Genomic DNA, 57,671 nt, shown 5'->3' with positions numbered 1-57,671 from the left:
GCCCCACTCCTCGACAATGGCGCGGATGCGGTCCTCGATGAACTCCAGGGTCTTGACCACCTTGGTGATGCGCTGACCGGTGATGTCCTGGAAGTTGCACGCCTCGAAGATCAGAGCCGCCTGATTGCTCATGTCATGCAAGCGCGGGGACAGCAGGTCGGTGTCGCCGACCTCGGTCAGCATGGCGTCGCAGTGGCCAGTGATGGCCTCGGCGGCGTCCATGATGGAGTTGGTGGCCCGCTCGGTGGCGGCGACGATGGCATCCAGTTCGCTCGCGGCCCGGACCATGCGATCATCGTCGGCCTGGGCCATCGGATGCTTGATCTCGGCGATCTCGCGCTTGGCCGTGGCCAGGCTCCGCACCATGCGGGCCACCTCGATGCGCAGAAGCTGGGCTTCCTCGTCATCGTGCGCCATCCCGTGATGATGGGCGGGTTCCGGCGCGGGCTCCGGTGTCGGCTCGGCCTGGGGTTCGACCGGCGCCGGCCCGGGCGCCTCGCGGTCGCGCGCGTCCATCTGCTCGCGCAGGGCCCGCACCTCCTCCCGCAGGGCACGAATATCCGCCACCAGGGTGCCCAGTTCGCCGACCTCGGTCAGGGCGCCAAGACCCATTGCCGGCCCCAAGCCATCGGCGCGCCGCATGTGCCGCTCAATGGAAAAGGTGCGCTTTTCCTGTCCTCGCCGTCCGCTGTCCGGCGCCTTGTCCATGTCTTGCCACCTCCGTCGGCGCCAACCGCGACCGGATCAAGCACCGGCCAAGTCAAGAATAGCCACCATCCTCTTGTAAAACTATCAACACGGGTCGCGCAAGGGCCGCTCCGGCCAAGTCCCGCGTTGGCGAGGGTTTCCGGCGATCCCGCATGGCGGCCGAGGGGACCAGGCCGACGCCAAGACCTTCAACAGCCATGATAAGGACGCATGGCATCTGTACGGAAAAGAGTATGGTGGTCGGTCGTCCGGCCGCTTACGGTCCACCGCAGATGATCGTCGTGATCGTCGATTGTCACGCGGATGGTCGTGTTCCCAAGGCATCCTTGGATGCCAAGGCGAAGCTTGGCTTGACGCAACGGAACATCGGATGCCTCATCCGGTGCGGGTCTCGTCTCTGACGGGTTCCCGACGTCTCCCAGACGTGAAACCTCCCTGTTCCACTTGCCCCGGAAAGCCTTGGCTTTCCGGGGTTTTTTTTGTGTCCGAACCGTGTTTCCGGCGCGCCGGTCCCCGGCACGACCGGTCCCGCCCCAGACAACCGGCAGACCCGGCACCCGACAAGGATCGATCTTCGGGGCGTCGGCCACCCTAGGTATCCTGCCACGAGTGGCCCGTCGAGGAAAGCCCCGGACCGGCGCCCACGCCCCCGGCGGATCCGGGCCGGCCCGCCCGGGGTATGCGCCACATGCATCGGTCGTGGGTCCGCGACCACCGCAACGCCCCACCACGGCGGACCGGTCGTCCCCTACTCCGCCGCCGCGACCGGCGCCTTGACGGCATCGGGCGCCGGGGGTGCGGCCTCCCGGGGCCGTTCGCCGGGCAGCCGCAGGCCGACGACCACGACCAGCGCCGCCAGGGCCGACAGCAGCAGGAACAGCACCGCGAAGTCGCCGGTGGTGGCCCGCACCAGCCCCACCAGGGGCAGCGCCAAACCGCTGAAGCCGAAGGCCAGCACGAATTTCAGGCCGTAGGCGGTGGAGCGCCAGCGGCTGGGCGTATAGCGGGCCAGCAGGCTGTTCTCCGCCGGCAGCGCGCCGATGTTGAACGACACCATCAGCACCGCCACCAGCAGCAGCGGCAGGCCGGTGGCCACGGCGGCCAGGGCCAGGACGGGGGCCTGAAGGACATACATGCCCACGTATACGGACTTCAGCGACAGCCGGTCGGCCAGATACCCCGTCAGGATCTGGAACACCGCCGCGATCCCGTAGACCAGCATCACCGCCACGCCGATCCCGCTGGCGCCGCCGCCGAACAGGTCGCCCCAGGCCGCCCCCAGGCGGTCGTCGAACAGCTTGGGCATGCTGGCCTGGGTGGCCTGGTAGATGAGCCCGCCCGCCAGCATGGTCAGGGCGACGATGCCGTAGACCCGCACCGTGTCGCGGCGATCGGGGGCCGGATCGGCGCGCGCGTCGGTCTTGGTCTCGATGATCACGCCCCGGGCCAGCATCCATACGAAGGCCAGGCCGATCATCACGGTCAGCCCGCCGGGGATCAGGAAGGCCGACCGCCAGCCGAACAGATCGATCAGCACACCGGCGCTCACCCCGCCCACCGCCGGTCCCAGGGCTCCGAACGCCCCGTTGAAGCCGAGCGCCTGGCCCCGGTTGACGGCCGTCCGCACCAGCCAGGCGATGCCCACCGGGTGGTAGATGGACCCGAACACGCCGAGGACCGTCAGCGCCACGGCCATCTCGACCGGTCCGCCGGCCAGGCCGGCCCACACGGCGCTGCCCCCCACGCCCAGGAAGTAGACGGCCATCATGCCGGTGGCGCTCCAGCGGTCCCCCAGCCAGCCGGTGACGGGCGCGGCGATGCCGAACATCAGCTTACCGGCCAGGATCAAGGCCAGCGCCCCCTCGTAGGACACGCCGAACTGCGCCGGCAGGACCAGCGCCACCACATAGAAGATGGGCTCGTAGATATGGCTGACGGCGTGACCGGCGCAGGAAAAACCCAGCGCCGTGCGCGCTTGCACGGGGGTCATGACGGGAATCCATGGCTTGAGAAAAACCGTAAGAAGTCTCGCACCCCCGGTCGGCACCGACAAGAGCGCGCCTGCCGCGACCACGACATGGTGGCATGCGATGGCCGACGCGCCACACCCGCCGGACCGCCGGACGGCACCGCCGCGTCAGGCGGTGGCATCGCCCCGCGGCGCCGCCTCGGCCGCCTCGCCGTCATCGATCGCTTCCCGGCAGGCCTCCCGCAGCGCGGCGGCCAGCAGGCGCTGATTGCGCTCGTGGGCCACGCCGGGGCGCCAGCACAGCACCAGGCGGCGCGCCGGCGTGGTCCTGCCGGCCAGGGGACGGACCACCACGCCGCTGCCCGGCGCGACCTCGCGCGCCACGGCGATGCGCGGCAGCAGGGTGAAGCCCAGGCCGCCCGCCACCATCTGCGTCAGGGTGTTCAGACTCGTGGCCTGGAAGGTCTCGGAGCCGCGCCCCCCGTCCAGATGGCAGGCGGCGAGCGCGTGATCCCGCAGACAGTGGCCGTCTTCCAGGGTCAACAGCGGCTCGGTGCTCAGGTCCGCCTCGGCGACGTGCGTTCCGGCGGCCAAGGGATGGTCGGCCGGCAGGGCGACCATCACGTCCTCCTGCCCCAGTTCCTCGCCCCGATTGCCGCGCAGGTCGAACGGCTGGGCCAGCAGCGCCGCGTCCAGCCGGCCGGCGGCCAGCGCGTCCAGCAGCGCGGTCGAGGGGTCCTCCCGCAGGTAGAGACGCAGGTCCGGATAGGCCCGTCGCAGCGCCGGCAACGCCAGCGGCATCACGTAGGGACCGATGGTCGGAATGACCCCCAGGCGGAACAGGCCGCTCAAGGGCCGCATCCCGACCTGGGCGGCGTCCACCAGGGACTCGATGTCGGCCAGCAGGCGCTCGGCGCGGTCGACGATGTCCCGCCCCAGGGGCGTGATCACCACCTGGCGGCGCGTCTGCCGTTCGATCAGGGTCGCGCCGAGCAGGGTTTCGAGTTCGCGAATCCCCGCAGACAGCGTGGATTGCGTGACATGACAGCGTTCCGCCGCCTGACCGAAGTGCAGCGTCTCGGCGACGGTCACCAGGTATCGCAGTTGACGGGGCGTGGGAAGAGGGCGCATGGCACAGCGACTTCGGCTGGAGCAAAGGGAGTCTCCGGCCAGCCCACCGGATCCGTGGTCTGGTCCTGGGACGGTCGTGGCGGGGTCAAACCCTCCCGGGCCCCACGCCAGGCTGACGCCGGGACCGGAACGGAAACGCACTCTGGAACGGGGCCGGCAGGACAGCCGCCTCACGAGGGTCACTGTGGACCGGTCGGCGACACGCGCGCCATGACAGACGTCAGCCAGACCGGATCAGCCAGACAGGAATCGCGCCGGTTTGATACGGGTGAGATCGATATGGGCATCGGCGTGCGCGCGAAAAGCCCCAACAAATCCCTGGACGTGCGAATTATTCTCAATTACTGTGGCGACCTGTGGTGAAAGGATCGCCCGAACGGCGCTCGACAGGCAAGGGACGGCGACGCCCCGGAGAGCCGACCGTTCGGAGGTCGGTGAGAGAAGAGGACACAAGACCATGTTCAAGGCCATGAGGCGGAGCCAGGGTGTCCGGTGTCGGGGCGCAGGCGATGCCCTCGGCGGGGGACCGGCGCCGGACGACTGGGATGGCCCGGGCGACGACGCAAACACCGGTCGCGCCCGGCGCTGGCGATGGGGTCGGCGTGGCGGACACCAGACCGCGAGCAGCGGCGATAGCGCGTCCGCGAGCGACCCCGGGACGGAGCATGGACCCGGCCGGTGTCATGGTCATGGTCACGGCCAGGGTCACCATGGGCACGGTCATCATGGGCACGGACACGGCTGGGGCCGGGGTCGGGGCCTGCGGCATGTGCCCCCGTTCGAGGGGCGGTCCCTGAACGACATCGCACCCGGCGAGAGCTGTCGAATCTTCGCCCTGCATGGGCGCGGCGCGGTGCGCCAGCGGCTGATGGACATCGGCCTGGTGCCCAACGCCACCCTCACGGTGGTGCGTAGCGCCCCCCTGAACGACCCGATCGAGGTGCGCGTCGGCGCCACCCTTGTTTCCGTGCGTCGGGCCGAGGCGGCCCGCATCGAGGTCCTGGATGCCTGACTCCCCCGCGTCGTCGCGCCGCCTGCTGGTGGCCCTGGCAGGACAGCCGAACTGTGGCAAGTCCACGCTGTTCAATGCCCTGACGGGTGTGCACCAGCACATCGCCAACTATCCCGGCGTGACCGTGGACAAGAAGAGCGGCGCCTATCGGGACGACGGGCGCACCGTGGAACTGGTCGATCTGCCGGGGACCTACAGCCTGACCTCGTTCTCGCTGGAGGAGCGGGTCGCGCGTGAGTTCCTGCTCACCGAGCGGCCCGACGTGGTCGTCAACGTCCTCGACGCGTCCAATCTGCGGCGCGGCCTGCACCTGACGTTCCAGTTGCTGGAGATGGGCGTTCCCGTGGTGATCGCCCTCAACATGATGGACGTGGCCCGCCGCCACGGAATGACCATCGACATGGCGACGCTGTCGCGCCGCCTGTGCGTGCCGGTGGTCGGGCTGGTGGGCCACAAGGGCACGGGCCGCGAGGACCTGCGGCGGGCCATCCGCGAGGCCGCCGACCGCGCCGGCCAGACCGCGCCGGCGACGCTGAACTACGGCGACCTGGAGGAGGGCATGGCCGCCCTGCAGGCGCGGTTGTCGGAACTGCCGTCGGTACAGGCCGCCGTGTCGCCGCGATGGCTGGCCGTCAAGCTGCTGGAGGAGGACGCCGAGGCCGAACGCCTGCTGCATGACTGCCTCACCAATGCCCACGGCCTCCTCGATCAGGCACGCCGCACCGCCGAGGATTTCGCCCATCGCAAGGGCCTGTCGGCGTCCGATCACGTGGCCGGCTGTCGCGACCATCTGGCCGGCGACATCATGGCCACCTGCGTGCGGCATCAGGATCCCGGCCGCGTCTCCCTGACCGAGCGGGTGGACCGCTTCCTCCTGAACCGGTGGCTGGCGCCGCTGTTCCTGACGCTGACGGTCTGGGTCATCTACGAATTGTCGATCGTCCAGGGCTACGAACTGACCAAGGTCACCTGGCCGCTGCTGGCGGGGCTGCGCGACCTGGCCGGGTCCGCGCTCCCGTCCGCGGGGTTCCTGCACGATCCGGTGGCCCGGTCCATGGGGCTGTGGATGGTGGACTCCGCCAACGCGCTCCTGAACTACGTGCCCATCTTCCTGATCCTGTTCGCCCTGATCGCGATCCTGGAAGACAGCGGCTACATGGCCCGCATTGCCTTCATCCTTGATCGCATCCTGCACCGGTTCGGGCTGCACGGGCAGTCCACCCTGCCCTTCATCCTGGGCGGCGTGTTCGCCGGCGGCTGCGCCGTGCCCGGCGTGATGGCCACCAAGGGCATTCCCGACCAGCGCGCGCGCATGGCCACCATCCTGACCGTGCCGTTCATGAACTGCCTGGCCAAGGTGCCGCTGTATACCCTGCTCATCAACATCTACTTCGTCGAGACCAAGGGCCTGGTGCTGTTCTATCTGTCCACCATCACGGTGATCTTCGCTCTTCTGGTGGCCAAGCTGCTGTCGGTCTCCGTGCTGCGGAACATGGAAACCGCGCCCTTTGTCATGGAACTGCCCCACTACCACCTGCCGACGGTCACCGGCGTGCTGCGCCGCTCCTTCGATCGCACCTGGCTCTACATCAAGAAGGTGGGCACTGTGGTGGTGGCGGTGGCCACGGTGGTCTACGTGCTGCTTCAGTTCCCGGGCCTGTCGCCCGAGCGCGACGCGCACTATCTGACCCGGGCAGAGACCGCCATCGTGGACTTCCGCGCCTCGCTGGAGGGTAATCCCCTGGTGGCGGCCATTCCCGATCAGGCCAGCCTGGTGACCCTGGTGAACGTCTACACCGACTACCGCGCCGACCGCCTGCTGGCCAGCAGCCGCGAAGCCGCCCAAGCGCTGGACGCCCGGATCACCGAGTCCCATCCCGCCTTCGCGCCGTTCCTGCTGCGCAGCCGCGACCCCCATGCCCGCGCCGCGCAAAAGGCCCTGCGTGACCTGGCGGTGACCCGCAAGTCGTTGCGCCGGGAGATGAAGGACGAGCGCATCGTCAACAGCGTCCTCGGGCAACTCGGCCGCAGCCTGGAGACGGTCACCCAGTACGCCAACTTCGACTGGAAGATCAACGTGGCCCTGCTCAGTTCCTTCGCCGCGCGCGAAAGCAGCGTCGCCACGCTGGGCGTCCTGTTCGATCAGGCCGAGGGGGAAAACCGGACGCTGGAAGACCGCATGGGCGCCGAACAGAAGGCGGCCGGCTACACGGCCATGACGGCGTTGGCGGTCATGCTGTTCTTCGCGCTCTATCCGCCCTGCCTGGCCACCACCATCATGGTGCGGGTGCAGACCGGGTCCTATCGCTGGATGGTCTTTTCCATCGTCTTCCCGACGGTCCTGGCGCTGACCGTGGCCAGCCTGACCTATACCGTCGGCACGGCCTTGAACCTGACCGGGCTTCAGATGATGACGGCGGTCTACCTGTCCGCCCTGGGGCTGTTGCTGATGGTCGGGTTGTTCCGTCAACCCTTCGGCCGCACGCTGGCGCGGCCGGCTTACGCCGATGCCCGGCAGGATGGTGCCTGATGCCCGAGACCTCGACCGCCGGACCGTCCTTGCCGTCGCCCACCTCCGTGGTCGACCTCAGCCACGAAGCGGCGGGCACGCCCTGGGAATGGGGGCTGGTCGCCCTCGCCGTCGCGCTGGCGCTTGCCTTCCTGTGGCGCAGCTACTTCGGCCGCCGCAAGCCGGCCTGCGCCTCCTGCGGCAAGGCCGGCGGCTGTTCGGTGACCCGCGCCGTCGAGGAGATCGACAAGCGTCCTTGACGGCCCCGGGCGGAGCGCGGAAAATCCCTCGCTTTCGTGGGGCAATGGTCGTCGCCTCGCCGGATCACGCGGGACCAGCGGCCGTTCGGACCGCGCCGGGGTCCGGGTCGGCCGGATTGCCCCTCACCGACGGCGCCGCGCGCGACCGCCAAGAGAGGGAGCCTCCCCGTGCCCGATGCCGTGACATTCATCTTGGTCGCCGTGATGGTCCTGGGCTTGCTCTGGGTGCTGGTGCGCAGCGTCCAGGCCGTCATCTATTTTCAGAAGCGCGCCGACAAACGGATCCGCGCCCTGCATGCCCAGGCCCGGCGCGAGGAGGCCGCCTCCGCCGCCCAGGCCGAGTGACGCCGGTCCGGCCCCGGGCGGCGCCACCGTCGAGGATATCGCGACCACGTGCCCGTGGCGCCGCGGCCTCGGTTGACGCTATACCAACGCCTCATGACGACGACCGCCGGTGTCCGTGGTCGCGGGACGGGTGTGTCGTGCTCGTCCGTCACGGGCGGCCACCGGTGCCTCGAGTCGTCGTCCGCCCCCGGACCACCACGGAGCCCGTCCGACCATGGACCGCATCCTCATCATCGACTTCGGATCCCAGGTCACCCAGCTGATCGCGCGGCGCGTGCGGGAATCCGGCGTGTACTGCGAGATCCACCCGTTCAACAGGGTCAGCGAGGACAGCATCCGCGCGTTCGACCCCCGCGGTGTGATCCTGTCCGGCAGTCCGGCGTCGGTGACCGAAATCGACACCCCACGCGCCCCCCAGGGCCTGTTCACCCTGGGCCTGCCGGTGCTGGGCATCTGTTATGGCCAGCAGACCATGGTGGAACAACTGGGCGGGCGCGTCGCCTCGTCCGACCATCGCGAGTTCGGCCGCGCCTTCCTGGACGTCACCGCCGACTGCGCCCTGTTCCACGACGTGTGGGCGGTGGGCGAGCGCGAGCAGGTGTGGATGAGCCACGGCGACCGCGTGGATCACCTGGCCCCCGGCTTCCGCGTGGTCGGTACCAGCGACGGCGCGCCCTGTGCCGCCATCGCCGACGACGACCGGCGCTTCTACGGCGTGCAGTTCCACCCGGAGGTCACCCACACACCCCATGGCGCCGCGCTGCTGCGGGCCTTCACCCACGGGGTGTGCGGCTGCGCCGGGGACTGGACCATGGCCGCGTTCAAGGATCAGGCCATCGCCCGCATCCGCGCCCAGGTGGGCGCCGGACGGGTGCTGTGCGGCCTGTCCGGCGGCGTGGACAGCGCCGTGACGGCCGCCCTGGTGCACGAGGCGGTGGGCGAGCAACTCGCCTGCGTCTATGTGGATCACGGCCTGATGCGCCAGGGCGAGAGCGAGCAGGTGGAGGCCGTCTTCCGCGACCGTTTCAACATCCGTCTCGTGGTGCGCCATGCCGACGACCTGTTCCTCGACGCGCTGGACGGCGTCACCGACCCCGAGGTCAAGCGCAAGACCATCGGCAAGCTGTTCATCGACGTGTTCGAGGACGAGGCCGGCAAGCTGGGCGGCGCCGACTTCCTGGCCCAGGGCACGCTGTATCCGGACGTGATCGAGTCGGTGTCGTTCGCCGGCGGCCCCTCGGTGACCATCAAGTCGCACCACAACGTGGGCGGCCTGCCCGAGCGCATGAACATGGCCCTGGTGGAGCCGCTGCGGGAGCTGTTCAAGGACGAGGTGCGCGCGCTGGGGCGCGAACTGGGCCTGCCCGAGACCATGATCGGCCGTCACCCCTTCCCGGGGCCGGGCCTGGCGATCCGCCTGCCCGACCAGCCGGTGACGCGCGAGAAGCTGGACACCTTGCGTAAGGCCGACGTCATCTATCTGGAAGAGATCGCGCGCGCCGGCCTGTACGACGCCATCTGGCAGGCCTTCGCCGTGCTGCTGCCGGTACGCAGCGTGGGCGTCATGGGGGACGGCCGCACCCACGACCACGTGATCGCCCTGCGAGCCGTCACCGCCACCGACGGCATGACCGCCGACTACTACCCCTTCGACCACACCTTCCTCGGCCGCGTCGCCAACCGCATCATCAACGAGGTGCGCGGCGTCAACCGGGTGGTCTACGACATCACCTCAAAGCCACCGGGCACCATCGAGTGGGAATGAGCCCGACGCGCCGGAGGCCGACGGTCCTGGCCATCTCGGAAAGCGGGACGGTGCGGTCGAGGTTGGCGTCGATGAAGGCCGTGATCCGTCTCTGTCGCGAGGCGCCGAGGCCGCCGGAGAGATAGTGCGCTTCACCATCTCCGACGGCGTACTTCTCAAAAGGCTCAATTAGCGTTAGATATGCATTCCCGGTTTTGGTATTATGGGGAAGATTGAATCTGGGAGGTGCGCATGGATCGGGACACGTTTTTGGTTTGGCTTTCGGAAATCGACGGGCTGATTGAGGTGGTCCCGATTGTTTGGACAGGTTCGGTGGGTTCGTAAGCTCTGAAGGGCTCCCTTGTGGGGTGGTGGGTGATGGTTCAGGCGGCGCGCGGCGCCGGCCAGCTCACGCGCGTTCGCCAGGCTCACGTCATCGACTCGGCCCAGGCCCATATGCCGGCGCCGACCGGCTATCTGGAACCGGTATTCCCAGGTCTTGTTGCCGGCCGCGCTGATGCGCAGGTACAGGCCGCCTCCGTCGGCGTGACAGCCCGGCGTGGTCAGGGTCCGGACCCCGCGCGCCGTCAGCGCGAATGTGCTCTTGGCCACCGCTTCCCTCCACCCGATGTGGTGGGACAGCCGACGAGCCGATTTCACCCCACCACATGACCCACCACACGCCGCGCGATTCAGCGTGACACATGACGACGACGGTAGACAGAAGAACGATTTATTTCAAAGCATTCGAGGACAGCGGCGAACGCACGGCGATCCTCGAAAACACAGAAGTGGCGGATGGGGTGGGATTCGAACCCACGAGACGGTCGCCCGTCTGCCGGTTTTCAAGACCGGTGCCTTAAACCCCTCGGCCACCCATCCGTGCCTGTCGCGGACCGCATGCCCCCGGGAGAGTACACGCACGGCACCGCCGGCGCGTCCGAGGTCGTGCCCACGCCGACGCCCTTTTTGTCCGACGCCCTCGCCGGGGTCAATCCCCGGAGCCTCCCGTCAGTGGAAACGGGTTGCCACGGGCCGGGTGGGGCACGGGCCGGTGCCTGGTCCTTCTTGAAACGGGGCACCGGCAACCCGCCCCAATGCGGAAAGTCACGCTCGGCCGCCGCTGGTCTCAGTCAAGACTGTCCCGATCCCGTTCCAACCCAGGGGCTTCCAACCCAGGGGCCGCGCGGCTGTGGCGCGGATAGGTGGCCCAGTCCGGCGCGTACTCCGCATCGGCCTGATCCCCCCATGTGACCCAGCCGGGGCGGGTGCCCCGCGCGAACAGCTCCAGGTACGGCCCGGGCGAGCACGCCTCGATCAGGGCGTACTGCTCGTCGGGCTTGCGGGAGTGCTCGCGCTTGCGGCTGGCGAGCAGGTTCACCTGGCGGCGGCCGGCCTCGCGGGTGCGGGCATTGCGCCCCCGCACGCCGAACAGGCAGATCTCGGTGACATTGCGGAAGTAGAATCCGACGCCGCGCCCGTCGCTGCCGCCGTCCTTGCGCACCTTGTGCCAGATCAGGTTGGTCTTGTAGGCGAACCCCCAGGCGGCCAGCACCGCCAGCCCCTCGGGCAGCAGCGCGTTGGGCACCCACAGATAGCAGTGCGCCGGTTCGGCCATCAGGCCGGCCACCGGCAGCGCGGCGATCTCGTCCACGGTCAGGGTGCCGTAGCGGGACAGCCGGCGATGCTCCGGCGCCATCTTGCCGGTGCGGTTGGCGAAGCGCCACGGCGGGTCGGCCAGCAGGGTGGCGAAGCCGGGCGCGCCGTCGGCGGGCGCCAGGGCACGCACCTCGGTCATCAGGTCGGCGGCCGGATCGGTCATGCGGCGTGGCGCTGGGTCACGGGACCGCGCGCCTCGACGCACCGAGTCCGGCCCACCATGCGCTCGGCCTTGTCGAGCCCCGGGTGAGGGCTAGTCATTCCGCGCCTCCGGTGGACCGCCCGCCGGCCGGCCAACCAGCCCGGGGACAGCCGACACCGGTTCGCCCGGAGCGGCCAGGACCGAGCCTGCGGCCGCCGGCACCCAGACCCGGAGCGCCGCCGGCTGCAGGCGGAACCGCAGCGGCGGGCGCAGCAACACCACCTCGCCGTCCACCGTGACCCGCAACGCGCGGCGGCGCGCCAGGACGGTCAGGCGCTGCGCGTGATCGGTCAGCAGGTCGGTGTCGGCGCGCCAGTTGCCGGTGACGACGCCCATGGCGAGCCGCAGCATCCGCCAGGGACTGCGATGCCTGGCCACATAGATCGCCATGGCACCGCCGCCCAGCGAGTCCCGGCGCACCAGCAGCCCCGGCTGCGCCCGATAGGCGTTGTCGGCGACCACCAGGGCATGGGTCTTGACGCGCAGATAGCGCCGTTCCGTGGCCAGCACCACCCGCAGGCGGGGGTTGCGCCGCATGGCCAGGGCCATCCGCACCAGAAGCCGTGCCCAGATGACCGGGGTCATGGCTCCCCGGAAGCGTTCGCGCTGGCGCGCGAGGTTGGGCATCAGACCCAGCACCACGTTGTTGAGGAACACCCGCCCGTTGAGCCACCCGACATCGATCCGCCCCACGACGCCATCGGCCAGGGCGGCCACGGCCTCCGTCGGATCCTCGGGCATGGTCAGGTCGCGCGCCAGCAGGTTGGCCGTGCCCAGCGGCAGCACGGCCATCGGCACATCCGTCCCGGCCAGTTCCCCGGCCACCGTGGCAATCGTCCCGTCCCCGCCGACCACCACCACCGCCGCCGCCCGGTCGGCGATCGCGGCGCGGCTGGCGGTCATCAGATCGGGTCCCGACGCCAGGCGCGGGGTCGCGGTGATCCCGCGATCAGCGAGGGCCTTGACCAGACCGTCGGCCAGCGCCTCGGCGGCCCCCGGCTGGCCCACGAGGGATCCGGCGCCACTGTTCACCAGAACCGTGACGGCCCCGGGCGCGTCGTCGGCGGGCGGCGCCTCGTCCGTCACCGCCCCGGGGTCCGTCGGCCTCTTGTCGGTCTCATGCATCCGAGTGGGTCATCCTTCCATCGTCGCGTCGTGCCATCGTGCCATCGTGCCCCGGCGCCTCGACCGACGGCGGTCCAGAAGCCCCCGTCGTGACCGCCGGCGGGTGGGAAGATCATGGCCGATCGCGCGGGTGGTGTCGCCGTCCTTGCGGACGAGGCGCCCCCAAGCCCCACGCGCGACCTCAGCATGGCGCGTCCGGCACGAAAACGGAACGCCGTCGCGCGACAGAGCCCAAAAATCCCTCATGCATGGTGCGAGAAAGTCTCGTTTGTGAAGACGGCGGCGCGGGTTCACCTTGACAGGGTGACCGGGTGGCACAGCCCCGCCCCTCCCTCGGGACAAGGAGTATCCGCCATGCGCGCCGTTTCCGTGTCTTCCGCGCCCATCGCCGTCAAGGCCCCGCTGCCGTCCGGTGGCGCGATCGCTGCCCTGGGGAGCACGGTGGGCATCGCGCGTCACTCAGGCGGCGCGCCCTTGGCCTCGCTCGGAGTCCTGGGCCGCCTGCTGGTCACATGGCAGACCCGCGCCGAGACCCGCCGACAACTGGCCGGCCTGGATGCGCGCCTGCTGCGCGACATCGGCCTGCACCAAGACGAGGTCCACCAGGAGATCAGGAAACCGTTCTGGATCGCCTGAGCCCCCCTTCGGCATCCGGACGCTGTCATCCCTGGCCCTCGCGCGCCGGCCTCCCCTCCCCCGGGGGAGGCCGGTTGCATGTTCGGCGCCGGTTCGCGCGCCGCCACCAAACACCGCTTGCCAACCCCGCCGCAGGCTGGCACCGTGCGCCCGCGCTCGCCGTCGAGCACCCTGGGACCGGTCGTCCTTGGCCCGATCCGTCGGGTTCTGGAGCGTATGCCGCCTTGTGGCATCGGCGCGGTGACGCCGGCTGACCGGCATACGGCAGTCCGCCGTCGGTTGGCCACTGTCAATTTTTCCCCATACGGGCGGTCATGGACAACAGCGCCACGTCCCCCCCGGGCGCCTCGCCACGCCTGGCGCTTCGCGGCATCTGCAAGAGCTTTCCCGGCGTCCTGGTCAACGACCATGTGGACCTGACGGTGGAGGCCGGCGAAATCCATGCCCTGCTGGGCGAGAACGGCGCCGGCAAATCCACCCTGATGAAGATCGTCCACGGGGTTCTGGCGGCCGACTCGGGCACCATGACCTGGGAAGGCCGACCGGTGCGGATCACCAGCCCGGCCGAGGCCCGGCGGCTGGGCATCGGCATGGTGTTCCAGCACTTTGCCCTGTTCGACTCCCTGACGGTCGCCGAGAACGTGGCCCTGGGCCTGGAGGGCGGAGGCTCGGTCGCCCGTCTGCGCGACCGCATCCGCGCGGTCTCGGACGGCTACGGCCTGGCACTGGAACCCGACCGCCACGTTCATGAACTGTCGATGGGCGAGCGCCAGCGCGTGGAGATCGTGCGCTGCCTGCTGGGCGACCCCAAGCTGATCATCCTGGACGAGCCGACCTCGGTGCTGACGCCCAAGGAGGCGCTGGCCCTGTTCGCGGTGCTGCGCCGCCTTCGGGACGAGGGGCGTTCGGTGCTCTACATCTCCCACAAGCTGGACGAGATCCGCGCCCTGTGCGACCGCGCCTCGGTGCTGCGCGGCGGCCGCCGCGTGGCGACCGTCGATCCGCGCGCCGAGACCGCGCGCTCGCTGGCGCGGATGATGATCGGCAGCGACCCGCCCGACCTGACCGACCGCGCCGACACCGCCGCCGAGGCCGCGCGCCCCCTGCTGGAGGTGGACACCCTCAGCCTGGACAGCGACGATCCTTACGGAACCGACCTGCACGAAATCAGCCTCTCGGTCCGCCCCGGCGAGATCCTGGGCATCGCCGGGGTGGCCGGCAACGGCCAGAACCAGCTGATGCGCGCCCTGTCGGGGGAGCGCCTGCTGGCCCGCGCCGGTGCCATCCGCATCGCCGGCCGGCCGGTGGCCGACCTGGGGCCGGGGCCGCGCCGCGCGCTGGGCATGGCGGTGGTGCCCGAGGAACGCCTGGGCCAGGGCGCGGTGCCGGAACTCTCGCTGGCCGAGAACGCCCTGCTGTCGGCCTGGCGGCACGGCGGCCTGGTGAAGGGCGGCCTGGTGCGCGGCCGCCATACCCACGGCTTCGCCCGCACCGTCATGAGCACCTTCAACGTCATCGCCCACGGCAGCGACGCCGAGGCCCGCAGCCTGTCCGGCGGCAACCTGCAAAAGTTCATCATCGGCCGGGAGATCCTGCAGGATCCCCAGGTCCTGGTGGCCGCGCATCCCACCTGGGGCGTGGACGCGGGCTCGGCCGCCGCCATTCATCAGGCGCTGGTCACGCTCCGCGACCGGGGCGCGGCGGTGCTGGTCATTTCCCAGGACCTGGACGAACTGTACGTGCTGTCCGACCGCATCGCCGTGATCGCCGGCGGACACCTGTCGGAGAGCCGGCCGACACACGCGGTCACGGCCGAGGACATGGGGGTGATGATGGGGGGGATGATGGGCGGCCTGACGACGGGCGGGCTGTTCGAGGCCGCCCCCACGGGCCGACGCCCGACGGTCGGGGGTCAGGAGACGGGGCATGAGGATACGGGGCATGAGGTTTAGGGTGGGGGGACCCCGGCTGGAGGCGCGGGCCGAGCGGTCGCGGGCCATGGTGTATCTCACGCCGCTGGTGGCCGCCGGCCTGACGGTGATGGCCGGCGCGGTGCTGTTCGCCGCCCTGGGGCATGATCCGCTGCGGGCGCTATACGTGTTCTTCGTCGCGCCCTTGACCACCACCTTCGGCCTCAGCGAGTTGTTCGTGAAGGCCACCCCCCTGGTGCTGTGCGCCACCGGGCTCGCGGTGGGTTTTCGCGGCAACGTCTGGAACATCGGCGCCGAGGGCCAACTGATCCTGGGGGCGATCTTCGCCGGCGGGCTGGCGCTGTGGGCGGGCGAGGCGTTCACCGACGGCGGTGGCCCCTGGCTGCTGCCGGGCATGATGGTCATGGGCATCCTCGGGGGCATGGCCTGGGCGGCCATCCCGGCCTTGCTGCGCACCCGCTTCAACGCCAACGAGATCCTGGTCAGCCTGATGCTCACCTACGTGGCCGGCTTTCTGCTGGGCTATCTGGTGCATGGCCCCTGGCGCGACCCGATGGGCTTCAACTTCCCGGAATCGGCGCTGTTCGGCGACGCGGCCTTGTTGCCCGCGCTGGTGTCGGGAACACGGCTGCACATCGGCGCCCTGTTCGCCCTGGCGGCGGTGGCCGGAGCCTGGGTGCTGCTGATGCGCTCGTTCATCGGCTTCCAGATCAAGGTGGTGGGGCTGGCGCCCCGGGCCGGCGGCTACGCGGGGTTCAGCGGCGCCCGGGTGGTGTGGTTGGGCCTGCTGTGCGGCGGCGGGCTGTCCGGCCTGGCCGGTATGGTCGAGGTCGCGGGCCCCATCGGCCAGTTGCACACCCAGATCTCGCCCGGCTACGGCTTCACCGCCATCATCGTCGCCTTCCTGGGCCGGCTGCATCCGCTGGGGATTCTGCTGGCCGGCCTGTTCATGGCGCTGACCTACCTGGGCGGGGATACCTTGCAGATCGAACTGGGGCTGCCGCGCGCGGTCACCGGCCTGTTCCAGGGGATGGTGCTGTTCTTCCTGCTGGCCTCGGACGTGCTGATTCACCACCGCGTCCGCTGGAGCCGCCCGCCCGTGACGGCCTCCGTCGCGCCCCGTGGGGAGACGGCCTGACATGGACGCGCTGGCACACGGAGACTGGATAATCGGCCTGGGGGCCTTGCTGGTGGCCATGATCCGCGCCGCCACGCCGCTCGCCCTGGCGGCCATCGGCGAACTGGTGGCGGAGAAGTCGGGGGTCCTCAACCTGGGTGTCGAGGGCATGATGCTGGTGGGCGCGGTCGCCGCCTTCGCCACCATGGTGGCCAGCGGCAGCCTGCCCCTGGCGGTGCTGGCGGCCATGCTGGCGGCCATGCTGATGGCGCTGCTGTTCGGTGTGCTGACGCTGACGCTGATGGCCAATCAGGTGGCCACGGGCCTCGCCCTGACCATCTTCGGCGTCGGGCTGTCGGCGTTCATCGGCAAGGGCTTCATCGGCATCCCCATCGACGGGCTGGCGCCGCTGTCCGTGCCCGGGCTGACCGACATCCCCCTGCTGGGACCGGTGCTGTTCGGCCAGGATGTGCTGGTCTATGCCTCGCTGGCCCTGACGCTGGCCGTCAGCCTGGTCCTGTACCGCACCCGCGCCGGCCTGATCATCCGCGCGGTGGGCGAGAACCATGCCGCCGCCCATGCCATCGGCTACCCGGTGATCGGCATCCGCTATCTGTGCGTGCTGTTCGGTGGCGCCATGGCCGGGCTGGCCGGCGCCTACCTGTCGCTGGTCTATACCCCGATGTGGGTGGAGACCATGACCAGCGGACGCGGCTGGATCGCGCTCGCGCTGGTGGTTTTCGCCACCTGGAAGCCCGGCCGGGTGCTGCTCGGCGCCTACCTGTTCGGCGGCGTGACCATCATCCAGTTTCACGCCCAGGGGGCCGGACTGGCGGTGTCGCCGCACGTCCTGTCCATGCTGCCCTACCTGGCGACCATCCTGGTGCTGGTGCTGATCTCGCGGGACAGCGTCAAAATCCGCCTGAACGCGCCGGCCTGTCTTGGTAAGGTGTTTCGCTCCGAGACCTGACTCCATTGCCCCCAAAAGAAGGGAGAGACCCCATGCGGACTCTGATCCGTTCCGGCGGCCCCGTGCTGTCCCGCCGTTCGCTGGCCGCCGGCGCCGCCGCCGGGACCCTGCTGGCCGCCTCCGGCCTGTCCGCCGACCGCGCGCGCGCCGCCGATCCCCTGAAGGTCGGGTTCGTCTACGTCGGCCCGGTGGGCGACTACGGCTGGTCCTACCAGCACGACCAGGGTCGCCTGGCCCTGGAGGCCGACCTGGGCGACGCCATCTCCACCACCTATGTGGAAAGCGTGCCCGAGGGCGCCGACGCCGAGCGGGTGGTTGCCCAGCTCGCCAGTGGCGGGCACGGGCTGATCTTCGCCACCTCGTTCGGCTTCATGAACGCGACGCTGAAGGTGGCCAAGAGCTTCCCCGACGTGGTGTTCGAGCACTGCACCGGCTACAAGCGCGCCGACAACGTCGCCACCTATGCCGCGCGCTTCTACGAGGGCCGCTACGTGATCGGCGTCATCGCCGGCCTGATGACCAAGACCAACGTCATCGGCTACGTGGGCGCGGTGCCCATCCCCGAGGTGGTGCGCGGCATCAACGCCTTCACCCAGGGCCTGCGCTCGGTCAATCCCGAGGCCACGGTCAAGGTGATCTGGGTGAACTCCTGGTATGACCCGGGCAAGGAGCGCGAGGCCGCCGAGACCCTGGTGGCCCAGGGCGCCGACGTGCTGTCCCAGCACACCGACAGTCCGGCGCCCGTGCAGGTGGCCGCCGAGAAGGGGCTGTACGCCTTCGGCCAGGCCACCGACATGAGCGCGTTCGGTCCCGAGGCGCACCTGACCGCCATCGTCGACGACTGGCGCGGCTACTACATCGAGCGGACCCGCGCGGTGCTGGACGGCACCTGGACCAGCGGCGACACCTGGGGCGGCCTGGCCAGTGGCATGGTGGCCATCTCCGACTACAACACGGCCCTGCCCGACACCGTGGTGGCCGCCGCCGAGGCCGCGCGCACGGGCATCGAGACCGGGACCTTGCATCCCCTGGCCGGACCGCTGACCGACCAGGCGGGCACGGAGCGCGTGGCCGAGGGCGAGGCCCCCGACGACGGCGCGCTGCTGAGCATGGACTGGTTTGTCGAGGGCGTTCAGGGCCAGGCCCCGCGCTGACGGGCCCGTCCCGGCCAGGGACGACCGGGATCAGACGGTGAACACCGACGGCAGCTCGGCGAAGCGTGGCTGGCGGGTATCCTTGTCCGACAGGATCGGCTGGTCCACGCCCGGCGGCAGGGGCCAGTCGATAGCCAGATCCGGGTCGTTCCAGGCCAGCCCCTTGTCATGGTCGGGCGCGTAATAGGCCGTGACCTTGTACTCCACCTCGGTGTCCGCGAGCAGGGTGACGAAGCCGTGGGCGAACCCGGCGGGAACCAGGATCTGGGTCCAGTTCTCGGCGCTCAGTTCCGCGCCGACCCAGCGGCCGAAGGTGGGCGAGCCTTGGCGCAGGTCCACCGCCACGTCCCAGACGGCGCCGCGCACCACGCGGACCAGCTTGGCCTGGGAGGCCGGCGGCGTCTGGAAGTGCAGGCCGCGCAGCGTGCCGGGCCGCGCCGACTTGGAATGATTGTCCTGCACGAAGTCGAGGGTGATGCCGGCTTCGGCCAGGGCGCGCCTGTTGTAGGTTTCCGAGAAGAAACCGCGATGATCGCCGAACAGGCGGGGCGTGATGAGCTTGACCTCGGGGATGTCCGTCGCCGTGACCTGCATGGCCGTCTCTTTCCTTATGTCCGCTTCCTTGTGTCAGCGCAGCCCGCTGGCGCCGGGGAGCCGTGTCGGGGCCGGGTTACCGCATCGCGCGTCGCGCCGACAAGGAGAAACCGCGTCCCCGCGAAAGCGCATGACAGGGGCTTGGGCGTTCCGCTATACCGGCCGCCGATGGGGTGGGTCGAGGTGGCCACGCCTGACATCGGCGGGCGGAAAACTATGGAGCAATGGTCGTGAAGGTCCTTGTCACCGGTGGCTGCGGGTTCATCGGGTCCGCTGTGGTGCGTCATATCCTGGAACACACCGAGGCGCGGGTGGTGAACCTGGACGCGCTTACCTACGCGGCCAATCCCGCGTCCCTGGCCGACGTGGTGACCGATCCCCTGACGGCGCCGCGCTATGCGTTCGAGCGGGCGGACATTCGCGACGGGGCCCGCCTGCGGGACGTGCTGGCGCGCCACGACCCCGACGCCATCATGCATCTGGCGGCGGAAAGTCATGTGGACCGCTCCATCGACGGGCCGGCCGACTTCATCGACACCAACCTGGTGGGCACCTATCAGATTCTGGAGGCCGCGCGCGCGCACTGGAAGGCGTTGCCGACCGAGCGCCAGGGCGACTTCCGGTTCCACCACGTGTCCACCGACGAGGTGTTCGGCACGCTGGGCGACACCGGCCTGTTCACCGAGGAGACGCCCTACCAGCCCAACAGCCCCTACTCGGCGTCCAAGGCGGGATCGGACCACCTGGTGCGCGCCTGGCACCACACCTACGGCCTGCCGGTGGTCCTGTCCAACTGCTCCAACAACTACGGCCCGCGCCAGTTCCCGGAGAAACTGATCCCGCTCATGATCCTGAACGGCCTGGAGGGCAAGCCGTTGCCCGTCTACGGCAAGGGCGAGAACGTGCGCGACTGGCTCCATGTCGAGGACCATGCCCGCGCCCTGTGGACGGTCCTGACCCTGGGCAAGGTGGGCGAGAGCTACAACGTGGGCGGCGACAGCGAGCGGCGGAATCTGGATGTCGTCGAGACCATCTGCGATACCCTCGATGACCTGCGCCCCAGCGGACGGCCCCGGCGGGAGCTGATCACCTTCGTCACCGATCGACCGGGCCACGATTTCCGCTACGCCATCGATGCCACCAAGATCCACCGCGCCCTGGGATGGGCGCCGCGCCACGACTTCGCCGGCGGCATCCGCCAGACCGTGCAGTGGTATCTGGACAATCCGAAGTGGTGGCAGCCGTTGCGCGACGGCGTCTACAACGGTCAGCGCCTGGGCGTGAACGCATGACGACGACGCCACGGCGGGTCCTGGTCACCGGCCGGACCGGCCAGGTGGGCCGGGATCTGGCCCGCGCCGCCTGGCCCGCCGGCCTGGAGCCGGTGGTGATCGGGCGCGAGACCCTGGACCTGACCGATCCCGAGGCGGCGGAGGCGGCGATCCTGGGCGGGGACATCGCCCTGGTCGTCAACACCGCCGCCTACACCGCCGTGGACGCGGCGGAGGAGAACGAGGACCTGGCCACGCGGGTCAATGGCGACGGGCCGCGCGCCCTGGCCAGGGCCTGCGCCGCCGCCGGGATCCCGCTGATTCACCTGTCCACGGACTACGTGTTCGACGGCGCCAAGGACGGCCCCTATGTCGAGGACGACCCGGTCCGGCCGCTCGGCGCCTACGGGCGCTCCAAGCTGGCCGGCGAGGAGGCGGTGCGTGCCGAGTGCGCCCGCCATGTGATCCTGCGCACCGCCTGGGTGTTCAGCGCCCACGGCAAGAACTTCGTCAAGACCATGCTGCGTCTGGCGGCCGAGAAGCCCGCGTTGCGGGTGGTGGCCGACCAGCACGGCTGCCCGACGGCGGCCCATGACATCGCCCGGATGGTGGTGGAGATCGCCCGCCAGCTCGTGCTGGAGGGCCGCGAGGGCGCCTGGGGCACCTATCATCTGGTGGGCGCGGGACCGACCACCTGGCACGGCTTCGCCAGCGCCATCGTCGCCGCCCAGTCGGCGCGCACCGGCAAGACGCCGCCGGTGCATCCGATCGCCACGGCCGACTATCCCACCCCGGCGCGGCGGCCGGCCAATTCGGTCTTGTGCACGGATAAAGTGCGGTCCACCTTCGGAGTCACGCCACGGTCCTGGACGGACACCCTGGCCGAGGTGCTCGCCGATGTCCTGGTGGACGCACCGGTCGAGCCGGGGCCGTGACGGCACGCCGTCCCGGACGTCCCGGTTCGCCTGCCCCCCTGCCCACCTGGTTGCCCCGTGGTGGCCTGCATGTCCCGCTTCCTGCGCCCACCCCCCTATGGAGACGGCCGCCGCATCCGCGTCGGTCTGCTGGGGGGATCGTTCAACCCGGCCCACGAGGGCCATCGCCACATCGGCCGGGAGGCCCTGCGGCGACTCGCCCTGGATCAGGTCTGGTGGCTGGTCTCGCCGGGCAATCCGCTCAAGGCGGGCCATCCCATGGCCTCCCAGGCGACGCGCCTGGCCAGCGCCCAGGCCCTGGCGCGGCGCCATCCGCGCCTGGTGCCCACGGGGATCGAGGCGGCCCTGGGCACACGCTACACCATCGACACCCTGAGGGCCCTGCGGCGGCGCTTTCCGCGTGTTCGCTTCGTCTGGCTGATGGGCGCCGACAATCTGGCACAGTTCCATCGCTGGCGATCCTGGACCGCCATCCTGGAAACCGTTCCGGTTGCGGTGTTTGACCGGCCGGGGTACTCTTTGGTCTCGGTCTCCGCGCCGGCCGCGCGCCGTCTGTCCGGCCATCGGCTGGCGCTGGGCGCCGCCACGCGGCTGGCCGACTCGCCGCCGCCGGCCTGGGTGTTCCTGCCCATTCGCCGGCATGCCGCCTCGGCCACGGCGATCCGGGCCGGCCTGGGAGCGGCGGCGTCGCCGTGCGAGCCGGCCTGAAAACGACCCGAACAGCCCTGGACCCTTCCCGGGACCCTCCGTTGGGACCCCTCGTGTCATGAAAGGACAGACCCATACCCACCGCAACCTTCGACCCGGCGCACGTAGGCCACGTCGTCGGACTCATCGAATCCAGCCTCGCCGACCATAAGGCCGAGGATCTGGTCTCTATCGACCTGGCGGGCAAGACCGACTATGCCGACGCCATGGTCATCGCCTCGGGCCAGTCGGCCCGCCACGTGGGCGCCCTGGCCGATCACCTGGTGGAGGCGCTGAAGGGGGTCGGCCTGCGTCCCTCGGTGGAGGGCGCCGCCCAGTGCGATTGGGTGCTGATCGATGCCGGGGACGTTGTCGTGCATCTGTTCCGCCCCGAGGTCCGCGCCTTCTACAACCTGGAAAAGATGTGGGGCCTGCCGAGCGTGCCGGCGCCCGCCCGGGGGACCCTGCCGGACGGGGCCCTCTCCCCGGCGGTGGTGACGCCGGCGATGTCGTCGGCGGCGGCCGCCACGGGACCGGGCCTGATGGTCGCCACCCGATGAGGCCCGGGCCGGGACGTCCGGCCCGCCGACACCCGGACGCGCGGCCATGAACCTGCTGGTGATCGCCGTCGGGCGGCTCCGGCGCGGTCCGGAGGCCGACCTCCTGACGGCCTACGCCGAGCGCCTGCGGTGGCCGCTGACGGTGCGCGAGGTCGACGACCGCCGGCCCCTGCCGGTGGCAGAACGGCGTGCCCGGGACGGACGATTGCTGCTGGACGCCACGCCGGGCGATGCCCATGTCGTCGTGTTGGACGGCACCGGGCGGCCGCTGTCCAGCGAGGCCCTGGCCGAGCACCTGGGACGCCAGCGCGATTCCGGAACGCGCACCGTGGCGTTCCTGATCGGCGGCGCCGACGGCCACGACCCGGCGGTTCTGGCGCGCGCCCACCTGGTGCTGTCGCTCGGCCCGATGACCTGGCCGCACATGCTGGTGCGGCCCATGCTGGCCGAGCAGGTGTTCCGTGCCCAGTGCATCCTGGAGGGACACCCCTATCACCGCGCGTGACGGTTCCATGACCGCGCCGCGAAGAGACCGACGCGGGGGTGACGCCATCCGGGTGCGCCCCCACATCTTGGGACACCCACTCGTCCCCTCCCTTGACGCCGGCCAAACTGTGCTAGCATGCGCGAGGGTGGCGACCCCTTCCAACGGATGCGCGCGCCCCACGGGGGCGGACGGCGCGTCATGCCTCGAAAGCGACAGGACACTCCACGCCATGACCACCGATGTTCAGACCCGCCCTCGTCCCGTCGTGCTGTGTATCCTGGATGGCTGGGGCCATCGCGAGGAAACCGCCGACAACGCCATCGCCCAGGCGGAAACGCCCACCTGGGACCGGCTGATGCGCGACTGCCCACGCACGCTGATCGAGACCAGCGGCGACGACGTCGGCCTGCCCGATGGCCAGATGGGCAACTCCGAGGTCGGACACATGAACCTGGGCGCCGGGCGCGTGGTGATGCAGGACCTGCCGCGCATCGACCGGGCCGCGGCCGACGGCTCGCTGGCCACCAATCCGGCGCTGACAGGGCTGATCGACCGCCTCAAGGACAGCGGCGGCACCTGCCACCTGATCGGACTGATGTCCCCCGGCGGGGTGCACTCGCACCAGGACCACATGGTCGCCCTCACCAAGGCCGTCGCCGCCGCCGGCGTGCCGGTGGTGGTGCACGCGCTCATGGACGGGCGCGATACGCCGCCCTCGTCCGGGAAGGGCTACCTGGAACGCTTCCTGAAGGATGTGGCGGACATCGACGCCTGCCGGGTGGGCGTGGTGTCCGGGCGCTACTTCGCCATGGACCGCGACAAGCGCTGGGATCGCGTGGGCCTGGCCTACAACGCGCTGGTCGACGGTGTCGGTGTGACCGCCCAGGACGCCCTGTCCGGCATTCAGGCCGCCTATGACGCGGGCGAGACCGACGAGTTCATCAAGCCCCTTGTCGTCGACGGCTATGCCGGCATGGCCGACGGCGACGGCGTGCTGATGGCCAACTTCCGCGCCGACCGGGCGCGCGAGATCCTCGCCGCCCTGCTGGATCCGGCCTTCGACGGCTTCGACCGCGCCCGCGTGGTGCGCTTCGCGGGGGCCGCCGGCATGGCGGAGTACTCCAAGGCGCACAACGCGTGGATGGACACGCTGTTTCCGCCCGAGACGCTGACCCACATTTTCGGCGAGGTGGTGTCCGAGGCCGGGCTGACCCAGGTGCGCATCGCCGAGACCGAGAAGTATGCCCACGTCACGTTCTTCTTCAACGGCGGCGAGGAAACCACCTTCCCGGGCGAGGAACGGATCCTGGTGCCCAGCCCCAAGGTGGCCACCTACGACCTCCAGCCCGAGATGTCGGCGCCGGAGGTCACCGACCGTCTGGTGGAGGCCATCGAGGCGGGCCGCTTCGACGTGGTGATCCTGAACTACGCCAACGGTGACATGGTCGGGCACACCGGCATCCTGGAGGCGGCCATGAGCGCCGCCGTCACCGTGGACACCTGTCTCGCGCGCCTGGAGGCCGCGGTGACGGCGGCCGGCGGAGTGATGCTGGTCACCGCCGATCACGGGAACCTGGAATTGATGCGCGATCCCGAGACCGGCGAGCCGCACACCGCCCACACGGTCGGCAAGGTGGACGCGCTGCTGGTCAACGGACCGGCCGGCGCCCGCCTGCGCGAGGGGCGCCTCGCCGACGTGGCACCGACGCTGCTGTCCCTGCTCGGCTTGCCGAAGCCGGCCGAGATGACGGGACGCTCCCTGCTGGACGCGGAGGAGGCCGCCGATGGCGCGCCACGGGGAACCCCACTGGGGGCCATGGCCTGACCCGCGCCACCGCCGTTTGGGGCGGGTGGTGACGGCGCCGCTGGTGAGGCTCGCGGCGCTGGCTCTTGGCGTCTGGCTGGCGGTGGTGGTGGCGCCGGACGCGGCCCGGGCGGCCGACCCGGCGGCGGAACTGCGGACCCTGGAAGAGCGCCTGGACGCCGAGCGGGCGGCGGAACAGGCGCTCCGCGACCGGCGCGAGGCGCTGGCCGCCGAGGTGCGCCGGGTGCGCGAACAGGTGATCGAAAGCGCCGCCGCCATCCAGGACGCGGAGGACAACCTGTCCGCCCTGGAGGATCGCCTCGCGGCCCTGCACACCGAGCGGGACCGCATGGGCGCGGCGCTGGCGCGCCGCGACCGCCAGATGGCGCAGGTGCTGACGGCCCTTCAACGGCTGGCGTGGCGGCCCACGGAGGCCCTGATCGTGCAGCCGACGCCCCCCGCCGACACGGTGCGCAGCGCCATCCTGTTGCGGGCGGCGGTGCCCCGTATCGAGGAAAACGCCCGCGCGCTGGCGCGGGAACTGGCGCGGCTCCGGGGACTGGACGCCGCGATCACGGTTCAGCAGGCGGAAATCGCCGACCAGGCCGAGGCCCTGCGGGTGGCCCACGGCCGCATGCAGGCGCTGTTCGACCGCAAGGCGGCGCTGCAACGCGATACCCTGGAGCGGGAGCGCGAGGCGGCGGCGCGGGTCGCGCGGCTGGGACGCGAGGCCTCCGATCTGCGCGACCTGATCGCCCGCCTGGAGGCCGAGCGGCGGCGGCGCGAGATCATGGAGGCCGAACGCCGGGCCGCCGAGGCCCGCCGCCGGGCGCTGGCCGAACAGCGGCGGGCGATGGAACTGGAGCGGGCCGAGCGCCTGGCCCGCCTGCAGGCGGCGCGCGCGGCGGCCGAGCGGACCCAGGCCGCCCAGAACGACAGCGCGGCCGATCAGGCCGACGCCGCCACCCCGCCGGCGCCGGCCGAGGCGGAGACCGCGACGGAGCCGGCCCCGGTGACCGTGGCCCCGGTGACCGTGGCCTCGGTGCCGCCGGCCCCGCCGCGATCCTTCACCGATGGACGCGGCGGCATGCCCATGCCGGTGCGCGGACGCCTGGTGACGCGCTTCGGCGACGCCGACGATCTGGGCGCCGCGAGCCAGGGTGTCACGGTACGATCCCGCGCCGGCGCCCAGGTGGTGGCCCCCTACGACGGCATGGTGGCCTTCGCCGGCCCCTTCCGAGGGTATGGCCTTCTCTTGATCATCGAACATACGGACGGATATCATTCCCTTCTCGCCGGGATGAACCGCATCGACAGCCGCGTGGGCCAGACCGTGCGCGCCGGGGAGCCGGTGGGCGTGATGGGGGGTGGCGATCCCGTCCTCTACATTGAATTGCGCCGCAAGGGACGACCGATCAATCCCCTGCCCTGGATGGCGGCGGGCACCGATACTGGAAAGGGATGATGCGAAAAAACCTTTGGATCGTCGTCGCCGGCGCCAGTGCCGTCATGGCCCTGGGCACCGCCTATTTCGTTCCGCACGCCGCGGCGCGGGATGCCGAGACCTATCGCCTGATGGAGCTGTTCGCCAACGTGTTCGAGCGGGTCAAGCAGGACTACGTGGAGCCGGTCGAGGACCGCGACCTCGTCGAGGCCGCGATCAACGGCATGCTCACGTCGCTGGATCCCCATTCCGGCTACCTGGACCTCGAACACTTCCGCGACATGCAGGTCCAGACCAAGGGCGAGTTCGGGGGCCTGGGCATCGAGGTCACCATGGAGAACGGCCTGATCAAGGTGGTGTCGCCCATCGACGACACGCCGGCCGCCCGGGCCGGCCTGCAACCGGGCGACTTCATCACCCATCTCGACGGCGATGCGGTCACCGGCCTGACCCTCAGCGAGGCGGTGGACCGCATGCGCGGCCGGGTCGGCACCGACATCGTGATCACCGTGCTGCGCCAGTCGTCGGGCGAGCCCTTTGACGTCTCCATCACCCGTGACGTGATCACCATCCGCTCGGTGCGCCATCACCTGGAAGGCGGCGACGTCGGCTATGTGCGCGTCACCTCGTTCACCGAACAGACCGAGGAGGGTGTCGAAAGCGCCATCGACGACTTGCGGGACGAGGCGGCGGACGCGCTCAAGGGCTTCGTGCTGGATCTGCGCAACAACCCCGGCGGCCTGCTGGATCAGGCGGTGGCCGTGTCCGATGCCTTCCTGGAAACCGGCGAGATCGTCTCCACACGCTCCCGGGACCTGGACGAAACGCAGCGGTTCAACGCCCGCGACGGCGATCTGGCCGAGGGCCTGCCCATCGTCGTGATCATCAATGGCGGCTCGGCCTCGGCCTCGGAGATCGTGGCCGGCGCGTTGCAGGATCACGGCCGGGCCATCGTCCTAGGCACCAAGAGTTTCGGCAAGGGGTCGGTGCAGACCATCATGCCCTTGCCCGGCAACGGCGCCATGCGGCTGACAACCGCCCGCTACTACACGCCGTCCGGCCGCTCGATCCAGGCCAAGGGCATCGACCCGGACATCATCGTGCAGGCGGCGCGGCTGGAACTGCTGGATGCGCCGCAGCGCCGCAGCGAGGCCGACTTGCGCAATGCCCTGGACGCGGGGGCAACCAACGGCGACGACGAGACGACGGGTGAGGCTCCGGTCTCCGGCACGGACGGCGATAGCGACGGCGACGGCGACGGTGACGCGCCCCCGGACACGGCCGAGGACCGGGACGGTGGCGCCATCGAGGACTATCAGCTCGCCCGCGCGGTCGACCTGCTGCGGGGCCTGGCCTTGTATCGCCAGCGCACGGCCGCCGTGGACGGCGCGAACTGAGCGACGCTGACCGACCGGCGCGGGCATGGGGGCAGTGACCCGCGCCCCCCACGGTCCCCGCCCCGGCGGACCGTGGGGTCGGTTTCCCTGTTCCCCGGGGGGGTTGAACGGAGACGCGAAACCGTGAAACTGCCAGGCAAGTCCAGGGGCGGCCGCAAGCGGGTCGTCGATCCCCTCGGTGATCCGCTTGAGGACCTGGGTCCTGGCCCGCCGCCCATGGATGGCGGCGCGGACCCTGGGGGCGCGGCGGTCGGGATCGATGCCGCGGGCTTCCCCGAGACCCTGGAACCGCCGACCGGGATCGTCAGCCGCCTGTTCGGGGCACAGGGCGGCCTGGATCCCCGGCGCGGCGACCGCGACCTGGACCTGGACGACGACGAGGCCGGCGGCCCGCGCGCGGGCCTGAGCCGCGTGGCCATGATGGCCGGGCTGGGCCTGCTGGTGCTTGGCGGCGGCGCCGCGGCCGGCTGGTGGATGTGGCAGGGACAGGATCAGGACGCGAGCGACACACCGGTGGCCGGCCTTGAGGCGCCCGACGCGGGGACAGCCCCGGTCCCCGGGGACGACGGCGTCCAGGCGTCCGTGCCGGTGCTGGTGACCCCGGAGCGGGTGGTGATGACCATCCCGCCGCTGACCCCGCCCCGTGACGACGTCCCGTCCCTGAGCCTGGACACGCCCGCCGTGGTGGCCGACGCGACGGCGGCCACCGACCGGTCGGTGCAGCGCCGGCCCTGGCTGACCGCCCCGCAGGACGGGGACGACGGCGCATCATCCGCCGAGACTCCAGCCCCCGAAACCCCAGACGCCGAAACCCCAGACCCCGAAACCCCAGACCCCGAAACCCCAGACCCCGAAACCATGGACATCGAAGCCATGGACGGCGAGGCGACCGGCATGACGCCGGCGGACGCGTCGACGGACGCGGGCGACCAAGACACCGGTGATCCGGCGACCACCGATCCGGTGCCCGCCGTCGCCGACCATGGCGATCAGGGGCACCAGGAGCCGACCCCTGGTGAACCGACCCCGGGGGATCCGGCGGCGCATGCCGAGTCCGGGACGGGGGAGGCCACGGATCCCGTCGCCCCCGAGACCATCCCGACGTTGTCCCCGGGGCCGGTACCCGGGATGGCCCCGGACGTGACGGCCGAGACGCCGACCGACCACGGGACCATGATCCCCGACTCTGGGTCGGACGGCGGATCCCACGGCGATGCCCCGGTCGCCGCCGACGGCGTGCGGCAGCGCGTGGACCTCGCGGCGCCGGTGATCGACCTGCCGGACGTTCCCGGCCTGCTGCCGGTGCCGCCGGGCCTGGGTCCGCTGACGGAACCCGAGGCCCCCAACCGGCTCGGGGGCGTGCCCCCGGTGCCATCCTACCAGACGCTCGCCATGATCGACGGACCGCGCGCGCCGCCCTTGCGCGCCGCCCCCGTCCCCGCCTTGCAGGAGGCCGGCGCCCATGGGTCCGTCCCGACCATCGGTCCGGACGGCACGGTGCCCTGGCGGGCCTACGCCGCGCCGGACCCGGCGCCGCCCGACAGCCCGCGCGTGGCCATCGTGGTGCGCGGCCTGGGCATGATGGTCGATCCGCTGCACGCCGCCGTCACCAAGCTTCCGCCCGAGGTCACGCTGGCGTTCACGCCCTACGCGCGGGACGCGCGGGACAAGATGACGGTGGCCCGGGAGTCGGGGCACGAGGTGATGCTCGAACTGCCCATGGAGCCGGGCAGCTTTCCCGCCCGCGACCCGGGTCCCCTGGGCCTGCTCACCCTGCTGCCCGACGCCGACAACCGCGACCGGCTCGATCAGGTGCTGGCGGCCGGCCACGGTTACGTGGGGGTCATGGCCGGCAATGGCGGACGCTTCGCGGTCTCGCCGGACCATATGGAACCGGTGCTGAAGCGCCTGCGTCGCGCCGGGCTGTTGTACCTGCACCAGGGCGAGGCGCGATCGCTTGTCGCCAACCGCCGCCTGCTGCCGCCGCTAACCGCCGTGGATGTGGTCGTGGATGCCAACGGGTTCGCTGGAAGCGTGCGCGCGCGCCTGGACTACCTGGGCCGGCTGGCGCGCGCCCGGGGCACCGCCGTGGGCATCATGCAGGCGACGCCGCTGAATTTCGCCGCCCTGCGCGACTGGGTCGCGGGCCTGGAGGGGACCGGCGTGGCCCTGTCTCCCCTCTCGGCCGTGGTGATGCGCTCCGGCGGCGGCGGCATGGCGGCCGGCATGGCCGGGGATCCGGCCGTCCCGGGAGACGGAACAGGGACGCCGCCAGCCGCCGGCGACGACGACCCGATACAGGCGGAGGAAGGGCATGGGTGACGCGGGGACCGAAACGACGGCACCGGCGGATGATCCGGCGCGGACGTCCCTGCCCTATCGGCGCGGCGTGGGGGTGATGCTGGTCAACGAGGCCGGCCTGGTCTTCGTCGCCCAGCGCAACGACGTTGCCGTCGATGCCTGGCAGATGCCCCAGGGCGGCGTGGATCCCGGAGAGACCCCACGGGACACCGCGTTGCGGGAACTGGCCGAGGAAACCGGAGTCACCCCCGACAAGGTCGAGATCCTGGCGCGGACGCCCGACTGGCTGCGCTACGACCTGCCGGCCGATCTGGCGTCACGCTTGTGGCATGGGCGCTATCGCGGCCAGGAACAGCTCTGGTTTCTCATGCGCTTCACCGGGACCGATGACGACGTCACCCTGGACACCGAACACCCCGAGTTCTCGACCTGGACCTGGGTGCCCCTGGAGCGGGTGAGCGCGCTGATCATCCCCTTCAAGCGCGCCCTGTACGACCAGGTGGTGGCCGCCTTCGGCCCCCGGGTGCGGGCCATCGCGGCGGCGGCCGCCGCCGCGACCGACGCCCCCGCCGCGACCGGCGGCGGCGGGCGCTGACCGGCGTCCGTCAGGCGTCGCCCGCCAGCGCCGCCAGGATGTCGGCGAACCGCGCGGGATCGGCGATCAGGCGCGGCACCTTGTGTTGGCCGCCGGCCTGCCCTCGCGCGGCCATCCAGGCGGCGAAACGGCCCGGCGGCACGGCGGTGACGTGGGGTGCATCCAGCCCCTCGGAGCGATGCGCCTCGTAATCCTCGTTTTCGCGGCACAGCGCGGCGTCGAAGGCGGCGCGGAAGGTATCCAGGGTGGCGGCGTCCGCCGCCTGGGCGAACTCCACGATCAGGTGGTGATGGGCCGCCATCGCGCCCCCCTCCCCCGGCAGCGCCGCGCCCATGGTCCAGTCCCTGGGGTCCAGGGCGGCGGCCCGCGCGGCGGTGGCCACCGCGGCCTCCACCTCGGCGCCGATCAGGTGCTCCCCGAACACCGACAGGCTCCAGCCCGTCCGGCCGGTGACCACCAGCCGGGGCGGCCTGCGCGACACCAGCCGCACCGTGTCGCCCAGCACATGACCCCAGGCGCCGGCACAGGTGCTCAGCACCAGGGCGTACTCCTGGCCGATCTCGGCGTCGGCCAGCCAGTGGCGCGTGGGCTGGGGTTGGCCCAACTCACCCACGGGCACGAACTCCAGGAACAGGCCGTGGTCGGTCATGATGCGCAAGCCATCCTCCGGGGCCGCGTCCTGGGCGGCGATGAAGCCCTCGGAGGCGGGATATACCTCGGCCACGTCGGCATGGCTGCCGGCCAGCAGGGCCTCGAAGCGCCGGCGGTAGGGCGCGAAGGCGACGCCACCGTGAATGAGCAACTCCAGATTGGGGAACAGCGCGCCCAGGCTGTCGGCGCCGGTGGCGTCCAGCAGCCGCTCGGCCAGGATCAGCAGCCAGGACGTCGTGCCGGCGATCATCCGCAGGTCGCGTCCCGGCAGGTCGGCTGTCAGCCGCTCCAGCTTCCTCGGCCAGTCGGGCAGCAGCGCGATGGCCGGCGGCGGATACACCCGCCCCCGCAACAGCCAGGGCACGCGCGCGGCGGCGATGCCGGACAGGTCGCCGCTCATCGCGCCTCCGGGCAACCGCGAAAGGTCGGTCGATCCCCCCAGCAGGAAGCTTGGCCCGCCCCAGATGCGGCTCGTCGGACGCCGGTCCAGGTGAAAGGCCAGCACGTCCAGCGCCGCCATGTGGTTGGCGCGCATCATGGCCTCGGTGACCGGGATGTGCTTGGTGCGCCCGCTGGTCGTGCCGCTGGTGACGGCGAACCAGCGCACCCGGCCGGGCCAGCTCACGTCGGTCAGTCTCGGGAACCGGTGGCTCCACCAGTCCCGCCACATGTCCTCCCAGGTGCGCAGCGGCACCCGCGCCTGAAAGTCAGCGACCGAGCGGATATCCCCGAAGCCGTGGGCACGGCCGAAGCCGGTGTCGCGGGCCCGGTGGACCAGGCGACGCAGGGTGCGGGCCTGCGCGGCGCCCGGGTCCTGCGCCGCCAGCTGGCGGACGCGGCGGCGGCTCCAGGCGCGCAGGGCCGGGGTGGCGTCGATCGGCATGAGGCTCCCTCCCGCTGCGCGGGTCCGACTCGAAGGCCGGCCCGCGATCAGGCTTATTAAACATCTGATAACATGGTGGTTTCCAGGACCCAGCGAAACCCCCGCCGGGTGATCGGGTGGTTCCCTCGGCCCCCGATCCGGTCTATGGTTCCCGTCCTGAAGACACCACCCGTCGCCACACGACGATACACGCATAAGAGACGAGACACGCATGGCAGAGCATTATACCAAGGTGCTGATCCTGGGGTCGGGCGCGGCCGGGTGCACCGCCGGAATCTATGCCGCCCGGGCCAGCCTGGACCCCATCCTGGTGGCCGGCCTGCAGCCGGGCGGTCAGTTGACCATCACCACGGACGTCGAGAACTATCCCGGATTCGCCGACCCCATCCAGGGCCCCTGGCTGATGGACCAGATGCGCGCCCAGGCCCGCGCGGTGGGCACGACGGAGGTCGAGGACATCATCGTCAAGGCCGACCTGTCGCGGCGGCCGTTCGTCTGCACCGGCGATTCCGGTGATACCTACGTGGGCGAGACCCTGGTCGTGGCCACCGGCGCCAGCGCCCGCTGGCTGGGGCTGGAGAGCGAGAAGACCTACCAGGGGGCGGGAGTCTCGGCCTGCGCGACCTGCGACGGCTTCTTCTATCGCGGCCGCGAGGTGGTGGTGGTCGGCGGCGGCAACACGGCCGTCGAGGAAGCCATCTACATGACCAACCACGCCAGCAAGGTGACCCTGGTGCACCGCCGCGACAGCCTGCGCGCCGAGCGCGTCATGCAGGAGCGCCTGTTCGCCAACCCCAAGATCACCTGTGTCTGGGACAGTGTCGTCGACGAGATCCTGGGTGGCGGCATGCCGCCGGGCGTCACTGGCGTGCGGCTGCGCAACGTGAAGACCGGAGCCCTGTCGGAGCTGGCGGTGGACGGCGTGTTCGTGGCCATCGGCCATCATCCCAACACGGCGCTGTTCGCGGGTCAGCTCGACATGGACGCCAACGGCTACGTCGTCACCAAGCCCGACAGCACGGCCACCAACGTGGCCGGGGTGTTCGCCGCCGGCGATGTGCAGGACCACGTCTTTCGCCAGGCGGTCACCGCCGCCGGCACCGGCTGCATGGCCGCCCTGGAGGCCGACCGCTTCCTGGTCGCCCATGGCGCCGCGCGCCAGGCGGCCTGAGCGGGCGGACCCGACACGGCGGACCCCGCGCCGGCCTTTTTTGGCGGCCGGGGCGCGGGTCGCGTCGGATTGGGGTTGATCCCGCCTTCGGGACGGGGCCGAATGGATCGGACCGCACGGCAAAACGCCGGCGTGTCCGGTGTCGGCGCCCGCACAACGGAGATCGTGTCGCCACGCCGGATCAAGAAACCGGAGCCGGGGTCCACCCCCGGGGAACATGGGAGAATGGACATGCCAGCGCGGGGTGGCGCGATGGACTGGGACAAGCTGCGCGTGTTTCACGCGGTGGCCGACGCCGGCAGTTTTACCCATGCGGGGGAGACCCTGAACCTCAGTCAGTCGGCGGTCAGCCGCCAGATCAGCGCCCTTGAGGAAAGCCTCGGCGTCACGCTGTTCCATCGCCACGCGCGAGGGTTGATCCCCACCGAGGCCGGGGAGATGCTCTATCGCACCGTGCATGAGGTGTTCGCCAAGCTGGCCATGGTCGAGGCCCGCCTGGGCGAGACCCGGGAACGGCCGCAAGGCCCGCTGACGATCACCACCACCGTGGCGTTCGGCTCCCTCTGGCTGACGCCCCGCGTGAAGAAGTTCCTGGAGCGCTATCCGGACATCGAACTGACCATCGTGCTCAACGACAACGAGCTGGACCTGGCCATGCGCGAAGCCGACGTGGCCTTGCGCTTCATGCCGCCGCGCCAGCCGGATCTGGTCAAGCGTCAACTCATCACCATGCACTACCACTGCTTCGCGGCGCCCGAATACATCAAGCAGCACGGCATTCCGCACAGCGCGGAGGACCTGGACCGGCACAAGATCATCATCTACGGCGAGAAGTTCCGCCCGCCCGTGGAGCGCATGAACTGGTTGATGGAGGCCGGCATGACGCCGGGCACCCCACGCCAGCCGGTGCTGCGCGTCAACAACATCTACAGCATGTTTCGCGCCGTGCAGAGCGGCCTGGGCATCGCCGCCCTGCCCGACTACTTCAACCTCGAGGCCGGCAATCTGGTCAAGGTGCTGCCCGATATGCGGGGGCCGGAGGTCACCATCTACTTCGTGTACGCCGAGGAACTGCGGCATTCCAAGAAGGTGGAGGTGTTCCGGGACTTCCTGATCCGCGAACTGGCCCAGCGCCGGTTCTGAGGGGTCCCCGGGCCCCTGGACAAGGGTATGGCCCCGCGGGACGAGACGGCGGTGGCCGCACCGAATGGCCCCGGCCGTCGGCCGACGCCGCTTGACATCATCCGGGCGACTCGGCCTTGCGCGAGCTGGCGGCGGCAATGAGCCCCATCGGACGATCCGCCCGCGAAAATGCACTGGCCTTGCCGGGGCCGTATGATTACAACGACGGGCAACGGAAACGCACACTGGACAGCCCGGCCGGATCGGGGGTCGCGTCAGGCATGAGCCTCGACCGGCCCCCCGCCCCGGGGTGCCGTGACGAGGGCTCATGATTACCGTCATTCTGGTTATCCACCTGTTGATCGCCATCGCCATGGTGGCCCTCATCCTGCTGCAACGCTCCGAGGGCGGCGCGCTGGGCATCGGCGGCTCCGGGGGCGGTCCCGGCCTGATGAGTGGCCGCGCGGCCGGCAACCTGCTGACCCGGAGCACCGGCGTGCTGGCGGCGGCCTTCATGGCCACCAGCATGACCCTGGCCATCCTGGCGTCCAACGGCGGCCGCGACGGAAGCGTCCTGGACGCCACCCCGGCCGACGATCTGGCCGGTCCGGCGGCACTGGCGCCGATCACCCCGGGGACGGCGGACGACACCGGCCCCGTGGGCCCGACGCCGCCGATGGCCGTGGATGGTCCCGGCCCTGGCGCGGCGACGGATCCTCCCCGCGCCGCCGACACGCCCACCGTGCCCCTAGCGCCGCTGGCGGACTAGGCCCCTCGCGCCGGCCCCCCGGCGCGACCCGAACGTCATGCGGTGTCGGTTTCGGCCGACGCCGGGGTGACGGGTGCCGCGCGGACCGCGCCGCCCGTCGGCCCCTTCGCCCACCCCATCCACCCCGCGACCCCCCACAGGCCAGCGGCCGCCGGCCTTGGCCGGGTTCCGGAGAGAGCACGCGCGCGAGCGATGACAACACGCTTCATCTTCATCACGGGCGGGGTGGTGTCCTCGCTGGGCAAGGGGCTGGCCTCGGCGGCGCTGGGCGCGGTGCTCCAGGCACGCGGCTTCACCGTGCGGCTGCGCAAGCTGGACCCCTATCTGAACATCGATCCGGGCACCATGAGCCCCACCCAGCACGGCGAGGTCTACGTCACCGACGACGGCGCCGAAACCGACCTGGACCTGGGCCATTACGAGCGCTTCACCGGCGTGTCCTCGCGCCGGTCCGACAACGTGACCGCCGGGCGCATCTACAAGACGGTGCTGGAGAAGGAGCGGCGCGGCGACTACCTGGGCGGCACCGTGCAGGTTATCCCCCACGTCACCGACGCCATCAAGGAGTTCATCACCGCCGACCTGACCGGCGAGGACTTCGTGCTGATCGAGATCGGCGGCACGGTCGGCGACATCGAGAGCCTGCCGTTCCTGGAGGCCATCCGCCAGCTCGGCAACGAACTGGGGCGCGAGCGCACCATGTTCGTGCACCTGACGCTGTTGCCCTACATCGCCACCGCCGGGGAACTGAAGACCAAGCCCACGCAGCACTCGGTCAAGGAACTGCTCAGTGTCGGTATCCAGCCCGACCTGCTGCTGTGCCGCAGCGAGCACGCCATCCCCGACACCGAGCGGCGCAAGATCGCCCTGTTCTGCAACGTCCACCCGGACGCCGTGATCGCCGCCTATGATGCGCCCTCCATCTACGACGTGCCGGTGAACTATCACGCCGAGGGCCTGGACGTGCAGGTGTGCCGCCACTTCCGGTTGAGCTGCGAGACCGAGCCGGACCTCTCCCGCTGGCACACCATCATCCAGCGGGTGCGCCAGCCGGAAGGCGACGTCACCATCGCCGTGGTCGGCAAGTACACCAAGCTGCTGGACTCCTACAAGTCGCTGGCCGAGGCGCTGACCCACGGCGGCTTCGGCAACAATGTCCGGGTCCATCTGCAGTGGCTGGACAGCCAGGAGTTCGAGAAGGCCGACAGCAACCACCTTCTGGAAAACGTCAACGCCATCCTGGTGCCGGGCGGCTTCGGCGAGCGCGGCGCCGAGGGCAAGATGGCCGCCGCCCGCTTCGCCCGCGAGAAGGACGTTCCCTACCTGGGCATCTGCTTCGGCATGCAGATGGCGGTGATCGAGGCCGCCCGCAACCTGGCCGGCATTCCCGGCGCGGGCTCCACCGAGTTCGGCGACCCGCCGGCCAAGGTGGTCGGCCTGATGACCGAGTGGATGCGCGGCAACGATCTTGAGCGGCGGGAGGCCGGCGGAGACCTGGGCGGCACCATGCGCCTGGGCGCCTATCCGTGTATCCTGCGGGAGGGCTCGCGCGCCCGGGCGATCTACGGCGGCGCCAACACCATCCAGGAACGCCACCGCCACCGCTACGAGGTCAACAACGCCTACATCGGCCCGCTGGAAGCGCGGGGCCTGCTGTTCTCGGGCATGTCGCCCGACGGCCTGTTGCCGGAGATCGTCGAGATCCCGGGCCACTCCTGGTTCGTAGGCGTGCAGTTCCACCCGGAATTGAAATCCAAGCCGTTCGAGCCACATCCCCTGTTCACCGCCTTCGTCGGCGCCGCCGTCGAGAAGTCGCGCCTTGTCTGATCCCAACCGCCGGGTCGCCACCCCTCCGGACCAATCCCCTGGACCGCCCCCCTGACTCGAAAGTGATCCCCGCCGTGACCATCGCGCCCGCCCCCGCACTCTCGCCACGCGCCGTGCCCGTGGGGCCGCATGTGCTGGCCAATGACCGGCCGCTGGCGCTGATCGCCGGGCCGTGCCAGATGGAAAGCCGCGACCACGCGCTGGAGGTCGCCGACGCGCTCGCGGCCATCGCCGGGGCGGCGGACATGCCACTGATCTTCAAGACCTCGTTCGACAAGGCCAACCGCACATCGCTGTCCGGCGCGCGCGGCGTGGGCATGGCGGCGGCCCTGCCGGTGCTGGCCGAAATCCGCGAGACCCTGGGCTGCGCCGTGCTCACCGACGTGCACGAGGCCGGCCAGTGCGCCGCCGTGGCCGAAGCCGTGGACGTGCTGCAAATCCCCGCCTTCCTGTGCCGGCAGACCGACCTGCTGGTGGCCGCCGCCAGGACCGGCGCGGTGGTCAACGTCAAGAAGGGCCAGTTCCTGGCCCCCTGGGACATGGTCAACGTGGTTGCCAAACTGGACCAGTCCGGGGATGGTAAGGTGCTGGTGACCGAGCGCGGCGCGTCCTTCGGTTACAACACGCTGGTCACCGACATGCGTGGCCTGCCCCTCATGGCCCGCCAGACCGGCTGCCCGGTGGTGTTCGACGCCACCCATTCGGTCCAGCAGCCAGGGGGCCAGGGTGGCGCGTCCGGCGGTCAGCGGGAGTTCGCGCCGGTGCTGGCCCGCGCCGCCGTGGCGGTGGGCGTTGCCGCCGTGTTCATCGAAACCCATCCGGACCCGGACCGGGCGCCCTCCGACGGCCCCGCCATGATCGCCTTGCGCGACATGCCGGCGGTGCTGGAGGTGCTGGGCGCGCTCGACCGGGTGGCCAAGGCCAATCCGGTGTGTCTTTGAAGTTTCATCGCATGGTCCACGGTCTTCGGTCCCATGATCATGCCCCGCCGTTTTGACAGCCCCCACCGACCAAACGGGAGACGACCACATGGCCGCGATCATCGATATCAGTGCTCGGGAAATCCTGGATTCCCGGGGGAATCCGACCGTGGAAGTGGACGTGGTGCTGGAGACCGGCGCCATGGGCCGCGCCGCCGTGCCCTCCGGCGCCTCCACCGGCGTGCATGAGGCCGTCGAACTGCGCGACGGCGACAAGGGCCGCTACGGCGGCAAGGGCGTGCTGCGCGCCGTCGAGGCCGTCAACGGCGAGATCTACAATGCCCTGTCGGGCATGGAGGCCGAGGAGCAGATGCTCGTCGACCAGACCATGATCGACCTGGACGGCACCCCCAACAAGGGCCGCCTGGGCGCCAACGCCATCCTCGGCGTCTCGCTGGCCACCGCCAAGGCGGCGGCCGAGGAAGCCGGCCTGCCGCTCTACCGCTACATCGGCGGCGCCTTCGCCCACACCCTGCCGGTGCCGATGATGAACATCGTCAACGGCGGTCAGCACGCCGACAACCCGATCGACATCCAGGAGTTCATGGTGATGCCGGTCTCGGCGGCCAGCATCGCCGACGGCGTGCGCATGGGCGCCGAGGTGTTCCATGCGCTCAAGAAGCAGCTCAAGGACGCCGGGCATAACACCAACGTGGGCGACGAGGGCGGCTTCGCCCCCGGCCTGTCCAGCGCCGACGAGGCCCTCGGCTTCATCATGAAGGCCATCGAGGCCGCCGGCTACAAGCCCGGCGACGACATCATGCTGGCGCTGGACGCGGCCTCCAGCGAGTTCTTCAAGGACGGCCAGTACAAGCTGGAGGGCGAGGGCAAGACCCTGGACGCCGCCGGCATCGTCGACTACTACGCCGACCTGTGCGCCCGCTACCCCATCCTGTCCATCGAGGACGGCTGCGCCGAGGACGACTGGGACGGCTGGGCGCTGCTGACCGAGCGCCTGGGCGGCAAAGTCCAGCTTGTGGGCGACGACCTGTTCGTCACCAACCCGGCGCGCCTGGCCGACGGCATCAAGAAGGGTGTCGGCAACTCCATCCTGGTCAAGGTCAACCAGATCGGCAGCCTGACCGAGACGCTGCACGCCGTGGAGATGGCCCACAAAGCCAACTACACCGCCGTGCTGTCGCATCGCTCCGGCGAGACCGAGGACAGCACCATCGCCGACATCGCCGTAGCCACCAACTGCGGCCAGATCAAGACCGGCTCGCTGTCGCGCTCCGACCGCATGGCCAAGTACAACCAGCTCATCCGCATCGAGGAAGAGCTGGGCCCCCAGGCCACGTACGCCGGCCGGAGCGTGCTGCGGGGGTAAGGACCGGAGCCGTCCAGGCGTGAACCACCAAGGGGCGGCGTTCGCGAGGACGCCGCCCGTTTTTATGATGAGGACCGAACCGCCGCGACATCCCCTACCCGCCGCTCGTCAAGGGCTGGCTGGCCGAATGGCCGGACGAGGACCGCCGATCGCACGAGCCGGATCGCCCTTCCCCACGCGGCGCACACCTCCTAGACTGACGCCCCAACCATCGGGTGTCTGACTCGTGGCCCAAGCCGGGGACCCCTGCCATGTTCCTCAACCTGTTCTACGAACTGCGCAAGGCCAAGGTGCCGGTCTCGCTCAACGAGTACCTGACGCTGCTGGAGGCCATGCGGGCCGAGGTGCCGCAGTACGACGTGGACGCCTTCTACTTCCTGTCGCGCGCCACCCTGGTGAAGGACGAGCGCAACCTGGACAAGTTCGACCTGGTCTTCGCCCAGGTGTTCAAGGGCCTGGAGAAGTCCGAGGGCGACGAGGGCATCACCGCCGAAATCCCGGAGGAATGGCTTCGGGCGCTGGGCGAACGCTTCCTGACCGAGGAGGAGAAGGCCCAGGTGGAGGCGCTGGGCGGCTGGGACAAGCTCATGGACACGCTGCGCCAGCGCCTGGAGGAGCAGAAAGAGCGCCACGAGGGGGGCAACAAGTGGATCGGCACCAAGGGCACCTCGCCCTTCGGCGCCTACGGCTACAACCCCGAGGGCATCCGCATCGGCCAGGACCGGTCCCGCCATCGCCGCGCCGTCAAGGTATGGGACAAGCGGGAGTTCAAGGATCTGGACGACTCGGTGGAGATCGGCACCCGCAACATCAAGGTGGCGCTGCGCCGCCTGCGCCGCTTCGCCCGCCAGGGGGCGGCCACCGAACTGGACCTGGACGGCACCATCCGCCAGACCGCCCACCAGGGCGGCCTGCTGGACCTGAAGATGGTCCCGGAGCGCCACAATACCATAAAGGTGCTTCTCCTCCTGGACGTGGGCGGCTCCATGGACGACCACGTACGCATCTGCGAGGAGCTGTTCTCGGCCGCCCGCAGCGAGTTCAAGCACCTGGAGCACTACTACTTCCACAACTGCGTCTACGAGGGGCTATGGCGCGACAACGCCCGCCGCCGGCAGGCGCAGATCCCCACCTGGGACGTGCTGCACACCTATCCGCCGGACTACAAGCTGGTGATCGTCGGCGACGCCACCATGAGCCCCTATGAGATCCTCTATGCCGGCGGCGCGGTGGAGCACTGGAACGAGGAACCGGGCCAGGCGTGGATCGCGCGCCTGCTGGAGCGCTTTCCCCATGCCGCCTGGCTGAACCCGGTAGCCGAACGCTACTGGCCCTACACCCAGTCTCTGGAGATGCTGCGGCGCTTGATGGGCGGACGCATGTATCCGCTGACCCTGGAGGGTCTCGACCGCGCCATGGCCGACCTGAACCGCTAGCCTCGCCTCCGGCCTCGCGCTCGACACACGCCCCCTTGCCGGCGCGGGCGGAAGCCGTAAACCGGACCCTGGCGCGCCGGCGGCGGACGAGTGCTCCTGGTCCACCGCCGTGCCGTACTCAGCCGGTGACCCGCATCGACATGCCGCCATCGACGACGATGATCTCGCCGGTCATGAAGTCGTTTTCGATGAGTTGGCGCGCGGCCGCCGCCACATGGTGCGGGGTGCCCTCGCGCCCCAGGGGAATGCGCTTGGTCAGGTTGTGGGCCTTGGCCTCCTCCGTCATCGCCTCGTGGAAGCGGGTCCGGATGATCCCCGGCGCCAGCACGTTGACGCGAATGTCCTCCGCCGCGTGATCGAGCGCCAGGGCCTTCGCCAGCGGGATCATCGCCCCCTTGACCGTCTGATAAGCGATGGTGCCGGGGCAGCCGCGAATGCCGGCGACCGACGACACCAGGATCACCGCGCCGCCCTCTTTGGCGAGATGGGGGTGGGCGGCGCGGAACAGGGTGAAGATCGGATGCACGTGGACCTCGAAGGCCCCCCGCCAGGCCGCCTCGTCCAGATCCAGCATCTTGCCCGGCACCGGACCGCCCGCCGAGTGAACCAGGATATCCAGCCGGCCGAAGCGTTCGACGGTCCGCGCCACCATGGCCTCGTTGTCGGCTGTGACGGCGACGTCGCCCAGTTCGATGGCGACACGATCGGGGCCATGACGGTTGAGCAGGTCGGTGGCGTCCTCGGTTTCGGCGCGGCCGTTGACAACGACCGTCGCCCCGGCTGTCAGCAGATCCTCGGCGATGGCAAGGCCGATGCCCCGCGTTCCGCCGGTGATCAGGGCAACCTTGCCAGTCACATCATACATTCCTTGGTCCTTACATCTAACGTGGACAGGGGGTGGTCACGGTCGCAGAAGTCCGGGAACGGTTGTGGAGATCTGTGGCACGAAGACCAGGATGACGAGATAGATCACCAGCAGCAGCAGGAAGGGCGCGGCGTGGCGAACCGTCTCGAGGTAGGGAACCTTGGCGATGGCATTGGTGATGAACATCAGCACCGCGACCGGCGGGCTGACCGCGCCCATCTGGTTGGCGAGGATCATCAGGACGCCCAGGTGCAGGGGATCGAAGCCGTAGGCCTGCCCGACGTAAGTGGCGATCGGCACGAAGACGATCAGCACGGACAGGCTTTCCAGGAACATCGTCAGCACCAGGACGATCGCCAGCATCAGCAGCAGGACGACATGACCGTTATCCGAAACGCCGCGCAGGAAGGTCAGCACCAGGTCGTTGAAGCTGACGTAGGACAGGATCCAGCCCAGCGCCCCGGTCACCGCGATGATGCCGACGACCATGGCCGTGGTCACGGCGGCGTCCAGGATGATGGCCGGCAGGTCCTTCAGCCCGATCTCGCGATAGACGAGCATGCTGACCACCGCCGAATAGAGGCAGGCGACCACGCCCGCCTCGGTCGCGGTGAAGATGCCGGCGAAGATACCGCCGATGATGATGAAGGGCGCCAGCAACGCGACCCACACCTCGCGGATCGCCCGCAGCATCTGCATGACCGTCGCCCGGGGCGAGCGGTGCTCCAGGGCCGGGTAGCGGCCGGTGGCCGCCAGCAGGCGGATGAAGGTCATCAGCGTCGCGGCCAGCAGCAGGCCCGGCACGATGCCCGCCAGGAACAGCCCGCCAATCGACACGCCGGTCATGGCGCCGTAGACGATCATGGTCATGGAGGGCGGGATGATCGGCCCGATGATGGCCGAGATCGCGACGATGGCCGACGCCAGGCCGCCGGGATAGCCCCGGCGCTTCATCTCGGGAATGAGGATCGAGCCGACCGTCGCGGCCTCCGCCGCCGACGACCCCGACACATTGGCCATCGCCGTGCAGGTCACCACGCTGGTGTGGCCCAGGCTGCCGCGCAGATGCCCGACCATGGTCTGGGCAAAGCGAACCAGCGCCCGCGCCAGCCCGCCCTTGGCCATCAGCGCGCCGGCCAGGATGAAATACGGCAGCGCCAGCAGGCTGAAGGAATCGATCATCGCGAAGGTGCGTTGCGCGAACAGGGCGAAGTTCACGCCCGGCAGGGCGAGAATGCCCGCCGCGCTGGTGAGGCCGATGGCCAGCAGCACCGGGAAGCCCAGGAGCACCAGCAGCAACAGTCCACCGAAAAGCAGGATCAGCGTCATGGCCGAACCCGCCCCAGGAGACGCAGAATCAACTGCTCGGCGGCGGACAGGATCATGTAGCCGCCACCAAACAGGAATCCCGCGTACACCTTGTCCATGGTGACCCCCAGCCCGGCGCTGATCTGACGCGCCGAGACCCCGAGAATCTTCCAGGCCGAAACGATCAGCAGCACCCCGAGCAACAGCCAGGCGACATCAATGACGCCGCGCAGCAGGGTCGCCGGACGATGGGGCAGCAGGGAATGGAGCAGGTCCACCCCGATATGAGCACCGCGCCGGTAGGCGATGCTGATCGACATCAGCACCAGCCAGATGTGCCCGTATCGCTGGAACTCCTCGGACCAGGACAACGAGTTGCCCAGGAAGAAACGGTTCACCACCTGTATGACGGCCACGACCACGATGGCCGTGAACATCAGGATCGCGAGCCACTCGATCAGTCGATGCAGATGACGCATCGGCCCGATCGAGGGGGCGGGCGGCGGCGGGCGGCCGACGGTTTCGGACACCGGCGGCGTGACGACGTGTTCGGCTTCCATGATCTCCTGCCAGATGACATCGCCCGTGGACCACGCGCCGTGGTCCCGGGGGCGGTACACCTGCATTACATCACGGTCTCCGCATGACCGACCAACGACCGGGCGACAGGACGACCCGCCCTCCCCGTGTCCGGGGAGGGCGTTCGTCCGTCGATCCTCAGTCCACGGCCGGAGTCATCGACGCCGGATCGTGCCGACGCCACCATGCGGGGGCCGTCCGAGGGGCGATCACCGGGCCTCGGCGGCCGAGCGGATCTGTTCGAGGATGTCGGTCGCGCCGATCTCGGCGGCCAGTTCGTCCTGAACCGGCTTGGTCGCCTCCCGCAGCGGCGTGATGTCGATCTCGCCGATCGTCATGCCCGCGTCGGCCAGCGCGGCCAGCGCGTCCTGTTCACGGACCGGCGCCAGGGCGCGCTCCAGATCGCCGGCGAAGGCCGCCGCCTCCATGACCTGCTCCTTCTGGCTGTCGTCAAGCCTGCTCATGAAGGCATTCGAGCAAACAAAAACAACTGGTCCGAAAAAATGCCGTGTGAGCGTGTAGTAGTCGGTGACCTCATAGAACTTCGTCGAGTACACCAACGCCGCGCTGTGTTCGAGACCGTCCAGAACACCGGTCTCCATCGCGGTATAGATCTCGCCAAAGGCCATCGGCGTCGCGTTGGCGCCCATCGCGTTGACGGTCTTCACATAGGTGTTGGTCGGGATCGTGCGGATCTTCAGCCCCTTCAGATCCTCGGCGCTGTTGATCGGCTTTGTCGTCGCGACGTTCCGATAGCCCCAGCTGTCCAGCCAGGCCACGATCTCGAAGCCGGAGTCCCGCAGGCCCTCGGCAAGCGCGTCACCGACCTCCCCGTCGAGGACACGATGAACGTGGTCGTAGTCCCGCCACAGATACGGCAGGTCGACAACGCCCAGCTTGGCGTCGAAGTTGCCCAGGATCGCCGTGCCCGAGATGGCGCAGTCGGCGCCCGAGCCCAGCTGCATCGCTTCGTAGACCTCGCGCTCCTGGCCCAACTGGTTGTTGGGGTAGATGGTCACGTTAAAGTCGGTCGCGAAGTCCTCAAGGTAGTTCTGAAACGCCCAGGCGGCCGTGTGCAACTCGGACGACAGCGACGCCTGGCTGGAATGCGACACCTTGACCTCGACGGCGGATGCCGTGCCGGTCAGAGCCAACGAGATCGCGCAGCCAGCAACCAAAATGCTCTTCATGGGCCTCCTCCCTATGAGAATTATTTATCATACAATACCACAAGAAACATGTCAAGATGATGACAGAGAGCCATGGGCGGGGGGCGCGGTGGCCGGTACGGAGGTGATTCCGGGTCATTTGTATGATGTAATGTCCAGACAAGCGTGGGCTGACGGCCAAGCCCGCCGAACAACCGGAGTTGTGATGGAACCGCTTCTTCTGAAACTTCATATGCGCGTCGCAGACGTCCTCGGAGAGGCGGTTGTTCGCGGTGAATACCCCGTCGGCACGGTCTTGCCGGGTGAGATGCAGCTCTGCGACGTGCTGGGCGTCAGCCGCACGGCGGTCCGCGAGGCGGTGCGCGGCCTGGTGGCCAAGGGCCTCCTGGAGTCACGGCCCAAACGCGGCACGATCGTGCGCCACCAGATGTATTGGAACCATCTGGACGCCGACGTGCTGCGCTGGCGCATCGAGACAACCGACACCGCGACCTATATCGACAAGATGTTTGACTTGCGCCGCGCGACGGAACCCGAGGCGGCCTTCCTCGCCGCCTGCCACGCGCGCCCGGAGGATCTGGAGCGGATGGCGGCGGCGTATCGGGCCATGACCGACGCCGGCTCCGAAGACAAGGCGTGGATCGAGGCCGACCTGGCCTTCCATCAGTCCATCTATCTGGCGACGCGCAACGAATTCTTCTGGCCGATCGGTCATATGCTGGCCATCAGCCTCCAGAAGATGTTCAGCATCTCCGCGCGCGGGCATCATCGCCCCCGCGCCCTCGTCGAACATGGCGACCTTCTCAACGCCATCTCCGAGGGCAAGCCGGAACTGGCCCGGGCGGCATCGCTCACGCTGCTTGGGAACGCCGCCTCGGACATCGATCGCATCAGGATCAAGGGACGGTAACGGCCCGCGCCCCGTGCTCCGCGGCGGCGGCCGTCGCGCTCAGGGCCTGTCGACCCCCGGCGCGGGGACGGCCGGCAGGTCGGCCCGCCGGGGTAGATCCGCGCCACGCCGGGAACAGGTCACGGCGGCCGCCCGGCTCGCGAAGACCAGCGCCGCCTCCAGCGCCGGCGCCGACATCCCCGCCACGCCCGCCGCCGATCCGCAGCCTAGGTCCGCCAACGCGGCCAGCAGGCCGGCCTGGAAGCTGTCGCCCGCGCCCACCGTATCCACGATCGTCACCGGATGGACCGGACAGGTGACCCGCGCCGCGCGGGTCCAGGCCGACACGCCGTTGGCGCCGTCGGTCACGACCACAAGGGCCGTCCCCGCCGCCAGCCAGCGCGACGCCGCTTGGTCGGACGCCATCCCCGGATACAGCAGGTCGAGATCCTCCCGCGAGATCTTCACGACGTGGACAAGCCCGACCAGGTCGGCCAGGGACCGCCGCCAGACATCCAGGGACGGCTCGACGGTCGGCCGGACATTGGGGTCGTAGCTGATCAGGCGGGTCGCGGCCTCCCGTCGCGCCAACGCCTTCAACGCCGTGGCGACCGGCTCCACCACGGTGGCGATCGAGCCCATGTGAATCGCCGTCACGTCCTCGCGCAACGCCGGCAGCGCGTCGACCGTGACCGCGCGATCGGCCGTATCGGTACCGCTGAAGGCATAGGTCGGCCCCCCGTTAGCGTCGACGGCGACGGTGACCAGGGTGGTCGGCTTGGGCGTCTCCAGGGCGTAGGTGGTTCGCACCCCCTCGCGGTCCATGAACCCGCGCAGGAACGCACCGTAGGGATCACGCGACAGACCGGTGAACATCTCCACCGGCTGTCCCAGCCGGGCGAGTCCGAAGGCGACGTTGAACGGCGAGCCGCCGGGACGGGCATCCAGGGTCAGGCCGCCCGGGCGGTCCCGGGTCACGAAGACATCGAACAGCGCTTCGCCGCAGACCAGGAACATGACCCTCTCCCTCCGATCAGGCCGGACGGCCGGCCCCACCATGCCGCGCCAGCAGGTCGGGCAACGCCGTCATGTCATCGAACACCAGGGCCGGTCCCAGGGCCTCCAGCGCGTCACGGTGTCGCGGAGCGCGGGCATGGCTGCCCCCCACGAAGCCGAACACCGCCATGCCGGCGCGCATCCCGGCCTCGATCCCGGCCGCGCTATCCTCGACCACCACGCAGCGGGACGGGTCGACGCCCATGCGCGCCGCCGCCAGCAGAAACAGATCCGGCGCCGGCTTGCCGTTCCGCACCATGGTGGCGCTGAACTGCCGGCCCTCGAAAAACGACGCCAGGCCCGTGATCTCCAGCGCCAGACGAATGCGGTCCAACTGACTGGAGGACGCCACGCAAAAGGGCATGGGAAGACGGGCCAAGGTCCCGGCCATCCCCGGGATGGGCAGGAGGTCCCGGCGGAACGCCTCGAACAGCCGGCCGCGCATGCGGTCCAGCGCCGCGTCGTCGATCCGGCATTCGTGGTCGCGCCGCAGGATGGCGGTGATGCTGACCAGGCTCTTGCCCAGGAAGCGGCGATAGACGTCGTCCTCGGTCAGGACGAGGCCGGCCTCGGCGATGCTCTCCAACAGCACGCGCGTGGCGATCGGTTCGCTGTCCACCAGAACGCCGTCGCAGTCGAAAACGACCAGATCGACCGAGGCCGGGGTGTCCTGTCCATTGCCTGTCACAGTGTGCTCCGCGTCACCAATCCGTTGATGTCCGCCCCAACGCCGCGTCGCCGCGCCGCGTCGCGGGCCCGGGCGATGAGGTCGGGCGATGAGCCCCGGGGACGGATGACGTCATACGCGGCCGCATCCGCCCCCGGCATCAATCTTCGCCTGTCCGGAGTCTTGGCCTGTCCAGGCGCCGTTGCCAAGCGCCGTGTCAGGGCCTGTGGCCACCCCCTACCAGCAGGTGTACCCGCCATCCGTGGTCAGGATGGCCCCGGTGATCAGGCTGGCGGCGTCGGAGGCCAGGAAGTGCACGGCCGAGGCGACCTCGTCCGGCTGACCGACGCGACCCATCGGCGTCATGTCCAGCCAGACCTTGTACATCTCCGGATTTTCCTCGATGCCGAAGGACGTCAGCGGCGTTTCGATGTAGGTGGGCGCCACGCTGTTGACGCGCACCCCCCTGGCACCCCACTCGGCGGCCAGGGAGCGGGTCAACTGATGCACCGCCGCCTTGGACGCGTTGTAGAACGCCTGTGGCTGCGGCTTGTTGACGATCAGGCCGGACATGGAGCCGATGTTGACGATGGCGCCGCCGCCCTGGTCCAGCATGATCCGTCCGAAGGCGCGGCAGCACCAGAACAGGCCGTCCACGTTGACGTCCATGTGGAAGCGCCAGTGCTCGTCCGAGGTCTCCTCGGCGGGCACGTCGCTCTTCGCCACGCCGGCGTTGTTGACGAGGATGTCGACCCGCCCATGCGCCGCCCTGATGGCGGCGGCGGCGGCGTCCACATCGGCCGAGTGGGTCACGTCGAGGGCGACGCCATGCGCCGTGATGCCGCGCTGGCCGAGGTCGGCCACTGTGGCCTCCACCCGCTCCGGCAGCAGTTCCGCGACGACCACCGTCGCGCCGGCCTCGCCCAGCGCGCCCGCGCAGGCCGCGCCGATTCCCTGGCCGCCCCCGGTCACCACGGCGACCCGGCCCGCGAGGCTCAGCTTCTCCATGTACATGACGTCTGTCCTTTCAACTCAGCACATTCCCGCCGTCGACGTTGTAGGTCTGGCCGACGACGTAATCGCTGTCGGCGCTGGCCAGGAACACCGCCATGCCGATCAAGTCGTCGGCCCGCCCCATGCGGCCATGGGGCACGGCCTGGCCGGCCAGACGCTTCTTCTCGCCCGGCGGGCGGTTCTCATAGCGCGCGAACAGCGCATCCACGCCGTCCCAGTGTTCGCCGTCGACCACGCCGGGCGCGATGGCATTCACGGTGATGCCGTGCTCGATCAGGTTCAGGGCGGCCGACTGCGTCAGGCTGATAACGGCGGCCTTGGAGGCGCAGTAGACCGCCACCAGCGCCTCGCCGCGCCGGCCGGCCTGACTGGCCATGTTGATGATCTTGCCACCGCGCCCCTGGGCGATCATGACGCGGGCGCCGGCCTGCAAGGTGAACAGCGTGCCGGCGACGTTGATGGCGAAGACACGCTCGTAGCTCTCACGCGTGATCTCGGTGATCGGCGCCAGATCGAAGACGGCGGCGTTGTTGACCAGGATGTCGATGCCACCCAATGCCGCGCAGGTCGCGTCAACGGCGCCGGTGATGGAGTCCGGATCGGTGACGTCCATGGGCACGGCCAGCGCCGCCGGCCCGATCGCGGCAACGGTGGCCCGCGCCCGCTCGATATCGATGTCCGCGATGGCCACGCGGGCGCCCTCGGCCACGTAGGCCTCGGCGAAGGCGCGGCCGATGCCGCGCGCCGCGCCGGTGATCAGCGCGGTCTTGCCGTTCAATCGTTTCACGACACACCTTCCGGCGTTCTGATGACCTCGCCCGTCTTGCCGAACAGGTGCATCTTGCCCGGCTCGGGCGTCAGGGAGATGGTTTCGCCATGGCGCAGGTCGACTTCGCCCGGCGCCCGGGCGGTGATCTGGCCCACGCCGTCGACCTTGATGTGCAGGAAGGTGTCCGAGCCCAGATGCTCGGCGACGCCGACCTCGCCACGCCAGGTGCCGCCGTCGGGCGAGAGCGTGATGTGCTCGGGGCGCACGCCGATGACCTCGGCGCCAAGCTTGGCGGCTTCCCGACCGTTGATGAAGTTCATGCGCGGCGAGCCGATGAAGCCGGCGACGAACAGGTTCGCCGGCCTGCGGTACAGCTCCATGGGGCTGCCGACCTGCTCCACCACGCCCTTGTTCAGCACCACGATCGTGTCGGCCATGGTCATGGCCTCGATCTGGTCGTGGGTGACGTAGATCATGGTGGTGCCGAGCTGGTGGTGAAGCTCGCTGATCTCCAGGCGCATGTTGACGCGCAACGCGGCGTCCAGGTTGGACAGCGGTTCGTCGAACAGGAACGCCTTGGGCTCGCGCACGATGGCCCGGCCGATGGCCACGCGCTGGCGCTGACCGCCCGAAAGCTGGCGCGGCTTGCGCGACAGGTAGTCGGTCAGGTTCAGGACGCGCGCCGCCTCGGTGACCTTGCGATCGACGGCCGCCTTGTCCAGGCCGGCCATGCGCAGGGGAAAGGCGATGTTCGCCCGCACCGTCATATGCGGATAGAGGGCGTAGGACTGGAACACCATCGACAGGCCGCGACGCGCCGGCGGCAACTGGGTCACGTCCTCGTCGTCGATTTCGATGGTGCCCGCGGAGGCGTCCTCCAGGCCCGCGATCAGGCGCAACAGCGTGGACTTGCCGCAACCGGACGGACCGACGAAGACCACGAACGCGCCATCCTCGATGGACAGGTCGAGATCGCGGATGACCTCCTGGGTGCCGAAGCGCTTGCTGACGTTGGACAGACGGAGATGGCACATGTCACGACTCCTCCCGGTCTTTTTACTTGACGGCACCGAACGTCAGGCCACGCACCAACTGGCGCTGCGAGAACCAGCCGAGGACGAGGATCGGCGCGATGGCCATGGTCGAGGCCGCCGACAGCTTCGCCCAGAACAACCCCTCGGGGCTGGAGTACGAGGCGATGAACGCGGTCAGCGGCGCGGCGCTGGCGGCCGTGAGGTTGAGGCTCCAGAACGCCTCGTTCCACGCCAGGATGATGTTGAGCAGGCAGGTCGAGGCGATGCCCGGCACCGCCATCGGCGCCAGCACGTACACGATCTCCTGGCGCAGTCCGGCGCCGTCCATGCGCGCGGCTTCCAGGATGTCGGCGGGGATTTCCTTGAAGTAGGTGTAGAGCATCCACACCATGATCGGCAGGTTCACCATCGTCATGACGATGATCAGCGCGATCAGCGTGTCCAGCAGCCCCAGATCGCGGAAGATCAGGTAGATGGGCATCAGCACACCCACCGCCGGAAGCATCTTGGTGGACAGCATCCACATCAGGATGCCCTTGGTGCGCTTGGTCGGCGAGAACGCCATGGCCCAGGCCGCCGGCACGGCGATGATCAGGCCGATGAGCGTCGAGCCGAACGAGATGGCCACCGAGTTGACGACGTGGCGGAGGTAGTTCGACCGCTCCTGGACCTCGGTGTAATTCTCCATCGTCCAGTCGAAGAACAGGAACGATGGCGGGTTGGCGATGGCCTCTCCCTCGGTCTTGAAGCTGGTCAGCACCGTCCAAAGGATGGGGAAGAAGATCAGCAGACCGATGACCCATGCCAGGACCGTGACCGCCGCCTTCCGCTGAGTGGATACCGTGCGTGCCATGGATCAGGTCTCCAGGTTCTTGCCGATCAGGCGGATCAGGAAGATGGCGACGATGTTGGCCAGGATGACGGCGATGATGCCGCCGGCCGACGCGCCCCCGACATCGAACTGAAGCAGGGCCTGGGTGTAGATCAGGTAGCTCAGATTGGTGCTGTCGTAGCCCGGTCCGCCCGACGTGGTGACCAGGATTTCCGCGAACACCGACAGCAGGAAGATGGTCTCGATCAGGATCACCACGGTGATGGCCCGCGACAGGTGCGGCAGCGTGATGTGGACGAAGCGCCGGAGCGCGCTGGCGCCGTCCATCTCGGCCGCCTCCATCTGCTCCTCGTCGAGCGATTGCAGCGCGGTGAGCAGGATCAGGGCGGCGAACGGCAGCCACTGCCACGAGACGATCAGGATGATCGACAGCAGGGGCGCCGAGGACAACCAGTCCACGGGCTCCAGACCCACCCCCCGGGCGACCCAGGCAAACAGGCCGTAGACCGGGTGCATCAGCATGTTCTTCCACACCAGGGCCGAGACCGTCGGCATGACGAAGAACGGCGCGATCACCAGCAGGCGAACGATGCCCCGGCCGAAGAACGGTTGGTCCAGCAACAAGGCCATCAGCAGTCCGCCGCCGACGCTGATGACCAGCACGCTGGCCACCAGCACCAGCGTGTTGACCAGGGCGGCCGTGAAGGCGGGGTCGGTGACGAAGTACTGGTAATTGAAGAACCCGGTCCACTCCTCCATCCCCGGCATGAGCAGGTTGTAGCGGAGGAAAGAGAAGTAGAGCGTCATCGACAGGGGGATGAGCATCCACGCCAGCAGGAGGATGACGCTCGGCGACATCATCAGGCGGGCGGTGGACTGAGTGTGCAGCGTCGCCACGGCGGACCTCACCTTGGTCGGACGGCGGGAAGACGGGGGCGGACGGAACGGGCGGCCCGCACCTGCCCCGACCAGCCGGGGACGAGCGCGGTCCGCCGCTCCGGAGGCGCTACTCGATGTAGCCGCCCTTCTTCATTTCACGCTCGGTGAAGCGCTGGGCGTTCTCGAGGGCCTGGTCGACGGAGACACGCCCGGCCAGGGCGGCCGAGAACTGCTGGCCGACGGCCGTGCCGAGACCCTGGAACTCGGGGATCCCGACCCACTGCCCGCCGATGTAGGGCACCGGATCGACCGTCGGGTCCGCCTGATCGGCGGCGTTGATGGACCGCAGCGTCATGTCGGCGAACGCGGCCGCCTCGCGGTACTCCGGGTTCTCGTAGAGGGAGGTGCGGGTGCCGGGCGGAACGTTGGCCCAGCCATCCACCTCCGCCACCATGGTCGTGTAGTCCTTGCTGGTGGCCCAGGCGATGAACGCCTTGGCCGCGTCGGCATGCTCGGTGCTGGCCGGGACGGCCAGGTTCCACGACCACAGCCAGCTTCCGTGCTTGTCGGTGCCGCCGTGCGGCGCCAACGCGAAGCCGACGCTGTCCGCGACCTGGGACTCCTTGGGATCGGTCACGAACGAGGCGGCGACGGTGGCGTCGATCCACATCGCGCACTTGCCGGACTGGAACAGGGCCAGGTTCTCGTTGAAGCCGTTGGTGGACGCCCCGGGCGGGCCGGCGTCGGTCATCAGGTCGACGTAGAACTGAAGGGTATCCGTCCAGATCGGCTGGTCGAACTGAGGCTGCCAGTCCATGTCGAACCAGCGTGCGCCCATGGAGTGGCCGAGGGAGGTGATGAACGCCATGTTCTCACCCCAGCCGGCCTTGCCACGCAGGCAGATACCGTAGACCTCGTTCTCGGTATCGGTGAGGGCGCGCGCCGCCTCGCCAATGAACGCCCAGGTGGGATCCTCGGGCATGGTCAGCCCCGCCGCCTCGAACAGGTCGGTGCGGTACATCACCATGCTGCTTTCGCCGTAGAACGGCGCCGCGTAGAGCGTGCCCTCGTAGGTCAGGCCCTCACGAATGGCCGGCATGATGTCCGCGGCATCGTAGTCGTCCCCCAGGTCGTCCAACGGCACCAGCCAGCCCTGCTTGGCCCAGATACGCACCTCGTAATTGCCGATGGTCATGATGTCGTACTGACCGCCCTTGGTGGCAATGTCGGTGGTCACCTTCTGGCGAAGGATGTTCTCCTCCATCGTCACCCAGTCGAGCGAAATGCCGGGGTGCTTCTGCTCGAAGTCGCCGGACATCTTCTGCATGCGGATCATGTCGCCGTTGTTCACGGTAGCGACGGTCAAGGTTGTCTCCGCCATGGCAGGACCTGCGAACGTCGCAGCCGCACAGGTCCCCACCAAGAGTCGCGAAAGTTTCATCGGTCGTCCTCCCGAGCGCCCCGTTTCGGGCAATTGCCTTGTAACTGGGCAATTACCCACCCAAAAAACCGCCGTGTCAAGGGACTTGAATGGCACCCGGCAACCATCGCGGCCGTAGACCGACGATTTATGGAGGGTTTTCAGGGTGTCACCTGCGGTGCGGCAACCGGCCACGCGAGCGCCGGTCCGTCTCGCGCGTCTCTCACGCGACAGGGGGCACAGAGGGACTCCGGGGCGGCGCGAGGGGGCGCCCCCCTGTCACGACACCGCATATCTCTTTGTTTTTAAAGAGGGATCACCAGGAAGACGGGGCACGGCACCGGCTAGGCCGACTCCAGCAAGGCCGACGCCGTCCACTCATCGGTGATCAGGCCGTTGGCCAGCGGCCGGCGCACCACGGCCCGCAGGGCCGCCAGCTTGCGCGCACCCTTGGCCATGACCATGACCAGGGTGCTCTCGGGCCAGTCGAGCGGTCCGCTGACCACCCGCGCGTTGGTGTCGCAATCGACCAGCCGGCCCTCGGCGTCGAACGCCCAGCCGACCATCTCGCCGACCGCGCCGCCCGCGCGCAGGGCCTCCAGTTCGGACTCGCTGATGAAGCCGTCCACGAACAGGGGGGCCTCCGGTCCCAGGTCCCCCAGGCCGACGAAGACAACGTCGGCCCGCCGCGCCAGGGCGAGGGACTGGCGGATGACCGGCTGCGCCCTGAGCACGTCCCGCTCTTCCGGGGACGCCGCGACCACCGGCGACGGCATCACGTGATGGCGCGCCGTGACCCGTTCCGCCATCGAGAAAATGGCGCTGTAGAACGCCATGGCCCCGTCCGGCGCGATGTTTCCGGTCAGCGACACGACCCTCTTGTCGGGGGTCTCCATGGGGGGGAGCTGACCGATCGCCGCCTTCAACGTGCGACCGGTACCGATCGCCAGCACGGCGATATCGGGCGCGCGCAGGTGGCGTTCGATCTGGGCCGCCCCGGCCTCGGCGATGCCCAGCGTGGCGGACTGGGTCTCGGGATCGGTCGGCACCACCTCACAGAAGCGCAGCCCGAAGCGCTCGCGGACCCGGGCCGCCAGATCGAGGCAGCGGGCGATCGGATGGTCCAGCCGGACCTTGACCAGGCCGTCGGCGACGGACAACGACACCAGACGTTGCGCCGCCTGCCGGGAAATCCCCAACGCGCCGGCGATTTCCTCTTGGGTCTTGCCCGCCACATAGTACAACCAGCCCGCCCTCGCGGCGTCGTCCATGCGGGCGCTGTTGCTGGTTTTCCGTCGACTCATCACCGCCGTCTCGATGGCTGGGCGGCGACGCCGTCGGGAGAGCCATGACCGATGGATCACGTCGCCGCACAACATATTGATTTAGGAGCCCTTTCGATCCAGACAAGAGACGGCGAGGGTCGCCGTGGGTCCGACTCAGGGCACGTGGAAGGTCAACGCACAGGCCGCCATTCTGACCGACGCGGCCGGCCAAGCCTATGTCCAAACGACCGAGACCGCCACACAGCCTCCGGTTCCCGGCTCGTCACCGTCACGGGGATGCACGCGCGCTCCCGTCCATGTCCGGGTCCGGGTCACGATCGGGGTCCGGGCTCGACCGGTAGCTGGCGATCACCCGCTTGATCTTCCGACGCCGTCGATAGGCGACGGAATTGAAACACTGATCGATCAGCCACAGCCCGCGTCCCCGCTCCTCCGTGCTCATCCACACGCGCGGGCTGTGCAACGCGCGCGCGGGTGGCTCATCCAGAAACCGGGGCCCATCATGATCGGCAACGAAAACCAGTCCGCCCGAAATCCGGAACACCGACAGGGTAAACGTCCGGTCGCACTCGCCCCCATAGGAATGCTCGACAATATTGTTGAGGATTTCAACCAAGCCAATGTGAATCTTGATGAGATCGTCCTGGGAATACCCGGTCAGGTTTGGAAGGATCCTCTCCCAAGTGTCCGCGACACTTGTGAAGTCGCAGCGCACGACGTACCTGCGGCCCATGACGCGCTCCTCCTCGGGGTCTTGCCAGCAAGCCTCACCCCCGCCCCCATGGGGGGTGCGGCCCGTCGGGACGGGCGCGACCAGTCCCCTCCCCCAAGGGGCACCGTTCCCGGACCCGGGGACACGCGCTCCGCTCACGCGATCGGGCGGCGCGCGCGCCATGCCGTGTCGGGGGGCCTCACGTCTCCCGCAGCAGGGCGACGGCGGCGGTCCGATCCGGCTTGACCTTGAACATCATGTCCATTCTGAGCAGCGTGAACACCGTCTTGACTGCGGGAGTCAGTCCGCACACCGCGATGCCCCCGCCCTTTCTCATGGTCTTGGTCACGCCCACCAGGGCCCCGACGCCGGTCGAGTCCATGAACCCGACCGCCGAGAGGTCGAACACGGCCTTCTTCTCGTTCTTGAGGGCCTGGGACGCCCCGTGATGGAACGCCGTCGCCGACCCCGCGTCCAGGCGGGCCGCATCCACCGTGATCACGATCACGTCGTCGTCACGCTCCACCTGCATCATCCTTGACTCTCCCTGTCCCTGGCCACTTCCAAGAGAACGAGCGACACGTCGTCATCGAACGCGTCCGAGTGCCGCCACGCGGCCAAACGCTTGTGGATTTCGACAGGCACTTCGTCCAACGGCATCCGCCGGGTTTCGTGCAACAGGTCCTGGAAGCGATCCAGGCCGAACAACTCGCCCGAGGGACTGGCGCATTCGATAATGCCGTCGGAAAAGAAGGCGACGCGCTGAATCGGCGCCAGGTCCACGACCGTCTCCTCGAAGTCGACGTTCTCCATCAGGCCGACCGGAAAGCCGCCCTGACCCAGCGCGAAGGGCGGGGCGCCGTTGCGCGGCACCGCCACCGGATGCGGATGCCCGGCCTGGCACAGGCGCATGGTGCCGTTCGCCCGCACGGTCGCCGCGAGGACCGTGAAGTAATCGAAGTTGGGCGGCGTGACCTGAAACTCCGCGTTCAACTCGCAGACGACGTCGCCCGGTCCGCGCAGGCGGCCGTTTTGCGCCCGGAACCGGTCCGCCGTGATCATGCGCGACAACGTGAACGACATCATGGCCGAGCGGGCACCATGTCCGGCAACATCAATGGCGTAAAGCGCCACATCTCCATTGCCCAGGTTGAAATAATTATATATATCCCCTGAAACAGTTGACGAAGGAATAAGAGACGTGGCCAGATGATACGTTCCGATATATATATTGTTATCCGGCAAAAGACTTTCCTGCATTTTAGCCGCCGCTTCGACATCCTGCTTCAACTGATTGTACGCGACCTCCAGTTTTTCATTTACGCGCGTGAGTTGTTCATTTTTGTGCCTTAACTGTGTTTGCAGGCTCAGAATACGTTCGGCGGCCCGCAACTTCGCCGCGATCATCTCCGGGTCGAACGGCTTGACGAGAAAATCGTCCGCCCCGGCATCCATGGCCTCCAGGTAGTCCTTGCGGGACGCCTTCGCGGTCAGCAGCAGAAAGAACATGTGTTGTGTCTCGGGTATCGAGCGAATCCTCCGACACAACTCGACGCCAGACATCTCGGGCATGACCCAGTCACTGATCACGAGGTCAATCGACGGATTACTCTTGGCCAGGTTAAGAGCCTGGTCACCGTTCTCGGCCAGCCACACGTCATGCCCCAGTCTCTTGACGCTGAACTGCACGATCCGCCTGATGATTTCGTCGTCATCCACAATCAGGATCTTCATCGTCTTCCCATCAAAACAGCGAGTGTGGCAGGTCCGGCAGGTCGTCTCCTCCGAGATCAAGGCCCGACTCGAGGCTCCCCTCCACGCCCACATCCGACAGTGTTGGCGCGGCATCACCCAGGTTGTCCGCTTCAAGTCCATCCACGGACAAGGCACCGTCGTTGCCCAACAAGTCCGGCGTCACGGAAATGTCCTGATGATCCAAGGGAAGGACTTCACCATGATCGTCATAGACATCAATGGATATCGATCGGGTCCCGCCATCCGACGCGGTTTCCAGATGAAGGGACTGCACAACACTTTCATAGACGGTACTTTGCGCCTCCCCCGTCAATGTCAGGGTCCCGGTCTCGGCGGACAGACCACCCCCCTCGACCTCGATCCCGGTATCGCCGACCAGGGTTCGGCCATCGGCGTCCTCCTCAACGGTGAATCCTACAACAGATATGTCGTCTTGCGGGAATTCTTCGTGTGACGCCATATTTACGGTCACCTTGGACACGACGCCCACCGCCGAAATGGAGAAGTCCGGCGCCACCGGAATCCCCGACGCCAAGGCCGTCGCGTCCTCCACCTCGGTCGCCCCCCCCTGGACGGTCACCGCCACGCCGGTTTCGGCGGTGCTATCCAGCACATCGGGAGAGGCGGCCACCGTCACCGACAGCGCCTCGCCCGCCGCCGGGTCCGCGAGCTGGGCGTCGATGGCCAGCGCCACCGGCTGGTCCCCCACACCCACGCCGGCCGA

General features: G+C 69.3%; 54 protein-coding genes and 1 tRNA gene (1 of these 55 only partly in view). 29 read left to right on the top strand and 26 right to left on the bottom strand.

Features of this window, described 5'->3' with window-relative positions:
* The 3 genes from GGD89_RS11295 to GGD89_RS11285 form a co-directional block, all read right to left on the bottom strand.
* Positions 1-708, bottom strand: the 5' portion of a protein-coding gene (locus GGD89_RS11295) for a protein phosphatase CheZ (protein WP_246423046.1). It extends 132 nt beyond the left edge of the window; 708 of the gene's 840 nt are visible here — the first part of the coding sequence; its start codon is at positions 706-708; its stop codon lies beyond the left edge, outside the window.
* Between the two features lie 748 nt (positions 709-1,456).
* Positions 1,457-2,698 carry an MFS transporter gene (locus GGD89_RS11290; protein WP_184045277.1) on the bottom strand — a complete coding sequence of 414 codons (1,242 nt, stop codon included), beginning with the start codon at positions 2,696-2,698 and terminating at the stop codon, positions 1,457-1,459.
* Between the two features lie 147 nt (positions 2,699-2,845).
* Positions 2,846-3,808, bottom strand: coding sequence for a hydrogen peroxide-inducible genes activator (locus GGD89_RS11285; RefSeq protein ID WP_184045275.1), 963 nt, complete (start codon positions 3,806-3,808; stop codon positions 2,846-2,848).
* A gap of 210 nt (positions 3,809-4,018) precedes the next feature.
* Between GGD89_RS11285 and GGD89_RS11280 the strand changes: the two genes are divergently transcribed.
* From GGD89_RS11280 to guaA, 6 genes are all read left to right on the top strand, one after another.
* On the top strand, positions 4,019-4,171 hold the full coding sequence (locus GGD89_RS11280; protein ID WP_184045273.1) for a hypothetical protein: 153 nt from the start codon (positions 4,019-4,021) through the stop codon (positions 4,169-4,171).
* A gap of 406 nt (positions 4,172-4,577) precedes the next feature.
* Positions 4,578-4,820: a FeoA domain-containing protein gene (locus GGD89_RS20545; protein ID WP_221238427.1), complete on the top strand. Its 243-nt coding sequence runs from the start codon at positions 4,578-4,580 to the stop codon at positions 4,818-4,820.
* Positions 4,813-7,350: a ferrous iron transport protein B gene (feoB, locus tag GGD89_RS11270; RefSeq protein WP_184045271.1), complete on the top strand. Its 2,538-nt coding sequence runs from the start codon at positions 4,813-4,815 to the stop codon at positions 7,348-7,350. Before GGD89_RS20545 ends, feoB begins: the two co-directional genes overlap by 8 nt.
* Positions 7,350-7,589, top strand: a complete 240-nt coding sequence (locus GGD89_RS11265) for a hypothetical protein (protein ID WP_184045269.1) — start codon at positions 7,350-7,352, stop codon at positions 7,587-7,589. The genes feoB and GGD89_RS11265 overlap by 1 nt, the downstream gene beginning before the upstream one ends.
* 168 nt (positions 7,590-7,757) lie before the next feature.
* Positions 7,758-7,934 (top strand): hypothetical protein, encoded by a 177-nt coding sequence (locus tag GGD89_RS11260; RefSeq protein WP_184045267.1) that lies wholly within the window; start codon positions 7,758-7,760, stop codon positions 7,932-7,934.
* Between the two features lie 214 nt (positions 7,935-8,148).
* Positions 8,149-9,699: a glutamine-hydrolyzing GMP synthase gene (gene guaA, locus GGD89_RS11255; RefSeq protein ID WP_184045265.1), complete on the top strand. Its 1,551-nt coding sequence runs from the start codon at positions 8,149-8,151 to the stop codon at positions 9,697-9,699.
* Between the two features lie 174 nt (positions 9,700-9,873).
* Here the strand turns inward: guaA and GGD89_RS11250 are convergent, their stop codons facing one another.
* From GGD89_RS11250 to GGD89_RS11235, 4 genes are all read right to left on the bottom strand, one after another.
* Positions 9,874-10,290: an integrase arm-type DNA-binding domain-containing protein gene (locus GGD89_RS11250; protein WP_221238426.1), complete on the bottom strand. Its 417-nt coding sequence runs from the start codon at positions 10,288-10,290 to the stop codon at positions 9,874-9,876.
* 180 nt (positions 10,291-10,470) lie between these two features.
* A tRNA-Ser gene (locus GGD89_RS11245) sits at positions 10,471-10,560 on the bottom strand.
* A 247-nt stretch (positions 10,561-10,807) separates the two neighbouring features.
* Positions 10,808-11,500 (bottom strand): MT-A70 family methyltransferase, encoded by a 693-nt coding sequence (locus tag GGD89_RS11240; RefSeq protein ID WP_246423045.1) that lies wholly within the window; start codon positions 11,498-11,500, stop codon positions 10,808-10,810.
* Between the two features lie 90 nt (positions 11,501-11,590).
* On the bottom strand, positions 11,591-12,664 hold the full coding sequence (locus tag GGD89_RS11235; RefSeq protein ID WP_184045263.1) for a diacylglycerol/lipid kinase family protein: 1,074 nt from the start codon (positions 12,662-12,664) through the stop codon (positions 11,591-11,593).
* A gap of 354 nt (positions 12,665-13,018) precedes the next feature.
* On the opposite strand from GGD89_RS11235, the gene GGD89_RS11230 reads away from it, so the two are divergent.
* From GGD89_RS11230 to GGD89_RS11210, 5 genes are all read left to right on the top strand, one after another.
* Positions 13,019-13,300: a DUF1127 domain-containing protein gene (locus GGD89_RS11230; RefSeq protein WP_184045261.1), complete on the top strand. Its 282-nt coding sequence runs from the start codon at positions 13,019-13,021 to the stop codon at positions 13,298-13,300.
* A gap of 314 nt (positions 13,301-13,614) precedes the next feature.
* Positions 13,615-15,252, top strand: coding sequence for an ABC transporter ATP-binding protein (locus GGD89_RS11225; RefSeq protein ID WP_184045259.1), 1,638 nt, complete (start codon positions 13,615-13,617; stop codon positions 15,250-15,252).
* Positions 15,242-16,369 carry an ABC transporter permease gene (locus GGD89_RS11220; RefSeq protein ID WP_246423044.1) on the top strand — a complete coding sequence of 376 codons (1,128 nt, stop codon included), beginning with the start codon at positions 15,242-15,244 and terminating at the stop codon, positions 16,367-16,369. The genes GGD89_RS11225 and GGD89_RS11220 overlap by 11 nt, the downstream gene beginning before the upstream one ends.
* 1 nt (position 16,370) lies before the next feature.
* A complete protein-coding gene (locus GGD89_RS11215) occupies positions 16,371-17,318 on the top strand; it encodes an ABC transporter permease (protein ID WP_184045257.1) in 948 nt (315 codons plus the stop codon).
* Between the two features lie 32 nt (positions 17,319-17,350).
* Positions 17,351-18,472 (top strand): BMP family ABC transporter substrate-binding protein, encoded by a 1,122-nt coding sequence (locus GGD89_RS11210; RefSeq protein ID WP_184045255.1) that lies wholly within the window; start codon positions 17,351-17,353, stop codon positions 18,470-18,472.
* Positions 18,473-18,502: 30 nt separating this feature from the next.
* On the opposite strand, the gene rfbC is transcribed toward GGD89_RS11210, so the two are convergent.
* The gene (gene rfbC / locus GGD89_RS11205) at positions 18,503-19,066 is read right to left on the bottom strand and encodes a dTDP-4-dehydrorhamnose 3,5-epimerase (protein ID WP_184045253.1); all 564 of its coding nucleotides are present in this window, start codon (positions 19,064-19,066) and stop codon (positions 18,503-18,505) included.
* Between the two features lie 230 nt (positions 19,067-19,296).
* Here rfbC and rfbB point away from each other — a divergent pair, with 230 nt between their 5' ends.
* From rfbB to GGD89_RS11155, 10 genes are all read left to right on the top strand, one after another.
* Positions 19,297-20,358, top strand: a complete 1,062-nt coding sequence (gene rfbB / locus GGD89_RS11200) for a dTDP-glucose 4,6-dehydratase (RefSeq protein WP_343058584.1) — start codon at positions 19,297-19,299, stop codon at positions 20,356-20,358.
* Positions 20,355-21,272, top strand: coding sequence for a dTDP-4-dehydrorhamnose reductase (gene rfbD, locus GGD89_RS11195; protein ID WP_184045249.1), 918 nt, complete (start codon positions 20,355-20,357; stop codon positions 21,270-21,272). The genes rfbB and rfbD overlap by 4 nt, the downstream gene beginning before the upstream one ends.
* Before the next feature lie 69 nt (positions 21,273-21,341).
* Positions 21,342-21,980, top strand: a complete 639-nt coding sequence (locus GGD89_RS11190) for a nicotinate-nucleotide adenylyltransferase (RefSeq protein WP_184045247.1) — start codon at positions 21,342-21,344, stop codon at positions 21,978-21,980.
* 74 nt (positions 21,981-22,054) lie between these two features.
* Positions 22,055-22,519 carry a ribosome silencing factor gene (gene rsfS / locus GGD89_RS11185; protein ID WP_184045322.1) on the top strand — a complete coding sequence of 155 codons (465 nt, stop codon included), beginning with the start codon at positions 22,055-22,057 and terminating at the stop codon, positions 22,517-22,519.
* Between the two features lie 46 nt (positions 22,520-22,565).
* A complete protein-coding gene (gene rlmH, locus GGD89_RS11180; protein ID WP_184045245.1) occupies positions 22,566-23,024 on the top strand; it encodes a 23S rRNA (pseudouridine(1915)-N(3))-methyltransferase RlmH in 459 nt (152 codons plus the stop codon).
* A gap of 211 nt (positions 23,025-23,235) precedes the next feature.
* A complete protein-coding gene (gene gpmI, locus GGD89_RS11175; RefSeq protein WP_184045243.1) occupies positions 23,236-24,831 on the top strand; it encodes a 2,3-bisphosphoglycerate-independent phosphoglycerate mutase in 1,596 nt (531 codons plus the stop codon).
* Positions 24,791-26,275, top strand: a complete 1,485-nt coding sequence (locus tag GGD89_RS11170) for a murein hydrolase activator EnvC family protein (protein WP_184045241.1) — start codon at positions 24,791-24,793, stop codon at positions 26,273-26,275. Before gpmI ends, GGD89_RS11170 begins: the two co-directional genes overlap by 41 nt.
* Positions 26,275-27,651, top strand: coding sequence for a S41 family peptidase (locus tag GGD89_RS11165; protein ID WP_425503035.1), 1,377 nt, complete (start codon positions 26,275-26,277; stop codon positions 27,649-27,651). The genes GGD89_RS11170 and GGD89_RS11165 overlap by 1 nt, the downstream gene beginning before the upstream one ends.
* Positions 27,652-27,774: 123 nt before the next feature.
* Complete coding sequence (locus tag GGD89_RS11160) at positions 27,775-29,973, top strand: divergent polysaccharide deacetylase family protein (protein ID WP_184045237.1); 2,199 nt, start codon at positions 27,775-27,777, stop codon at positions 29,971-29,973.
* Positions 29,966-30,547, top strand: a complete 582-nt coding sequence (locus GGD89_RS11155) for an RNA pyrophosphohydrolase (protein ID WP_184045235.1) — start codon at positions 29,966-29,968, stop codon at positions 30,545-30,547. The genes GGD89_RS11160 and GGD89_RS11155 overlap by 8 nt, the downstream gene beginning before the upstream one ends.
* Positions 30,548-30,557: 10 nt before the next feature.
* Here GGD89_RS11155 and GGD89_RS11150 read toward each other — a convergent pair whose 3' ends face one another.
* On the bottom strand, positions 30,558-32,081 hold the full coding sequence (locus tag GGD89_RS11150; protein WP_184045233.1) for a GH3 family acyl-acid amido synthetase: 1,524 nt from the start codon (positions 32,079-32,081) through the stop codon (positions 30,558-30,560).
* 211 nt (positions 32,082-32,292) lie between these two features.
* Between GGD89_RS11150 and trxB the strand changes: the two genes are divergently transcribed.
* From trxB to GGD89_RS11115, 7 genes are all read left to right on the top strand, one after another.
* Positions 32,293-33,252, top strand: a complete 960-nt coding sequence (gene trxB, locus GGD89_RS11145; protein WP_184045231.1) for a thioredoxin-disulfide reductase — start codon at positions 32,293-32,295, stop codon at positions 33,250-33,252.
* Positions 33,253-33,483: 231 nt separating this feature from the next.
* A complete protein-coding gene (locus tag GGD89_RS11140) occupies positions 33,484-34,395 on the top strand; it encodes a LysR family transcriptional regulator (protein WP_425503034.1) in 912 nt (303 codons plus the stop codon).
* A 307-nt stretch (positions 34,396-34,702) separates the two neighbouring features.
* Complete coding sequence (secG, locus tag GGD89_RS20630) at positions 34,703-35,143, top strand: preprotein translocase subunit SecG (RefSeq protein WP_184045228.1); 441 nt, start codon at positions 34,703-34,705, stop codon at positions 35,141-35,143.
* Between the two features lie 192 nt (positions 35,144-35,335).
* On the top strand, positions 35,336-36,970 hold the full coding sequence (pyrG, locus tag GGD89_RS11130; protein WP_184045226.1) for a CTP synthase: 1,635 nt from the start codon (positions 35,336-35,338) through the stop codon (positions 36,968-36,970).
* Between the two features lie 80 nt (positions 36,971-37,050).
* Positions 37,051-37,911 carry a 3-deoxy-8-phosphooctulonate synthase gene (gene kdsA / locus GGD89_RS11125; protein WP_343058586.1) on the top strand — a complete coding sequence of 287 codons (861 nt, stop codon included), beginning with the start codon at positions 37,051-37,053 and terminating at the stop codon, positions 37,909-37,911.
* 88 nt (positions 37,912-37,999) lie between these two features.
* Complete coding sequence (gene eno / locus GGD89_RS11120) at positions 38,000-39,277, top strand: phosphopyruvate hydratase (RefSeq protein WP_184045222.1); 1,278 nt, start codon at positions 38,000-38,002, stop codon at positions 39,275-39,277.
* Positions 39,278-39,528: 251 nt separating this feature from the next.
* Complete coding sequence (locus GGD89_RS11115) at positions 39,529-40,713, top strand: vWA domain-containing protein (RefSeq protein WP_184045220.1); 1,185 nt, start codon at positions 39,529-39,531, stop codon at positions 40,711-40,713.
* A gap of 118 nt (positions 40,714-40,831) precedes the next feature.
* Here GGD89_RS11115 and GGD89_RS11110 read toward each other — a convergent pair whose 3' ends face one another.
* The 4 genes from GGD89_RS11110 to GGD89_RS11095 form a co-directional block, all read right to left on the bottom strand.
* Entirely contained in the window at positions 40,832-41,578 is a 747-nt protein-coding gene (locus GGD89_RS11110; RefSeq protein WP_184045218.1) for an SDR family NAD(P)-dependent oxidoreductase, read from the bottom strand.
* A gap of 36 nt (positions 41,579-41,614) precedes the next feature.
* Positions 41,615-42,907 carry a TRAP transporter large permease gene (locus GGD89_RS11105; protein WP_184045216.1) on the bottom strand — a complete coding sequence of 431 codons (1,293 nt, stop codon included), beginning with the start codon at positions 42,905-42,907 and terminating at the stop codon, positions 41,615-41,617.
* A complete protein-coding gene (locus GGD89_RS11100) occupies positions 42,904-43,512 on the bottom strand; it encodes a TRAP transporter small permease (RefSeq protein ID WP_184045214.1) in 609 nt (202 codons plus the stop codon). The genes GGD89_RS11105 and GGD89_RS11100 overlap by 4 nt, the downstream gene beginning before the upstream one ends.
* A 162-nt stretch (positions 43,513-43,674) precedes the next feature.
* On the bottom strand, positions 43,675-44,655 hold the full coding sequence (locus GGD89_RS11095; protein WP_184045212.1) for a TRAP transporter substrate-binding protein: 981 nt from the start codon (positions 44,653-44,655) through the stop codon (positions 43,675-43,677).
* A gap of 211 nt (positions 44,656-44,866) precedes the next feature.
* Here GGD89_RS11095 and GGD89_RS11090 point away from each other — a divergent pair, with 211 nt between their 5' ends.
* Positions 44,867-45,544 carry a FadR/GntR family transcriptional regulator gene (locus tag GGD89_RS11090; RefSeq protein ID WP_221238425.1) on the top strand — a complete coding sequence of 226 codons (678 nt, stop codon included), beginning with the start codon at positions 44,867-44,869 and terminating at the stop codon, positions 45,542-45,544.
* 39 nt (positions 45,545-45,583) lie between these two features.
* Here the strand turns inward: GGD89_RS11090 and GGD89_RS11085 are convergent, their stop codons facing one another.
* The 13 genes from GGD89_RS11085 to GGD89_RS11025 all read right to left on the bottom strand — a co-directional run.
* Positions 45,584-46,540 (bottom strand): carbohydrate kinase family protein, encoded by a 957-nt coding sequence (locus GGD89_RS11085; RefSeq protein WP_184045208.1) that lies wholly within the window; start codon positions 46,538-46,540, stop codon positions 45,584-45,586.
* Positions 46,541-46,556: 16 nt separating this feature from the next.
* A complete protein-coding gene (locus GGD89_RS11080) occupies positions 46,557-47,267 on the bottom strand; it encodes an HAD-IA family hydrolase (protein WP_221238424.1) in 711 nt (236 codons plus the stop codon).
* 216 nt (positions 47,268-47,483) lie between these two features.
* A complete protein-coding gene (locus GGD89_RS11075; protein WP_184045206.1) occupies positions 47,484-48,260 on the bottom strand; it encodes an SDR family NAD(P)-dependent oxidoreductase in 777 nt (258 codons plus the stop codon).
* A gap of 13 nt (positions 48,261-48,273) precedes the next feature.
* A complete protein-coding gene (locus tag GGD89_RS11070; RefSeq protein WP_184045204.1) occupies positions 48,274-49,047 on the bottom strand; it encodes an L-iditol 2-dehydrogenase in 774 nt (257 codons plus the stop codon).
* Positions 49,044-50,063 carry an ABC transporter ATP-binding protein gene (locus GGD89_RS11065; RefSeq protein ID WP_184045202.1) on the bottom strand — a complete coding sequence of 340 codons (1,020 nt, stop codon included), beginning with the start codon at positions 50,061-50,063 and terminating at the stop codon, positions 49,044-49,046. Before GGD89_RS11065 ends, GGD89_RS11070 begins: the two co-directional genes overlap by 4 nt.
* A gap of 22 nt (positions 50,064-50,085) precedes the next feature.
* On the bottom strand, positions 50,086-50,916 hold the full coding sequence (locus GGD89_RS11060) for a carbohydrate ABC transporter permease (protein WP_184045200.1): 831 nt from the start codon (positions 50,914-50,916) through the stop codon (positions 50,086-50,088).
* Positions 50,917-50,919: 3 nt separating this feature from the next.
* Positions 50,920-51,792, bottom strand: coding sequence for an ABC transporter permease subunit (locus GGD89_RS11055; protein WP_184045198.1), 873 nt, complete (start codon positions 51,790-51,792; stop codon positions 50,920-50,922).
* Positions 51,793-51,901: 109 nt separating this feature from the next.
* Positions 51,902-53,140: an ABC transporter substrate-binding protein gene (locus tag GGD89_RS11050; protein WP_246423043.1), complete on the bottom strand. Its 1,239-nt coding sequence runs from the start codon at positions 53,138-53,140 to the stop codon at positions 51,902-51,904.
* 398 nt (positions 53,141-53,538) lie between these two features.
* Positions 53,539-54,498, bottom strand: a complete 960-nt coding sequence (locus tag GGD89_RS11045; protein ID WP_184045194.1) for a sugar-binding transcriptional regulator — start codon at positions 54,496-54,498, stop codon at positions 53,539-53,541.
* A gap of 250 nt (positions 54,499-54,748) precedes the next feature.
* Positions 54,749-55,213 (bottom strand): ATP-binding protein, encoded by a 465-nt coding sequence (locus GGD89_RS11040; protein ID WP_184045192.1) that lies wholly within the window; start codon positions 55,211-55,213, stop codon positions 54,749-54,751.
* Between the two features lie 178 nt (positions 55,214-55,391).
* Complete coding sequence (locus GGD89_RS11035; RefSeq protein WP_184045190.1) at positions 55,392-55,727, bottom strand: STAS domain-containing protein; 336 nt, start codon at positions 55,725-55,727, stop codon at positions 55,392-55,394.
* A complete protein-coding gene (locus GGD89_RS11030; protein WP_184045188.1) occupies positions 55,724-56,926 on the bottom strand; it encodes a PP2C family protein-serine/threonine phosphatase in 1,203 nt (400 codons plus the stop codon). The genes GGD89_RS11035 and GGD89_RS11030 overlap by 4 nt, the downstream gene beginning before the upstream one ends.
* A gap of 10 nt (positions 56,927-56,936) precedes the next feature.
* The coding region (locus GGD89_RS11025) for a hypothetical protein (protein ID WP_221238423.1) at positions 56,937-57,671 on the bottom strand (735 nt) is incomplete at its 5' end.

Source organism: Roseospira visakhapatnamensis (assembly GCF_014197915.1).
In the GTDB taxonomy this organism is placed as follows: Bacteria; Pseudomonadota; Alphaproteobacteria; order Rhodospirillales; family Rhodospirillaceae; genus Rhodospira; species Rhodospira visakhapatnamensis.
Note: the sequence above shows the minus strand (reverse complement) of the source record. Positions and strands in the feature narration are given on the sequence as shown.

Bases quoted from the DNA above. Each gene is read 5' to 3' on its own strand.
- GGD89_RS11290 (WP_184045277.1), bottom strand. From the start codon at position 2,698: ATGACCCCCGTGCAAGCGCGCACGGCGCTGGGTTTTTCCTGCGCCGGT.
- GGD89_RS11285 (WP_184045275.1), bottom strand. From the start codon at position 3,808: ATGCGCCCTCTTCCCACGCCCCGTCAACTGCGATACCTGGTGACCGTC.
- GGD89_RS11280 (WP_184045273.1), top strand. From the start codon at position 4,019: ATGACAGACGTCAGCCAGACCGGATCAGCCAGACAGGAATCGCGCCGG.
- feoB (WP_184045271.1), top strand. From the start codon at position 4,813: ATGCCTGACTCCCCCGCGTCGTCGCGCCGCCTGCTGGTGGCCCTGGCA.
- GGD89_RS11265 (WP_184045269.1), top strand. From the start codon at position 7,350: ATGCCCGAGACCTCGACCGCCGGACCGTCCTTGCCGTCGCCCACCTCC.
- guaA (WP_184045265.1), top strand. From the start codon at position 8,149: ATGGACCGCATCCTCATCATCGACTTCGGATCCCAGGTCACCCAGCTG.
- GGD89_RS11240 (WP_246423045.1), bottom strand. From the start codon at position 11,500: ATGACCGATCCGGCCGCCGACCTGATGACCGAGGTGCGTGCCCTGGCG.
- GGD89_RS11235 (WP_184045263.1), bottom strand. From the start codon at position 12,664: ATGCATGAGACCGACAAGAGGCCGACGGACCCCGGGGCGGTGACGGAC.
- GGD89_RS11230 (WP_184045261.1), top strand. From the start codon at position 13,019: ATGCGCGCCGTTTCCGTGTCTTCCGCGCCCATCGCCGTCAAGGCCCCG.
- GGD89_RS11225 (WP_184045259.1), top strand. From the start codon at position 13,615: ATGGACAACAGCGCCACGTCCCCCCCGGGCGCCTCGCCACGCCTGGCG.
- GGD89_RS11220 (WP_246423044.1), top strand. From the start codon at position 15,242: ATGAGGTTTAGGGTGGGGGGACCCCGGCTGGAGGCGCGGGCCGAGCGG.
- GGD89_RS11215 (WP_184045257.1), top strand. From the start codon at position 16,371: ATGGACGCGCTGGCACACGGAGACTGGATAATCGGCCTGGGGGCCTTG.
- GGD89_RS11210 (WP_184045255.1), top strand. From the start codon at position 17,351: ATGCGGACTCTGATCCGTTCCGGCGGCCCCGTGCTGTCCCGCCGTTCG.
- rfbC (WP_184045253.1), bottom strand. From the start codon at position 19,066: ATGCAGGTCACGGCGACGGACATCCCCGAGGTCAAGCTCATCACGCCC.
- rfbD (WP_184045249.1), top strand. From the start codon at position 20,355: ATGACGACGACGCCACGGCGGGTCCTGGTCACCGGCCGGACCGGCCAG.
- GGD89_RS11190 (WP_184045247.1), top strand. From the start codon at position 21,342: ATGTCCCGCTTCCTGCGCCCACCCCCCTATGGAGACGGCCGCCGCATC.
- rlmH (WP_184045245.1), top strand. From the start codon at position 22,566: ATGAACCTGCTGGTGATCGCCGTCGGGCGGCTCCGGCGCGGTCCGGAG.
- gpmI (WP_184045243.1), top strand. From the start codon at position 23,236: ATGACCACCGATGTTCAGACCCGCCCTCGTCCCGTCGTGCTGTGTATC.
- GGD89_RS11170 (WP_184045241.1), top strand. From the start codon at position 24,791: ATGGCGCGCCACGGGGAACCCCACTGGGGGCCATGGCCTGACCCGCGC.
- GGD89_RS11165 (WP_425503035.1), top strand. From the start codon at position 26,275: ATGCGAAAAAACCTTTGGATCGTCGTCGCCGGCGCCAGTGCCGTCATG.
- GGD89_RS11155 (WP_184045235.1), top strand. From the start codon at position 29,966: ATGGGTGACGCGGGGACCGAAACGACGGCACCGGCGGATGATCCGGCG.
- GGD89_RS11150 (WP_184045233.1), bottom strand. From the start codon at position 32,081: ATGCCGATCGACGCCACCCCGGCCCTGCGCGCCTGGAGCCGCCGCCGC.
- trxB (WP_184045231.1), top strand. From the start codon at position 32,293: ATGGCAGAGCATTATACCAAGGTGCTGATCCTGGGGTCGGGCGCGGCC.
- GGD89_RS11140 (WP_425503034.1), top strand. From the start codon at position 33,484: ATGCCAGCGCGGGGTGGCGCGATGGACTGGGACAAGCTGCGCGTGTTT.
- secG (WP_184045228.1), top strand. From the start codon at position 34,703: ATGATTACCGTCATTCTGGTTATCCACCTGTTGATCGCCATCGCCATG.
- pyrG (WP_184045226.1), top strand. From the start codon at position 35,336: ATGACAACACGCTTCATCTTCATCACGGGCGGGGTGGTGTCCTCGCTG.
- eno (WP_184045222.1), top strand. From the start codon at position 38,000: ATGGCCGCGATCATCGATATCAGTGCTCGGGAAATCCTGGATTCCCGG.
- GGD89_RS11115 (WP_184045220.1), top strand. From the start codon at position 39,529: ATGTTCCTCAACCTGTTCTACGAACTGCGCAAGGCCAAGGTGCCGGTC.
- GGD89_RS11110 (WP_184045218.1), bottom strand. From the start codon at position 41,578: ATGTATGATGTGACTGGCAAGGTTGCCCTGATCACCGGCGGAACGCGG.
- GGD89_RS11105 (WP_184045216.1), bottom strand. From the start codon at position 42,907: ATGACGCTGATCCTGCTTTTCGGTGGACTGTTGCTGCTGGTGCTCCTG.
- GGD89_RS11100 (WP_184045214.1), bottom strand. From the start codon at position 43,512: ATGCAGGTGTACCGCCCCCGGGACCACGGCGCGTGGTCCACGGGCGAT.
- GGD89_RS11095 (WP_184045212.1), bottom strand. From the start codon at position 44,655: ATGAAGAGCATTTTGGTTGCTGGCTGCGCGATCTCGTTGGCTCTGACC.
- GGD89_RS11090 (WP_221238425.1), top strand. From the start codon at position 44,867: ATGCGCGTCGCAGACGTCCTCGGAGAGGCGGTTGTTCGCGGTGAATAC.
- GGD89_RS11085 (WP_184045208.1), bottom strand. From the start codon at position 46,540: ATGTTCCTGGTCTGCGGCGAAGCGCTGTTCGATGTCTTCGTGACCCGG.
- GGD89_RS11075 (WP_184045206.1), bottom strand. From the start codon at position 48,260: ATGTACATGGAGAAGCTGAGCCTCGCGGGCCGGGTCGCCGTGGTGACC.
- GGD89_RS11065 (WP_184045202.1), bottom strand. From the start codon at position 50,063: ATGTGCCATCTCCGTCTGTCCAACGTCAGCAAGCGCTTCGGCACCCAG.
- GGD89_RS11060 (WP_184045200.1), bottom strand. From the start codon at position 50,916: ATGGCACGCACGGTATCCACTCAGCGGAAGGCGGCGGTCACGGTCCTG.
- GGD89_RS11045 (WP_184045194.1), bottom strand. From the start codon at position 54,498: ATGAGTCGACGGAAAACCAGCAACAGCGCCCGCATGGACGACGCCGCG.
- GGD89_RS11040 (WP_184045192.1), bottom strand. From the start codon at position 55,213: ATGGGCCGCAGGTACGTCGTGCGCTGCGACTTCACAAGTGTCGCGGAC.
- GGD89_RS11035 (WP_184045190.1), bottom strand. From the start codon at position 55,727: ATGATGCAGGTGGAGCGTGACGACGACGTGATCGTGATCACGGTGGAT.
- GGD89_RS11030 (WP_184045188.1), bottom strand. From the start codon at position 56,926: ATGAAGATCCTGATTGTGGATGACGACGAAATCATCAGGCGGATCGTG.